Genomic DNA, 57671 nt, shown 5'->3' with positions numbered 1-57671 from the left:
TCGAAGAAATTAGTTACATAATTAAAAGTAGCTTCTGTATCAAAATTTTTTCTTTCAGGTTCTTCTTTTTGTCTTTGTTTTATTTGTTCTAGGCACTTTTGATTATTAACGTTTAGATATATAAGTCTATGATTTGCATTGATTTCATTTGCTATATTTAACAACCATTGTCTTTGATTCTTAGTGTTTCCTGGAAAATCCATAACAACATTTGTTCCTACATTTAATATATTTTGTATATGTTTTTTTATTAATGGTTTTATTTGTTTTGAAAAAATTTGATAATCTTCAAATGTCTTAATTTTATTTGGGTACAGACTTTCAAGCCATTCATCTTCGGATAATAAAACTGCGTTTTTTTCTTTTTTTAATTGTTTTGATTTTGTTGTTTTTCCTGCACCCATTTTTCCTGTTAAAAAATATAAAGTTCCTAAATTATTCAAATTGATGTCCCCCCAATTTTTCTTCTTGTCATGATACTAATTATATGAAAAATTGTATTAACAAACAACCCACCTAAATAAATAGGTAGATAAGTGTCAAATACGTGTCAAAATGGTTCAGTTTCTTTCTATTTATTCCGAAAGTAAATAAGTTGAAATGCTTTAGTTATGCGTTTTTAGGCTTTGTCCTAAAGTTAGATTTATCCCTCCCAGGACACTAAAGCAATAAAACTACATACTTTTTGAAAGTAAGAACCCCGTAACTACGGGGTTCTTTTTTTATAATCCTATACTTATCAGTTTGAAATATTTTAATCACGATGTGGAAAAAAGGTCGGCAGAAATAATAATCAGTAGACTAAAAATTGTAGTAAAACAATAGCTAGCAAGTTGGATAGATGGTGGCTAATATCATTATAAATCAGATAATGCCTATAAAATATGGATTGACTCCTAGAAAGGCGTAACATTGACTGATTATGAAATGTTGATGATTGTCATGACAATCATTGGCTTAGTATTAGTTAGTAAAAATGACCATAAAAAATAACCATCTCTAGCTTTGGCGAGTTGTAGATGGTTATTAAATAACTATTAAACAGCCACCGTCTTTTTAACGGGCTTACTTGGGCGATACACTTATGTATGTTACCCTTTTTTATTTTATAAATTAACATAACATAAAAATATAATCAAATTCTATGAGCCGACACGTTGTGTCGGCTATTTATTATGAACGTTAGTAAAAGGATGTAAAACAGTATGTGTATGGTTTATTAAATATAAGATTAACGCAATACAATTAAAAAATTAAGAGAATTGTATTATTTATAGTTTCATAATACAAAAAGGGAGGTATAAATTAAGAGAGAATCATTTTATACATGAGTATTATTATAGTATCTATAATAATACTCATACCAAAAGTTAAATGGTATGAAGTTACTGAAAAGAAATCTTTAATTATTGCTCGTAGGGGTGCTAGTGGTTATAAACCTGAACATAGTTTTTTATCGTATGATAGGGCAATTCATGAAAGGAATATTGACTATTTGGAACTGGATTTACAAATAACTAAAGATGATAATTTAGTAGTTATGCAGTTGGAGTTTCGTATAAAATAATAGATCGTGAGCTTATAGAAAGTATTGAAAATAATGCTATGCAAGTACACGTATTTACAATAAATAGTAAGAATGACTATAAGTTCTTGAAAGAAATAGGAGTAAAAGGGTTTTTACAAATTATGGAGACGATATTGTAAAGTGATAAACAATTAATAGACATCATAAATATAAGGGAAATGCATATTCTAATTATAATTTATACATGAATGATTAGCGTTTTAAAATAACCCCCTTTAAAGTGTTGTGTATTACTAATATATGTTATTTTGAGGTAGTAGTTTTTAAAATGTTAATAAATACATAACAACCGATTTTATACACATTTAAGAATTTAATTAATAATATAATGAAAACTAAATACTAAATCATCTAAAAGGGGAATTAGGAATTGGAAAAAATGCTGTCTATCATTGTACCAGTGTACAATAAAGAATTATTTCTTAATGAATGTATAGAATCAATTGGGGCATTAACTATTGATGAATATAAAATTGAAGCGATATTTATAGACGATTGTTCTAGCGATAACTCATTAAAAATAATTGAAGGATATAAAAATAAATACAGTTTTTTAAAACTTATTAAATTAGAAGAAAATACAGGTAGTCCTGCTGAACCTAGAAACGTGGGTATTAAAAATGCGGATGGGAAATACATAACTTTCCTTGATGCAGATGATTGGTTAGATTCAACTGGTTTGCCGACGCTGTTAAACCAAGCGGAAGAGAATAATGCGGATGTTGCGTTTGGGCAGAGCATTAAACATACAGATAAAGCAATTAGCAAATTAGGAAGATTTACTTCATATAAAGTTGCGAACGATTTAGTACCATATGAAATCAATAAGATTTTTAGAGCAGTAGGGCCTCCAGGGAAAATTATTAAAAGAGATATCATTGTTGATAATAAAATAGAATTCAAGCATATGAAATTTGGTGAAGATAAATTGTTCTTTATCAATGCGATTTCTAAATGTAAAACAGGTTCTATGAATTCAACGCCAGTTTACCACGTGAATAGATATTCATATAATCAATCACTTGTTGGTGAAACAAATATTATAGAAAAAACACAATTTAATTTATTAGTACTACAAGAAGTACTGAAATTGGAAATACCTCAGCCTGCAGAATTTCAATCATTAAGTCGTCTTGTAGAAGTAGATTTCATTTCTAGATTATTTAATAATAAAAGGTTTATAAAAAGTGGAAATAAAGAAGAGTTCTATAATCTATTTCAACAAATGCTAGACACTTTAAATGAGCATGATAAAAATGTTGAAGATTATATCATTGGAGATAAATATAAAAATATTTATCAAATGCTTATAAATAAAGAATATGAGAAACTTTTTGATTTTATCGGAATGTTATTAAAAGGTGGAAAAGCAGATAGATATGTGAAAAATAATCAAATTTATTTTTTAATGCCAGAAACTGTAAAGGGTTATTTACCAATGAAAGAAGAAATGTTTGCAGTTTATGAAGGTACACACCTCATTGATGATGAATTAAGAGAAGTTATAAGAGTTTATAAAGCTCCAGAAACTACTATTAATCAAGTGTTACTTACTGAAACGAATTATGAGCTCAATGCAATCGAAGTTGAATTCTCTGAATTGGATAATCGATTATATGTAAAAACTAAAGATTTAAGTAAGTGTGATTTTGATTTTAATATCAATTTAATCCACGATAAATATAAGAAGTATACAATTAATATGAATTTACCTAACGCAACCCCGACGCTTAAACTCAACAGACAAAATTTCAGATCTGAATTTATTGTAAATGATAAAAAAACTGAATCACTTGATAAATACTTTACTTACAATCCAATAACGATTACTATAGCGAAAAAAGTCAATTTATATAAAGATGTTGAGTTTAAAGAGCGTGCAGATGAAACTGTTGAAATAGGTGAAATAATAGAAATTAAAGATATTGGCTATACTAAAAAGAACACACCAAGGCTTATCACTGTTGAGGGATTTGTGTTAACAGCAAATCAAAAATATATCCATTGCGTAGCTACAAGTAATGCTCATAAATATATCTATGAGAAACCCAAAACTGTAATAATTTTAAAAGATTGTAAAGAATATCGAAATAGGGATTTTAGTGGAGAAGCTTTGAAAGAGCTTAAGGAAAATGAAAAAGTAGCTATTCAAAAAGTAGTAGTTTCTTCAAAAGGTACGCCACGACTTAAAACAATGAATGGTACATTTATAACTGCAAATCGAAACTTTGTTAAAGAAATTTAAATGAAAAAGAAACTGTGACTTTATAGTTGTCGAAAGGAGATTCCAATTTTGGAATCTCCTTTTTAATGTTTTTCCTTATCAATGATATTACTTTTAAATTCGTCTCGTAAGATACTCATATATAAGTCGGTTTCATAATTTCCATTTATATATGAACCTTCTCGATCGCTACCTTCAATTATAAAACCTGCATTTTTGTAAGATTGGATGGCTCTATAATTATATGATAGAACACGTAAATAAACTTTACGAAGTCTTAAGTTAATAAAGGCATATTTCAAAATCTGTTGTGTTACTAGAGTACCGATTCCTTTATTCCAAAAATCCGGGTTAAATATACCTATTGCAAACTTAGCTTTATTATTTGTGCTATCTAATGTTAAGCGAGCTTGTCCAATAAATAAATCATCATAGTCAATAGCCCATTCATATGGATTTTCGATAATCTTCGAAATTAGTATTTTAGCACCAGACTTTTGTTTTTCTGTTTCTACATTCATACCAGAGCCATACATTCTCAAAAGTTCTTCATTAAAGGGGACTGAGAGATAATCTTCAATGTCACTTGCTTGAGCATCTCTAAGACTTAGATGGTTATTAATTTTAAGCACTGCTTTCATAAATTTTCCTCCCGATCTATTAAGATAATCTGTTGAATTTAATTTATATAAGCATACTACAAATCGATTCTGTTCATACGTTAATTTTTAAAAGTTCTGATAAAATTAATACTTTTTAAACATATAATTATTCATCGATTAACATTACAAAACATTATTTAATTGTGCGAAATACAATAAAGGATTCAAAACTGTTTGAAATCAGCAATTAAATAACAGATACAGCAATTTTATGATTAAGTAAGTAATACTAAACAATATAATCAAGTATTATCTTATAGTATATATAACAAGCGATACACAAATAAAAATTTTTTTGAAAGTATCGTTTTCAACAGATTGTTCAGTCAGAGAAATTTTATTTTATAAGGAGTGTTTATAATGGATCGTTTATTTGAAGCAATTAAAAACACAGTACAAGCAGGAATTGCGGGAGACGGAACTAAATTAGGGACAAGCATTGTAGATATCGTATCAAGCGGTGTCGGATTATTAGGTCAATTGTTTGGGTCCTAATTATTAAAATAGAGTTCAGTGGTCAGGGTGATAACCTTGGCCATTTTTTGTATTCAAAATGTGTATACTATTACTATATGAATAAAAGCAATAAATATATTCAAAAGGCTAAGCAACTATTTTACCGAATTTAGATAACTTGATATGATTTACAATAAAGATGATAAAAACATTATAAAAAAGAGAGGATAATAATAATGAATTCTAAAAGTCTACTTATAGATTTTGATGATACAATCGTAGATTTTCATGATGCGGAATCACATGCATTTTTCAAAATGGCAGAAAGATATCAATTAATCGCTAATCATGATGATTTGAAAACATTTATGAAAGTGAATCAAGCACATTGGGAAGCTTTTCAAATTAATAAGTTAACGAAAGAAGAAGTTCTAAGTAAGCGATTTGAAGTATATTTTGATTTACATGAAATGACTGTAGATGGTAAAGAAGCAGATTATATATTTAGAGATGAATTAGCTAAAGCGCCAATAAAATTCTTTCCTCACACAATTGAAACTTTAAAGCATTTAAAACAAAATCATGATTTATATATTGTGACAAATGGTGTCCTGGAAACCCAAGAGCGCCGTATTGAAAAGGCACAGTTTGGTCAATTGTTTAAAGGTGTTTTTGTTTCAGAACAAACAGGTTACCAAAAACCGATGCCCGAATTTTTTGATTATGTATTTAAGGAAATTGGTGAAGACAAACGAGATAATGCCATAATTGTCGGAGATTCAATGACATCAGATATTTTAGGAGGCAAAAATGCTAGAATTGACACGTGTTGGTTTAATCCTAGAAATAATATGAATGAAACTGATATAAAACCAGATTATACAATTACGTCATTCAATGAATTATTAATTTATATGAAGTAAAAAGTGGGTGGGAATACAAAATCGAATTTGATTTTGTATTCCCACCCACGCAAGTTTTACTAAAAAAGAATACAAGAACCGAAGCTCTTGCATAAGAACTACTCGTTTTCATAATTGAAGAAGTAGTTTTTTTAAGCTTGGAACACGTGCATTTGATATTAGACAGTTACTGAAACTAAAATAACTGAGACATGTAGTTATGTGTCATATTTTTTATCGTGGTGTCCAAACTAGAACATCATGCCCATCTTTGTTTACTGCATTTACATCTTTGAATCCGTGTTTAATAAAGAATGCTTTAGACTGATTACGAGCAATTACTTTAATTGGTAACCCTTGTTTTTTTGCAAAATCCAATAATTCATTACCGTAACCACGATTTTGAAAATCACTTAATACTTCTAATTTCCACAATACGTTGTAATCGTCGAAATCAGGGAAGTAAACTTCTTCTACATCGCCTTTACGATACAATGCCATTCTTGCTCCTAATCTATCTCCGATTTGAATACCGTAGAAAGGTGAATCTGAACTCGCGTCTATCATTTCTCCACGGAGCTCATCAACCATATATAAATCTTTGTTCCCGAAGTTTCTGAAATCTTCGAATAATTCGTCTGTTTTATAATTTATATCAAGACGTTTTACATTACTCATAGCGTCTCCCCCTTTATACTATTACATTTTATTATACCTTATTTCTAATGATATTTCACAAAAATGATGACTCGAAACATACAGTTAACATAGACTGTATACGATACTTATTTCAAATACATAAACACACTTTTTTTAAATTTTTCCAAAATCGTTTATTATAGTTTGTACATAGAATTAAAAAAGTAAAAAAATACAGGTTATTTTAAGCCGTTAAATTGTCAATATAGTACATAAACTTTATACTGATTAGGAATAGAGTAACATAAGGAGAATTACGAATGGATTGTATGACTACGAAACTCAATGAAAAAGATCAATTTATTTCAAAAATTAAACAAAGTGATTCAACACTAGCTCAGTTCTATCATTTAGATGCAATGGATACTAATAACTATAAACACAGACTTCTAAGTGAAAATAATGGAAGAGAAGTTGCATTAGCAAAAGTAATTGAAAATTATATGAGCGATTTATCTTTGACTGAAGAACAAGAGAGTAATATTAAATTATTAAGTGATGGTGCGAAAGTAATTGTTGGCGGACAACAAGCAGGTTTGTTTGGTGGACCTTTATACACATTCCATAAGATATTTTCTATTATTACGCTAAGTCAAAAACTATCTAAAGAATATAATAAGCATATCGTTCCTGTGTTTTGGATTGCAGGTGAAGACCATGATTTTGACGAAGTAAATCATACTTATGCGTATAACAATCAAGATGCTAAGTTACATAAAATCAAATATCATACAATGGAGCCTCCAGAAGCAAGCGTCTCACATTATAATCCTGATAAAACGCAGTTAAAGGAAACTTTAAATCAATTTTTCCAACAATTGAATGAAACTGAACATTCACGTCCTTTAATTGAACTGTGCCGTAATATTATTGATGCACATGATAGTTGGTCTGATATGTTTAAAGCATTGCTACATGAAGTGTTTAAGACATATGGTTTATTAATGATAGATGCCAATGATCCGGACCTACGTCAATTAGAGCAACCGTTTATTAGAAAAATGGTGGAAAATCATCTTGAAGTAGATGCAGCCTTTAGAAAAACACAAACACAAACAACATCACGTGGTTTAGAGCAAATGATTCAAACAGATACAAATGTACATTTGTTTTTACATGTAGACAATATGAGACAATTACTGACATTCAAAGAGGGTCAATTCTATTTGAATAAATCAGATAAAACGATGACAATGCAAGAGGTTTTAGATTTAGTAGATTCAGAACCAGAAAGATTTTCAAATAATGTGGTAACAAGACCAGTAATGGAAGAATGGTTATTTAATACTATTGCCTTTATTGGCGGACCAAGTGAAATAAAATATTGGACCGAATTAAGTGATGTGTTTAGAACATTGGATGTCTCAATGCCAATCGTCTTACCGCGCTTACGAATTACTTATGCCAATCACAGAATTGAAAAATTAATAGCACAATATCAACTAGATAAAAACCAAATTATCGAAAATGGAATTGAAGATGCTAAACAAAAATTTGTTAGAGCACAAGCATCTCAAACATTTATTAATCAAATTGAATCAATGAAAGAACAACAAGAAACGCTATATCAATCGTTAAAAGCAGAAGTAACAGGCAACAATGATAATACATTGTTATTAGAAAAAAATAATTCAATTCACCAAAAACAATATGATTATTTGATAAATAGATATTTGTTAAATATAGAAAGAGAAAATGAAATTAGCATGAAACATTTTAAAGTATTAAGTGGTACACTTCATCCAATGGGTGGGTTACAAGAACGAATATGGAACCCCTTACAAATTATGAATGATTTTGGGATGAATGTGTTCAGTCCCTCCACTTACCCACCACTTTCTCACACTTTTGACCATATTATAATAAAACCTTAGAACCAGTAAGAGTGCGCCCGATTCATCTTTGTGATGAATCGGGTGTTTTTTTATGTTGAATAAGAAATTATGGTGAAATTTGTATAATTAGTGGAGGATAGTGGTGAGATGTGGTAAATTATATATATGAGAAGGTGAGGTGATTATAAATGTTCATGGGAGAATACGAGCATCAATTGGATACAAAAGGACGCATGATAGTGCCTTCCAAATTTCGCTATGACTTAAATGAACGTTTTATAATCACTCGAGGCCTAGACAAGTGTTTATTCGGTTATACTTTGGAAGAATGGCAAGTTATCGAAGAGAAGATGAAGACATTACCAATGACTAAAAAGGACGCACGTAAATTTATGCGTATGTTCTTCTCGGGAGCTGTAGAAGTAGAATTGGATAAACAAGGGCGGATTAACATTCCGCAAAACTTGCGACAATACGCTAATTTAAGTAAAGAATGTACAGTAATAGGTGTCTCAAATCGTATTGAAATTTGGGATAGAGGAACTTGGAACAGTTTTTATGAAGAATCTGAAGATAGTTTCGAAGATATTGCTGAAGACCTGATTGATTTTGATTTTTAATAGGAGGAGTTAAATTTGTTTCATCATGTCAGCGTTATGCTTAAAGAAACCATTGATTATTTAAATATTAAAGAAGATGGTGTCTATGTCGACTGTACATTAGGTGGCGCAGGGCATGCCCTCTATTTATTAAATCAATTGGGTGACGAAGGTAGGCTTATAGCAATAGATCAAGATACAACAGCGATTGAAAATGCTAAAGAAGTTTTGAAAGAACACTTACATAAAGTGACTTTTGTCCATAGCAACTTTAGAGAATTAACTGAAATTTTAAATGATTTGAATATTGAAAAAGTACATGGCATTTGCTATGACTTAGGTGTGTCCAGTCCACAACTGGATGTACCTGAACGTGGATTCAGTTATCATAATGATGCCAAATTAGACATGCGAATGGATCAAACACAATCGTTATCAGCTTATGAAGTTGTAAATGATTGGCAATTTGAAAAACTAGTCAGAATTTTTCATAGATATGGCGAAGAAAAATTTTCAAAACAAATTGCGCGACGTATAGAACAGAACAGAGAACAAAAGCCAATCGAAACAACGTTAGAACTCGTTGATGTAATAAAAGAAGGTATACCTGCAAAAGCTAGACGAAAAGGTGGTCATCCTGCAAAAAGGATTTTCCAGGCAATTAGAATTGCAGTGAATGATGAATTATCTTCATTTGAGGATTCACTAGAACAAGCGATAGGTGCAGTAAAAATTGATGGTAGAATTTCAGTCATAACCTTCCATTCATTGGAAGATAGATTATGCAAACAAATGCTTCAAGAATATGAAAAGGGTCCAGATGTTCCAAGGGGATTGCCAGTCATACCTGAAGCGTACACGCCTAAATTGAAACGTGTTAACCGTAAACCCATTACCGCTGCTGAAGAAGATCTAGATACAAATAACCGTGCGCGTAGCGCGAAGTTACGTGTTGCAGAAATATTGAAATAAGGAGTGAATGATGAGTGGCAGTAGAGAAGATTTATCAACCTTATAATGGATCAGAACAACAGATTCCCGAGTCACAGCCGAGGAAACAACCTAAAACGCAACCTAAAACCAAAACCGTAAAACGCAAAGTAGTAGTTCAACTTACAAAGTTTGAGAAAATGTTATACATAGGACTTATAACAGTAATTGCTTTAATAAGCATTTATATGCTATCTTTGAAAATGGATGCGTATGATACTCGAGGGAAAATTGCAGATTTAGATACTAAAATCGAACAACAATCAAGTGAAAACAGCGCAATAGAATCTGAAATTAAAAAGAACTCTTCATATGAACGCATTTACGATAAGGCAAAAGACGAAGGAATGAGCCTTAAGAACGACAATGTAAAGGTAGTGCGTAATAATGGCGAAGCGAAAAATTAGATTTAAAAAACCGAACTTTCAAATTAAACAAAGTAAAATAGGGGCAGTCCTACTCGTTCTCGGATTTGGGCTGCTCTTTTTTACGTTGGTTTTAAGATATTCATATATTATGTTGACAGGACACTCTTCAGGTGAAGATTTAATAATGAAAGCAAATGAAAAATATTTAGTCCAAAGCCAAGAGCAACCTGAACGTGGGAAAATATATGATCGTAATGGAAAAGTACTAGCAGAAGACGTAGAAAGATATAAAGTCGTTGCTATTGTTGATAAAAAAGCGAGTGAAGGCAGCAAGAAACCGAAACATGTTACAGATAAAAAAGAAACCGCGAAGAAATTAGCGACAGTGATAGATATGTCAGAAGAAGATATTGAAAAAAGATTGGATAATAAAAAAGCATTTCAAGTTGAATTTGGACAAAAAGGTGCTGATTTAACTTATCAAGAAAAAGAAAAAATAGAGAAAATGAATTTACCTGGCGTCACGCTTTATCCAGAAACTGAACGTTTCTATCCTAATGGTAACTTTGCGTCACATCTTATTGGAATAGCACAAAAAAATCCTGATACCGGGGAATTAAATGGCGCTATGGGTGTTGAAAAGATATTCGATAGTTATTTATCGGGACAAAAAGGTGCATTATCTTATATTCATGATATTTGGGGCTACATTGCGCCGAATACAAAAAAAGAGAAAACACCACAACGCGGTGATGATGTTCACTTAACTATAGATTCCAACATTCAAGTCTTTGTTGAAGAAGCCTTAGATGGAATGGTTGAGCATTATAAACCAAAAGATTTATTTGCTGTAGTCATGGATGCAGATACAGGTGAAATTCTTGCGTACAGTCAACGACCTACGTTTAATCCAGAAACTGGTAAAGATTTTGGTAAAAAATGGGCGAATGATTTGTATCAAAACACGTATGAACCAGGTTCCACATTTAAAAACTTTGGTTTAGCAGCAGCAATCGAAGAAGGAAAATTTGATCCAGATAAAAAATATACGGCAGAACCTAGAGAAGTAATGGGCTCTAAAATTTCCGACTGGAACAAAGTAGGTTGGGGAGAGATACCAATGTCACTTGGGTTCACGTATTCTTCAAATACCTTAATGATGCATTTACAAGATTTAGTTGGTGCAGATAAGATGAAAGATTGGTATGAAAAATTTGGATTCGGTGAATCAACGAACGGCATGTTTGATGGTGAAGCTACTGGTGACATCGCGTGGGATAATGAAGCGCAACAAAAAACATCTGCATTTGGTCAGTCAACGACTGTAACACCAGTACAAATGTTACAAGCACAATCAGCATTCTATAATGAGGGCAATATGTTGAAACCATGGTTCATAGAAAGTGTATCTAATCCTGTAAGTAATGATACTTTCTACAAAGGTGAAAAAGAAATCGCTGGTAAACCAATCAAAAAAGATACTGCTAAAAAAGTACGTACTGAAATGGATAAAGTTGTTAACAGCGAAGACAGTCATGCTAAAAACTACAGAATTGATGGTTATGAAATCGAAGGTAAAACCGGAACAGCACAAGTAGCGGATCCAGATAATGGTGGATATGCAGAGGGTGAAAATCCATATTTCGTAAGCTTTATCGGTGATGCTCCAAAAGATGACCCAGAAGTTGTCGTTTATGCTGGTATGAGCTTAGCTCAAAATAATGATCAAGAAGCATATGATTTAGGTGTAAGTAAAGCCTTTAAACCAATTATGGAGAATACATTGAAATATTTGAATGTCGGAGATAAAAATTCGAAAGACAAATCAGATGTAAAATACAGCAAAGTACCTGATGTTGAAGGTCAAGAAACGCAAAAAGCACAAGATAAAGTGAATAGTAAATCTCTAGAACCTATTGTTATAGGTGACGGTGAGAAAATCACAAAACAATCTGTTACTGCAGACAAAGAAGCATTGCCTAATAGTAGAGTGCTATTATTGACTGATGGCGATGTTACTATGCCAGATATGTCCGGTTGGACTAAAGAAGAAGTCATTGCATTTGAAAAGCTTACGAATACAAAAGTAACTACCAAAGGCAGCGGATTTGTTTCTGAACAATCCATAACAGCAGGTCAAAAGATAAGTAAAAAAGATAAGATTGAAGTAACATTGTCTTCAGAAGAAATTAATGGAGAAACATCAGATGATGAATCAAAATCTAAAGACAATGAAGAAAATAAAGAAGATAAAGAATAAAATTATTTACTACAATTTCTGGTTTCAATTTTAAAGCATGTTAGAATGTTTGTTTCATGATTATGAGGTATTCACAAATAGTAGCTTGTCAGTATTTAGTAATAATGACGTTAACTAAATAACTGATGAAGCTACTTACCTCTATACATACTGTTGCCACTTAGCACTAAGAAATAATCCAATTAAATATATAAAGGAGCATAATATGGTTTATTTACTCGCAATCATTGCACTTTTAATCACTTTTATATTAGTCCCAGTATTGATACCAACATTAAAACGAATGAAATTTGGGCAGAGTATCAGGGAGGAAGGCCCACAAAGTCATATGAAAAAAACAGGTACACCTACAATGGGTGGACTTACTTTCCTGATTAGTATCATTATAACTTCGATACTTGCTATTATTTTTATGGAAAACCCTAATCCAATTATTTTACTATTATTTGTAACAATAGGGTTTGGCTTGATCGGTTTTATAGATGATTACATCATTGTCGTGAAAAAGAACAATGAAGGGTTAACAAGTAAACAAAAATTCTTAGCACAGATTGCGATAGCAGTCATCTTCTTCATTTTGAGCCAAGCGTTTAATTTAACTGATTTTTCAACAGGAATACATATTCCATTTACGAATACTGAAATACCACTATCTATTGCATATGTAATATTTATTGTGTTTTGGCAAGTAGGTTTCTCTAACGCGGTGAATTTAACAGATGGTTTGGATGGATTAGCAACAGGTTTATCTATAATTGGATTTGTTATGTATGCAATTATGGCTTATTTCCAAGGCGCTACGTCTATCGGTTTATTCTGTATTATTATGATTTTTGCATTAGTAGGGTTCTTACCATTTAATTTAAACCCAGCAAAAGTGTTTATGGGAGATACAGGTAGCTTGGCGTTAGGTGGTATTTTTGCCACAATTTCAATTATGTTAAACCAAGAATTATCACTAATATTTATTGGTTTCGTGTTTGTTGCAGAAACTTTATCAGTAATTATTCAGGTTACATCTTTTAAATTAACAGGGAAACGCATTTTCAAAATGTCACCGTTACATCACCATTTCGAATTAGTTGGTTGGAATGAGAAGAAAGTTGTTACGGTATTTTGGACAGTAGGCTTGATTTCAGGACTTATCGGCCTATGGATTGGAGTGAATTAAATTGCTGAAATATACAGGATTAGAAAATAAAAATGTATTAGTAATTGGTTTAGCGAAAAGTGGTTATGAAGCAGCGAAGTTGTTAAACAAGTTGGGCGCCAATGTCATAGTTAATGATGGCAAAGATTTAAGCCAAGACTCTCATGCTAAAGATTTGGAAAATAGGGGGATTAAAGTTATCGGTGGAGAACATCCATTGTCATTACTTGATAGTAACCCTATTATAGTTAAAAACCCGGGGATACCCTATACTGTACCTTTGCTTGAAGCAGCGGTAGAGAAAGGGTTGAAAATCTTAACAGAAGTTGAATTGAGTTATTTGATATCAGAAGCACCTATCATAGGTGTCACTGGTACAAACGGCAAAACTACTGTAACGTCATTAATCGGTGATATGTTTCAAAAAAGTAGAGTAACAGGTAAAGTATCAGGGAATATTGGATATGTTGCTTCTAAAGTAGCTCAGGAGGTCACAGCAAGTGATTATTTAGTTACGGAATTATCTTCATTCCAACTACTTGGTATAGATCGATACAAGCCACATATTGCTATTATTACAAATATATATTCGGCACATCTCGATTATCATGAATCATTAGAGAACTACCAAAATGCTAAAAAAGAAATTTATAAAAATCAAACAGACGACGATTATTTAATATGTAATTATCACCAACGTCATTTAATTGAGTCGGAATCATTAAGTGCCAAAACATATTATTTTTCTACGCAACAAGAAGTTGATGGTATTTATGTGAAAGATGGCTTTATCGTGTTCAAAGGATTTAGAATTATTCATAAAGACGATTTAGTATTGCCTGGTGAACATAATTTAGAAAATATACTTGCAGCGACTTTAGCTGCACTTTTAGCTGGCATATCAGTAAGAGCAATCATTGATAGTCTTACAACATTCTCTGGTATTGAACATAGATTACAATATGTGGGTTCAAACAAAACGAATAAATATTACAATGATTCAAAAGCAACCAACACACTCGCGACACAATTTGCATTAAATTCATTTGATCAATCAATTATTTGGTTATGTGGTGGTTTAGATCGTGGTAACGATTTTGACGAACTTATTCCGTATATGAAAAACGTCAAGGTGATGGTCGCATTTGGAGAAACGCAAAGTAAATTTGTGAAGCTAGGTGAAAGCCAGGGAAAATACGTAATAACGGCGACTGACGTTCAAGATGCAGTTGATAAAATACAAGACGCTATAGAACCAAATGACGTTGTACTTTTATCTCCAGCCTGTGCAAGTTGGGATCAATACAATACTTTTGAAGAGCGTGGAAATAAATTTATTAAAAGTTTCCAAGCGCACTTACCTTCTTTTTAAAGGGTGTGAAAATGAATGACTAATAAAGTAAGTGAATTTGACTCTGAATACTTAAAAGAAAAACGAGCAAGACGTCGAAAACGACAAAAGCAAATTCAATATTCAGTATTTGGTGTATTGTTATTTATTATCATTTTGATTCTTATATATATGTTCACGCCTTTAAGTAAGATAAGTAGTGTGGAAATAAAAGGCAATGATAATGTGTCTAAAGGTGCAATCAATAAAGCAATTGATGTTAAAGACAACTCCAGAATGTACACATATAGCACTTCAAAAGCGATGGATAAATTAAAAGACAATAAGTTGATAAAAAGCGCGAAAATCACGAAACAAATGCCTAACACATTAACGGTTGAAGTCACTGAAAATCAAATTATTGGAATGACGAAAAAGAAAGATGATTATGTGCCTATTTTAGAAAATGGTACAGAATTAGAAAACTATGATGGCAATGCAACGGATGATGGACCTATTTTAGAAGGATTTGAAAAAGAGGAAAAAGAAAAAATCGTTAATGAACTTGCAAAAATGCCGGCAAACGTGAGAGGTATGATTGCAGAAATTAAGTATGACCCTCAAGAAAATTTACAAAATCAAATTAAATTATTCACATCTGATGATATTCAAATTCTTGGTAATCTAAATACGATTGCTAACAAAATGAAATATTATCCACAAATGTCACAATCGTTAGAACGCGATGAATCAGGCGAATTGAAAAAGTCGGGATACATTGATTTATCAGTAGGTGCATCATTTATTCCTTATAGTGGTGGCAATGAAACAAGATCAGCAAGTGATAAAAATGTAGACGAACAAACAACAGAAACAGATGTTGCAAAAGACGAGTTACAAAGTGCATTAAACAAAATAAATAAAGAATCAGACAAAAATAATTAAAAAATTTCGACAAATACACGTGTTTATAGTTCACAAGCATCAAAACGTATTGTAAACTGTTAATAGTGTGAACTTGAATAAGTTATTGTCAGGAGGTGCCTATCTATGGAAGAGCATTATTATGTAAGTATAGATATTGGTTCATCAAGTGTTAAAACGATAGTGGGCGAAAAATTTCACAATGGAATAAATGTGATAGGTACAGGACAGACCTACACAAGTGGGATTAAAAATGGTCTTATTGATGATTTTGATATCGCTAAGCAAGCGATAAAAGATACAATCAAAAAAGCCTCTATTGCTTCAGGTGTAGATATTAAAGAAGTTTTTTTAAAACTTCCGATAGTTGGAACTGAAGTATTTGATGAAGCAAATGAAATAGAATTTTATGAAGATACAGAATTGAATGGTACACATATTGAAAGTGTGCTTGAAGGTATTCGTGAAAAAAATGATGTGCCAGAAACTGAAATTATAAATGCATTCCCAATTAAATTTATTGTTGATGGGGAAAATGAAGTTTCAGATCCAAAAGAATTAATTGCGAGACATGGTTTGAAAGTAGAAGCTGGCGTTATTGCAATTCAAAAATCAATCTTAATCAATATGATTAAATGTGTAGAATCTTGTGGCGTAGATGTATTAGATGTATATTCAGATGCGTATAACTATGGTTCAGTGCTTTCAGCTACTGAAAAAGAGTTAGGCACATGTATCATCGATATTGGTGAAGATATTACACAACTTGCGTTTTATGAACGCGGTGAGCTTGTTGATGCTGCGGCAATAGAAATGGCTGGAAGAGATATCACAGAAGATATCTCGCAAGGTTTAAACACTTCTTATGAGACAGCAGAAAAAGTTAAACATCAATATGGTCACGCTTTCTTTGAATCTGCTTCTGATCATGATGTGTTTAGTGTGGATCAAGTGGATAGTGAAGAAGAAGCTCAGTTTACTCAAAAAGATTTAGCAGATATTATTGAAGCACGTGTTGAAGATATCTTCTTTAATGTTTTTGATATATTACAAGAGCTAGGACTTACTAAAGTTAACGGCGGTTTCGTGGTTACTGGTGGTTCAGCAAACCTATTAGGTGTTAAAGAATTACTACAAGATATGGTAAGTGAAAAAGTAAGAATTCATACACCATCACAAATGGGTATTAGAAAACCTGAATTCTCTTCAGCAATTTCAACAATTTCTAGTAGCATTACTTTCGACGAATTGCTAGATTATGTTACAATTAGTAATCATGACAGTGAAGAATTCGAAGAAGAAGTCATCGAATCTGATGAAAGAGAACATAGCACAAAATCAAGCGGATTTGACTGGTTCAAGAAAAAATCAAACAAACAAGAAGAGCCACAAACGTCAGCTTCTGAATTGGAAGAACCAGAAGCGCCTGAGGAATACGACGAAAAAGTAGACGTCAACCAAGATGAAGAACGTAAACCTCAGGACAAAGAAGAAGGTAAATTCAAAAAACTTATGAAATCTCTATTCGATTGATTGGCCATTAAAACTAGGAGGAAATATAAATGTTAGAATTTGAACAAGGATTTAATCATTTAGCGACGTTGAAAGTCATCGGTGTAGGGGGCGGCGGTAACAACGCTGTAAACCGTATGATTGACCATGGTATGAATAATGTTGAATTTATTTCAATCAATACGGATGGACAAGCTTTAAACCTGTCTAAAGCTGAAGCTAAAATCCAAATTGGTGAAAAATTAACACGTGGTCTAGGCGCTGGAGCGAACCCAGACATTGGTAAAAAAGCTGCAGAAGAGTCCCGTGAACAGATCGAAGATGCTATCCAAGGCGCAGATATGGTATTCGTAACTGCTGGTATGGGTGGCGGTACTGGTACTGGTGCTGCACCAGTCGTAGCAAAAATTGCTAAAGAAATGGGAGCGTTAACAGTTGGTGTCGTTACACGTCCATTTGGTTTTGAAGGTCGTAAGCGTCAAACACAAGCAGCAGCTGGTGTAGAATCAATGAAAGCAGCTGTAGATACATTAATTGTTATTCCTAATGACAGATTATTGGATATCGTTGATAAATCAACACCAATGATGGAAGCATTTAAAGAAGCAGATAACGTATTACGTCAAGGTGTTCAAGGTATATCTGATTTAATCGCAGTATCTGGTGAAGTAAACCTTGACTTTGCAGACGTGAAAACAATCATGTCTAACCAAGGTTCAGCATTAATGGGTATTGGTGTTTCTTCTGGCGAAAACCGCGCAGTAGAAGCGGCTAAAAAGGCGATTTCGTCACCATTATTAGAAACTTCAATCGTTGGTGCACAGGGTGTACTTATGAATATTACTGGTGGAGAGTCATTATCACTTTTCGAAGCACAAGAATCAGCTGACATTGTACAAGATGCAGCAGACGAAGATGTAAATATGATTTTCGGTACTGTAATTAATCCAGAATTACAAGATGAAATTGTAGTTACAGTGATCGCTACTGGATTTGAAGATAAACCTTCATCGCAAGCACGTAAAGCTTCAAATACTGGTTTCGGTACGAGTGCCACAAGCAGTAATAGTTCAAAAGAAGATTCATTTGCATCAAATACAGCAAATACTTCTCAACCATCAGAAAGTGCTAGTGAAGGCAGAAGTCATACTACAAATGAAGATGACATTCCAAGCTTTATTAGAAATAGAGAAGAAAGACGTTCAAGAAGAACTAGACGTTAATTTTCAAACTAGCTCGCCTTGTATACATAAGGCTTAAAGCTTAAAGTAGTCAATAATAAATACAATGATGTCATCAGATCCAAAGATCTGATGACTTTTTTGAATTTTATTGCTATGTATGAACATTACTTAATAATATATTTGTCTAAGATTATAGAATAAATTATTGTCACGGGTCTCCTATTTGAAGTCATAGCGAGGAATTACAGTTTTAATTAATGGAGGTCATAGTATGCATGATAAATTTATTAAAGATAGTCATATATTGAAATATGAGGATAGTCATTTAAATAATGTGAAATTGGGTATAACAACAAGAGAAGATGGTTTAAGTCCCTATCCCGAACAAGCTTTTAATATGGCTAGATATATTAATGATAACTCACAGCACGTTACACAACACCAAGAGGATCTTGCAGCTGTAATTCAATACCCGAGAGAACAGTGGGTATTTCCTATACAAACGCATGAAAATAAAGTTGTAGAGGTGACAGCCAAAGACAAAGGTACAAATATTGATATTCTAACAGATGCTTTACATGGTGTAGATGCATTATATACGTATGAATCTGATATTCTACTTACTATGTGCTATGCGGACTGTGTACCTATATATTTTTATAGTGAAAAACATCATTATATCGGTTTGGCACATGCTGGTTGGAGAGGTACTGTCGGTCAAATTGTGAACGAAGTCATCCGCGATATCGATTTTAATTTAAATGATTTGAATATCGTTATTGGACCTGCGACTTCTACAACTTATGAAATTAATGATGATATTAAATCAAAATTCGAATCATTACCGATAGACATGAACGAATACATTGAGACAAGAGCCAATGACAGACATGGGATTGATTTAAAACGAGCAAATGCTTTATTACTTGAAAATGCAGGTGTTCCTAAGGACAATATTTATATTACTAACTATGCGACATCTGAAGATTTATCCTTATTTTTCTCATATAGAGTAGAGAAAGGGAACACTGGCCGCATGTTAGCATTTATCGGTCAATAATGAAGAGGTGTAGAGATTTGAACGTACAATATAATTTAGAACAAATTGAAGAACAATTAAAAACTCACTGCGAAAAGAGTAATATTTCAATGTTACCAAACGTGATTGCAGTGACAAAGTATGTTACAATAGACCGAGCTAATGATGCTTATAATGCGGGAATTAGACATTTTGGTGAGAATCGTTTAGAAGGATTTCAACTTAAAAAAGAAGCTTTACCTGACGACATAGTGATGCACTTTATTGGTTCATTACAAACAAGAAAGGTAAAAGAAGTAATCAACGAAATTGATTACTTTCATGCATTAGATCGTCTTAAATTAGCAAAAGAAATAAATAAAAGAGCGGAACACAAAATAAAGTGTTTTGTTCAAGTAAATGTTTCAGGTGAAGAATCTAAACAAGGTGTTGCGTTGAAAGATGTGAATACTTTTATTGAAACATTGGAACAATATGAAAATTTAGAAGTAGTTGGTCTTATGACTATGGCTCCATTAACTGATGATGAGTCATATATAAAAAACTTGTTTCAATCATTAAAGAATAAAAGAGATGAGATTAAAGCGCTCAATTTAAATTATGCACCGTGTACTGAGTTATCAATGGGAATGAGTAATGATTTCCATCTAGCTGCTGAAGAAGGTGCGTCATTTGTGAGAATTGGGACTAAACTTGTAGGAAAAGAGGAGTGAGCCCCGTGGCTTTAAAAGATTTATTTAGTGGATTTTTCGTGGTTGAAGAAGAAGATGACGAATTAGAAGCACCAGAACAAGAACAAGATAGACAACAAAACAAGCAACAAGCGCAGTCTCAAACGAATTTCAATGAACATAAAAATAACGAAAATACAGAACGACAAAGATCCATACAATCCGTTCCCAAAAAGCAGTCATCAAGATTACAGCAATCCTCAGGTGAAAGGAAGTATCAAATGAATAACACTTCATCAAAAAATAATACAAGGAACGTTGTGAATATGAATAATCAAGAACAAGATCAATTCGGTTTTACAGAAGAAAGTTCTAAAATGTGTTTATTTGAACCACGTGTTTTTTCAGATACTCAAGATATCGCAGATGAACTCAAAAATCGTCGCGCAACTTTAGTTAATTTACAACGTATTGATAAAGTTTCTGCTAAACGTATTATCGACTTTTTAAGTGGTACAGTTTATGCAATTGGTGGAGACATTCAACGCGTAGGATCAGATATATTCTTATGTACGCCAGATAATATTGAAGTGGCTGGTAGTATTACGGATCACATAGAAAATATGGAATACCAAGGTGAATAGAGGTAAAAATAAATGGATATAGGCTTATTAGGAAATATATTTAGTTTTATTTTATTCTTGGTTCAAATTTATTATTACGGAATGATTGTTTATTTCTTTATGTCATGGATACCTAATGCACGAGAAAATAAATTCGGTCAATTTTTAGCTAAAATCTATGAACCATTTTTAGAACAATTCCGTAAAATTATTCCTCCAATTGGTATGATAGATATATCATCGATTGTAGCAATAATTGTACTTGTTTTATTCCGACAAGGTTTGGCAAGTATTTTTAATCTAATTTTGAGTAATTTAGCTTAAATCAATTTACGTCAAATAGAATTTAAGTTTACTTATAACTAATGTATAAAATAAATGAGAAGCACCTAACGTTGTATGACGCGAGGTGCTTTCTCTTGTATTCGGAGTGATTAGCATCGATATTTATCAGCATTTTAGAAAAGAAGAGCATGAATTAATAGATCAACTTATGGATAAGTGTAATCGTGCAAATGAGCAGTATGCGCCTATATTAACACCTTTTCTAGATCCACGTGGACAATATATTATGAGTGTCATAGTCGGTAGCTATGATGATTTAGAAGTTACATTTTTTGGTGGGCCTTACGCCGAACGTAAAAGAGCTATTGTAGCACCTGATTATTTTGTACCAGAAGAAGAGCTGTTTGAAATTGTGTTGATTGAAATAGACTATCCTCAAAAGTTTGTAACACTACAACATCAACATATATTAGGCACAATTATGTCTTTAGGAATAGAAAGAGAGCAGTTAGGAGATATCATTGTAGATGACTCAATTCAATTTACTTTGACAAAACAATTGGAATCTTATATCATGTTAGAGCTAAATAGAATTAAAGGTGCTACAGTTAAACTTAATTCTATTCCTATAAAAGATATGATACAATCAAAAGAGCATTGGCAAACATATGAAACTACTGTGAGTGGTTTGCGCTTAGATGTTATATTAAAAGAAATGATACGCAAATCGCGTACAATTTCTAAACAATTAATTGATAAGAAGCGTGTCAAGGTGAATCATACAATGATTGACGCTACAGATTTTCAACTTGATAGTGGTGACTTGTTGTCAATCCAAGGTTACGGGAGAGCAATGATTACTGATATTGGCGGGAAAACAAAAAAAGATAAAGTAAGAATTTCTTATAAAACTTTATTCAAATAATGTTATACTTATATAATGTATAAACAAGCTAAATTAGATTTTTAAACAATGAAAATGTATACAAATGATTATTAAAAAATAGAAAATTTAGACATAAAGCACTATTTCAGATATTTAAAGAAGTGCTCAAATAGTGTATTATAGAAGGAGGATAACGCATGCCTTTTACACCAAATGAAATAAAAAACAAAGATTTTACACGCGTGAAAACTGGTTTTGAACCAACTGAGGTTGAAAACTATTTAGAACAACTTAGTAACGAAATTGAACGTTTAAAAGAAGACAAAAAAAAATTAGAGAAAGTCATTGAAGATAAAGATACAAACATCCAGTCATATAAAGATGTTCATCAATCTGTAAGTGACGCTTTAATTCATGCAAAACAAGCCGGAGAAGAAACAAAATTAGCTGCAACTAAAGATGCTGAAGCAACAGTTTCTAAAGCACAAAGTGAAGCTAATAGAATTGTTAATGATGCAGTTGAAAAAGCACGTCGTCTTTCATTCCAAACTGAAGATATGAAACGCCAATCAAAAATATTCAGATCACGTTTCCGTATGTTAGTTGAGGCTCAACTAGATTTACTAAAAAGTGAAGATTGGGATTATTTATTAAATTATGATCTTGATTCTGAACAAGTTACTCAAGAAAATATTAATCATTTACATGAAAATGATTTGACTGAAGAAGAAAAAGCGATGAAAGCGAAAGCAGAAGCAGATAGTACTGCAGAAGCAAACGCTCAAGCTTCGAATACTGAAACAGATAAAAAATAATAATTAATATAAATAACAGACGCGTAAGCATCCGTTTGCATATCAAAGCGAGTTAGGGACAGTGAGAGCCTTTCATATGTATGATGCTTATATCACTGTTGTTTTAAAAAAGTATATGAACAATGAGAGAACTCTAAGTTGAGTTAATCAGGGTGGTAACGCGGTATTAATCGTCCCTGTTAATTGAACTTAGAGTTCTTTTTATTGTACGAATGAATTGAATTTAGTATGAAAATCGGAACAAGGAGTGTATAAAATGGATTATAAAGAAACGTTATTAATGCCAAAAACAGATTTCCCAATGCGCGGAGGGTTACCTAACAAAGAACCTAAGATCCAAGAAGAATGGGAAGCACAAAACATTTATCAAAAAGTGTTAGATAAAAATGAAGGAAACCCATCATATATTTTACATGATGGCCCACCATACGCTAATGGTAATTTGCATATGGGACATGCACTGAATAAAATCTTAAAGGACATGATGATTAGATATAAATCAATGCGTGGTTTTTACGCACCATACGTCCCAGGATGGGATACGCATGGTTTACCGATTGAACAAGCATTAACTAAAAAAGGTGTTAAACGTAAAGAATTGTCTATTGCTGAATTCAGAAAAAAATGTGAAGCATTTGCTTTAGAACAAATTGAAAATCAGAAAAAAGATTTTAAACGTTTAGGCGTTAAGGGCGATTTTGATAATCCATATATCACGTTAAAACCAGAATATGAAGCAGCTCAAATTCGTTTGTTTGGCGAAATGGCAGACAAAGGGTTAATTTACAAAGGTAAAAAACCAGTATATTGGTCACCGTCAAGTGAATCTTCACTTGCAGAAGCAGAAATTGAATATCAAGATAAACGTTCGGCTTCTATCTATGTAGCCTTTGACGTTAAAGATGGTAAAGGCGTTGTAGATCCAGATGCAAAATTCATCATTTGGACAACAACGCCATGGACATTACCTTCTAACGTAGCGATTACAGTACATCCTGAATTAACTTATGGCCAATATAATGTGAACGGTGAAAAATACATTATCGGTAAAGACTTAGCGAGTGATGTTGTTGAAGCATTAGGCTGGGATGAAAATGCGCTTGAATTAGAAAAAGAATTTAAAGGTAGCGAATTAGAGTATGTTGAGACACAGCATCCATTTGTTGACCGAGTTTCATTGGTTATCAATGGCTTACATGTTACTACTGATGCTGGTACAGGCTGTGTACATACAGCGCCTGGTCACGGTGAAGATGACTATATAGTTGGTCAGAAGTATAAATTACCTGTAATTAGCCCAGTTGACGACAAGGGTGTCTTTACAGAAGAGGCTGGCCAATTTGAAGGTATGTTTTATGACAAAGCGAATAAAGCAATTACTGATGTATTAAAAGAAAAAGACGCTTTATTAAATTTAGAATTTATCACACATAGTTATCCTCATGATTGGCGTACGAAAAAGCCTGTTATCTTTAGAGCAACGCCACAATGGTTTGCATCTATTGATAAAGTGCGTCAAGATATCTTAGATGCAATCGAAGTAACTGATTTTAAAGTGGATTGGGGTAAAACACGTATCTACAATATGATTCGCGATCGTGGTGAATGGGTTATTTCACGTCAACGTGTTTGGGGTGTACCACTACCAGTATTTTACGCTGAAAACGGTGACATCATCATGACAAACGAAACTGTGAATCATGTTGCAGATTTATTTGAAGAATTTGGTTCTAATATTTGGTTTGAACGTGATGCAAAAGACTTATTGCCAGAAGGATTTACACACCCAAGTAGTCCAAACGGTGAATTTACTAAAGAAACAGATATTATGGACGTTTGGTTTGATTCTGGTTCTTCTCATAGAGGCGTATTAGAAGGGCGACCTGAACTATCTTATCCAGCTGATTTATACATTGAAGGTAGTGACCAATATCGCGGATGGTTTAACTCATCTATCACAACTTCTGTAGCGACAAGAGGTAAATCACCATATAAAATGCTCTTATCTCATGGCTTTGTTATGGATGGCTCAGGTAAAAAAATGAGTAAATCATTAGGTAATGTGATTGTGCCAGATCAAATTGTTAAACAAAAAGGTGCAGATATTGCACGTCTATGGGTAAGTAGTGTTGATTACTTAGCCGACGTTCGTATCTCAGATGAAATCTTAAAACAAACTTCTGATGTGTATCGTAAAATCAGAAATACATTAAGATTTATGTTAGGTAACGTGAGCGATTATAATCCAGCTACAGATGCATTAGCTGAAGCGGATTTATTAGAAGTAGATAAATATCTATTAAATAGATTACGTGAATTTACGGCAAACACTTTAGATCATTATGATAACTATGACTACTTAGATATCTATCAAGAAGTTCAAAACTTCATAAACGTAGAATTAAGTAATTTCTATTTAGATTATGGTAAAGATATTTTATATATTGAAGAACGTGATTCTCATAAACGTCGTAGTATGCAAACAGTGTTATACCAAATTGTAGTGGACATGACGAAATTACTAGCACCAATCTTAGTGCATACTGCTGAAGAAGTTTGGTCTCATATTCCTCACGTTGAAGAAGAAAGTATTCACTTAACTCGTATGCCAGAACGCGTTGAAGTTGACCGTGAATTTTTAGATAGATGGAATACATTTATGAATTTACGTGATGATGTTAACCGCGCATTAGAAGTAGCACGTGGTGAAAAAGTAATTGGTAAATCGTTAGAAGCAAAAGTTGTAATTGGTAGTAATGAGAACTTTGATGCAACATCATTTTTACAACAATTCTCAGATTTACAACAGTTATTCATCACTTCTCAAGCAGAAGTAGTGGGATCTGTTGAAAAGGGTGTAGCCTATCAATATGGTGATATCCGTATTGAACATGCGCATGGTGAAAAATGTCAACGTTGTTGGAATTATAGTGAAGAACTTGGTTCAGTTGGCGAACTTGATCACTTATGTCCACGTTGTCAAGAAGTCGTAAAGACACTTGTATAAAACGTAGCACCATCAATTGTAAATAAATATGAAATGATTAAATTAGGTTATATGTTTTGCATTACGCAAAGCATATAGCCTTTTTGAATATTTGTACTACTAAAATGATTTCGATGGAATAAATAATAAAGTATTGAATGAGCTTTTTTAATGTATAAAAATGGATTTCAAGTATACTGAATTTATTAGAGTTTTAGAAAGGTGTTATACATGTTCCATAGTCAAAGCGCGCATTTTGTAAATGGTATTACATTAAATGTTAGAGATAAAGATGAAATGAAACAATTTTATGAAGACATCATAGGTATGAATGTGGTAAATGAATCTTATTCAACAATCCAATATGAGATTGGTAATTTAAATCATTTTATGACATTTAATCAAATTATACAGGGAAGAGAGCCATTACGTTCAGAAGCAGGGTTATTTCACTTAGCGATTAGGTTACCCGCAAAAACAGACCTTGCAGATTTACTTGTACAAATAAGTGAGTCTGGTATTCCAGTCCACGGTGGAGAGCATGATGTGACAACATCATTATATTTAGAAGACCCTGAAGGCAATGGTTTAGAATTTTATGTTGATAATCCAATTGAAGACTGGTCATTTGAAGACGAAAAAGTAGTGCTTGAAACGCAACCGATTAACGTGCCTAATCTATTAACGTATACTTCAAATGAAAAATGGCAAGGTATTCCAGATGAAAGTGTTATTGGATATTTGAATTTAAAATCGATTGATTTAAACAAAGTAAAGCAGTACTATAATAATTATTTCGGACTTGAAACATCATCATTAGAAACAGATGGCGCATTTTACTTATCTTCAAATGGTTATCACCAACATTTAGTGGTTAATAATTGGTTATCAAGTATTAAACGAATTGAAAATGACAGAACATATGGTTTAGCAATTATTGATTTTCATTACCCTGAAACTACACACAAATTGTTAACAGGTCCAGACGGTATACAATTTCGATTTAATTATAATAAGGTCGTGTGATCAAATGAAAAAAAGACTTGGTACGATGTTTGCGATAAGTGCTATCATTGCTGTTGCTGCTGCATATGAAGGGTTAGATAACCAAGATATGACTGAGCCAACGAATCATTTTTGGTCATTAGACCCAATGAAATATAATACGTATACTAAAGGACAATGCACGCACTACGTCTTTGAAAAAGTAAGAGAAGATGGTATGAAAATAGGAAAGAACTGGAACGACGCAAAGTATTGGGTATCGTATGCACAAAAAAGTGATTATAAAGTAAATCAATCACCTGAGGTAGGGAGCATTTTGCAGTCTACTGATGGTGAGTATGGTCATGTAGCTTATATTGAACAACAAAATGACAATGGTTCATTAGAAGTTAGTGAAATGAATTATAACAAGCCTTTTGAAATATCAACGCGAATTATAACGAAAGACGAAGTTAAAGATTATAAATATATCCATCCTAAAAACAACACGAGTGCTTAAACTTAAATGTAAAATAGTATTAAAAGCAGTTTTTGTGCATACTTTCCTCGGGCACAGCATCAGCCATTTAATATATTTCATGCTCTTTTGCCTAGGACACGCTCTCAATCTTTGTTCTCAACTCGTGTTGGAATATTAAGATAGGTGCAGGTGTCTGTGTACAATACTGTCATTGTTTCAACATAAAATATTTCATCTACAATAACTATTAAAAATAGGCAGCATAGTGTGCCATTTTACAGTTAAATGTAGATGTTTTTTAATTGGCTTATTGTATAAGTGAATATTATTAGTGTTTTAGTATTAATAATGTAACTTTTTTATCAGATATTCAAACTGTAACTTTTTTTATAAGTTTGATTAGGATATAATGAAAGATGTTGTAAAAGCGACTGAGATTAGAATAGGAGGTACAGACATGAAACGTCCGTACTATATTGGTATTTCTTTATTCATAACAATCGTTATATTAATATTAGATCAAATCACAAAATTTATTGTTGCTAGTTCAATGAAGGTTGGAGAAACGTTTGAAGTCATTCCCAACTTTTTAAATATAACTTCTCACAGAAATGATGGCGCAGCTTGGGGTATTATGAGTGGAAAGATGGGCTTTTTCTATGTACTTACAGTTATTATACTTGTAGTGCTCATTGTATTTTATATTAAAGAAGCAAAACACAGTTTGTTAATGCAAATCGCAATTAGTTTATTATTTGCAGGTGCTTTAGGTAACTTTATTGATCGCGTGTTACATGGTGAAGTTGTTGACTTTATTGACACATATATATTTGGTTATAACTTTCCAATATTTAATGTAGCTGACTCTAGTTTGACGATAGGCGTTTTGTTAATTATTATCGCTTTGTTAACAGATATGAAGAACGAAGAATAGGAGAGATTTTGCATGACTATACATGAGTATAAAATAGAAAATAAAGATGATGCAGGCCAACGTATTGATAAAGTATTACCCGAATTCAATTCAGATTGGTCACGTACACAGATTCAAGATTGGATTAAATTATCACTTGTAAAGGTAAATGATAACTTAATTAAACCAAATTATAAGACAAAGTTAAACGACCATATTGTAGTAACTGAAAAAGAGATTGTAGAAGCAGATATCAATCCAGAAAATCTAAATTTAGATATATATTATGAAGATGATGATGTAGCAATTGTCTATAAACCTAAAGGCATTGTGGTCCATCCGTCAGCAGGCCATTCAACAGGAACACTTGTAAATGGTCTAATGTATCAAATGAAAAATTTATCTGGGATAAATGGAGAAGTACGTCCAGGTATTGTACACCGTATTGACAAAGATACATCAGGTCTATTAATGGTAGCCAAAAATGATATTGCACATCGTAGTTTAGTGGATCAATTAGTTAAGAAAACTGTGACACGTAAATACGTAGCACTTGTTCACGGTAATATACCACATGATTACGGTACAATAGAGGCACCAATTGGTAGAAATAAAAATGATCGTCAATCAATGGCCGTTGTTGATGATGGTAAAGAGGCCGTTACGCATTTTAATGTGTTAGAGCATTTTAATAATTATACTTTAGTAGAATGTGAATTAGAAACAGGGCGTACACACCAAATACGTGTGCATATGAAATATATTGGTTTCCCACTTGTAGGTGATCCAAAATATGGACCGAAGAAAACTTTGAATATTGGTGGACAAGCGCTACATGCAGGTATTATTGGTTTTGAACACCCAGTGACGCAAGAATATATTGAAAAGTCTACACCACTTCCTGAGGATTTTGAACAATTATTAGCAGATATTCGTAAAAGTGACAGCTAAATAATAAAAGTAAATTTGAAATATAAAGTTTTGAAGACTTAAATTTAATATATAAGAATGAGCTACTAGAATCCTAATATAGAATCTAGTAGTTTTTTAATATCTATTTATAAATAAGTCAATATATTATAGGAATGATGTGAAATATGATCAAATGATTATCTTAGATTTTATTTGACTGCTTGCAAGTGAATTGTATTCATGGTAGTATAGTGACAGTTTAATAGAGCGCCATACGTCTTTAAATGAAAGTCCAGAGAGACTTCTAAGACATGTATTTAATATAAGGTCATAAACATATTGTATGTTTGTGAAGACAAATGAACACTGTTGTAGCTGAAGGTTATCTGCGCAATGGGAAACATAGTGATTCAATCCCTGTGAAGAGAAAACATCTAACTTAAGTGAAGATAAGTCTCTTGTTTGTTTATGATATCTTATAACTAAAACTCATGTCTTTATAAAGACATGAGTTTTTTATATTAAATCAAATTAAGGAAGGTGCCTAAAATGTCAGAACGAGTTATTATGGATGAAGCAGCGATTCAAAGAACAGTGACACGTATTGCACATGAAATTTTAGAATATAATAAAGGTACTGATAATTTAATCTTGCTAGGTATTAAAACGCGTGGTGCGTTTTTAGCACGACGTATTCAACAAAAGATTGAGCGCATAGAAGAAAAAGTTGTACCAACTGGAACAATTGATATCACTCAATTTAGAGATGATTTAGAACAGACAATAAGCGAAGATGAAGAAAGAGCATATGAAATTGATGTTAATATTACAAATCAAGTCGTAATTATCATTGATGATGTTTTATATACAGGACGAACGGTCAGGGCTTCCTTAGACGCAGTGTTACAGTACGCTAGACCTAAGAAAATAGGCTTAGCTACATTAGTTGATCGAGGACATCGAGAATTACCGATACGTGCAGACTTTGTTGGTAAAAACATACCAACAGCAAGGGAAGAAGCTGTGGCAGTCTTTCTTGAAGAAATTGATGATAGAAATGCAGTAGTAATTGAATAGGGCCTTTTAATTCAGTACGAGAGACTGGAAAAGGGAAGAGGGTTTAAATTTTTAGCTACGATCTAAGCATTGGATACGTAAGCAATTCATTTATAGTTATCAAACGCGCGATGTTGATAACTTGCCTCTTCACATATACTTTGTTTTATTGCGAGTTGGCTTTAGTCATTAAGTGTAAGTGGCTATAATTCAACTTAGCAATAATCGGAATATATACTTTTTAGTCTCTTTACATGAATTTAATGTAAAGAGATTTTTTAATGAGAGGAAGCATAAGACATGGAAAATGAAACAATGTTTGAACGGACAGTTAAGCCAGTATTAGATGTGCAAGATAGACCTAAATTAGGACAATGGGCATTCCTAAGTACACAACATTTATTTGCGATGTTTGGCTCAACTGTACTCGTACCATTTTTAACAGGATTACCTATATCTTCTGCATTATTAGCTTCTGGTGTAGGGACATTGTTATACATATTAATTACTAAAGCGAAGATACCAGCTTACTTAGGGTCGAGCTTCGCATTTATTACGCCTATCATTACAGGACTTAATTCACATAGCTTAGGTGATATGTTGATGGCATTGTTCATGAGTGGCGTAATGTATGTACTCATTGGGTTAGCAATTAAATTAACTGGGACAGCCTGGCTGATGCATTTATTACCACCGGTTGTTGTAGGACCAGTCATTATGGTTATAGGATTAAGTTTGGCACCCACAGCAGTGAATATGGCAATGTTTGAGAATTCCTCAGAAATGGAAGGTTATAATCTGAGTTATTTAGCAGTAGCAATGACCACGTTGATTATAACAATTGTAGTACAGGGTTATTTCAAAGGTTTCCTATCCTTGATACCAGTATTAATTGGCATCATCACAGGTTATATCTTGTCAGCGTTTATGGGACTCGTTAATTTCGTTCCAATAGCTGAGGCGAAATGGTTACAATTTCCAGATGTGTATCTGCCATTTAAAGACTACACACCATCCATTCACATGGGATTGATCATTGTCCTGATACCTATTGTCTTTGTGACTGTAAGTGAGCACATTGGGCACCAGATGGTTATTAACAAAATTGTAGGTCGTAACTTTTTTAAAGATCCAGGTTTAGATCGTTCGATTATTGGTGATGGTGTTTCTACCATGTTTGCAAGTTTGATAGGCGGGCCACCGAGCACAACTTATGGTGAAAATATTGGTGTTTTGGCAATTACAAAAATTTACAGTGTTTATGTCATTGGTGGCGCAGCAGTTATTGCTATTATTTTAGGATTTGTTGGCAAATTTACAGCACTAGTTTCATCTATACCTACACCGGTAATGGGTGGCGTATCTATACTACTTTTCGGTATTATCGCAGCAAGTGGTTTAAGAATGCTAGTCGAAAGTGAAGTTGATTTTGCGAGTAACCGCAACCTTGTTATTGCGTCAGTCATACTTGTAATTGGTATTGGTAATCTCGTCTTTAACTTAAATGGTGTCGGCATCAATATGCAAATAGAAGGTATGGCATTAGCAGCATTAGCAGGTATTATACTCAATCTGATCTTACCGAAAGAAGCACCAGCGAATAAATAAGCATTGACCATTATGAGGGGGCTGAAAAATTGGATAACTTACTATCGATGGAACATCTAACTACAAATGAAATTTATGAATTAGTCAAACGTGCGAGTGCAATAAAAATTGGCGAACTACAACCGCAACGTTATGAAGATAAATTCGTAGCAAATTTATTTTTTGAAAACTCGACACGTACGAAAAGTAGTTTCTTAGTAGCAGAACAAAAATTAGGACTGAAATTAATTGATTTTGAAACAAATACATCTTCTGTTCAAAAAGGAGAAACATTATATGACACATGTAAAACTTTAGAACAAGTAGGTGCAGATGTTCTGGTAATTAGGCATTCACAAACCACTTATTATGACGAATTAAAATCGCTTAACGTACCAATTATTAATGCAGGAGATGGCAGTGGGCAACATCCAACACAAAGCTTATTAGATATCATGACAATTTATGAAGAATATCAAACTTTTGAAGGCTTAAACATCTTAATTTGTGGTGATATTAAAAACTCTCGTGTCGCTCGAAGTAATTTTCAAAGTTTAACAGCACTCGGTGCTAACGTAATGTTTTCTAGCCCAGATGCTTGGAAAGATACTTCCTTAGATGCGCCGTATAAAGATATTGATACTGTTATAGATGAGGTAGATATAGTAATGTTATTAAGAGTACAACATGAAAGACATACAGATGGGGACACAATACAATTTGAAGTAAGTAACTACCATGATCAATACGGGTTGACGCAAGCGAGATATGATAGGTTGAAAGCACAAGCAATTGTGATGCATCCAGCACCAGTAAATAGAGGTGTGGAAATAGAACATTCACTTGTGGAAGCATCAAAATCACGCATTTTTAAACAAATGGAAAATGGTATGTACTTACGCATGGCTGTTATAGATTATATTTTACAATCGAAAGGGGCAGAAACAAATGAAATTATTAACGAATGCTAAAATCTTAAAAAACGGTGAATTTGAAACGGTGTCTATCTTAGTCGAAGGACAACGTATAAAACAAATAGCTACTCATATTGAGGTAGATACAAATATTGAAATTATAGATGTTAAAGGACAATTTGTTTCTCCGGGCTTAGTAGATGTACATGTACACTTACGTGAACCAGGTGGGGAGCATAAAGAAACAATAGCAACGGGTACGAAAGCCGCAGCAAGAGGTGGATTTACAACCGTCTGCCCAATGCCGAACACACGTCCTGTACCTGATTCGGAAGAGAATCTAAATCATTTAAATCAATTAATAGAAGATAATGCCGAAGTAAGAGTATTACCTTACGCGGCTATTACAGTGAGACAAGCTGGTAAAGAGCATGTTGATTTTGAAACACTTGCTAACAGCGGCGCATTTGCATTTACGGATGATGGTGTAGGTGTTCAACAAGCTAATATGATGTATGAAGCTATGCAAGCAGCAGCTAAAGTGAATAAAGCAGTCGTAGCACATTGTGAAGATAACAGTTTAATTTATGGAGGCGCTATGCATGAAGGTAAACGCAGTGAAGCATTAGGTATTCCTGGTATTCCTAATATTTGTGAAGCAGTACAAATTGCGCGCGATGTGCTATTAGCAGAAGCGGCTGGCGCACATTATCATGTATGTCATGTATCTACGAAAGAAAGCGTCAGAGCAATCCGTGATGCTAAAAAGGCAGGGATACATGTGACAGCAGAAGTGACACCGCATCACTTATTATTAACTGAAGATGATGTTCCAGGTGATGATGCGATTTATAAAATGAACCCTCCATTAAGAAGCAAAGAAGATAGAGAAGCACTGATTGAAGGCCTGTTAGATGGTACGATAGATTGTATCGCAACAGATCATGCACCACATGCTGCAGAAGAAAAAGCACAGCCTATGACAAAAGCACCATTTGGCATTGTTGGAAGCGAAACAGCGTTCCCGTTATTGTATACGCATTTTGTAAAAAACGGTGACTGGTCGTTACAACAATTAGTGGATTATTTAACGATTAAACCCGCTCAGACTTTCTCGTTACCTTATGGTACATTAGAAGAAGGCGGATTAGCAGATTTAACGATTATTAACCTAGATGATGAAAGTGAAATAAAAGCAGAGAATTTTGCATCTAAAGGAAGTAATACACCGTTTATCGGTTACAAAGTATATGGTACGCCAGTATTAACAATGGTTGAAGGTGAAGTTAAATTTAAGGAGGAAAAATAATGTTGAAGAAACGCTATCTAGTTTTAGAAGACGGTTCATTTTACGAAGGCTACCCCCTTGGTTCTGATGAATTAACAGTAGGGGAAATTGTTTTTAATACAGCAATGACGGGTTATCAAGAAACTATATCGGACCCGTCATACACGGGTCAAATTATTACATTTACATATCCACTTATCGGAAATTATGGTATAAACCGAGATGACTTTGAATCACTTGTACCTACGTTAAATGGTGTAGTTGTTAAAGAAGCAAGTGATCATCCAAGCAATTTTAGAAAGCAAAAGACATTACATGAGGTATTAGTAGAATATGATATTCCTGGTATATCAGGCGTTGATACGCGAAGTATTACCAGAAAAATCAGAAATTTCGGTGTGCTAAAAGCAGCATTTACTGATAACAAAGCTGATATTGCATCATTAGTAGAACAATTGAAAACGACTGGATTGCCAAAAAATGAAGTAACAAAAGTATCAACAAAATCACCTTATGTTTCAACGGGATATGATTTAAGTGTAGTATTGGTAGATTTTGGAAAAAAACAAAACATCGTTAGAGAATTGAATATGCGTGGTTGTAATGTAACCGTCGTACCTTACGACACCTCGGCAGAAGCGATTATGAGAATGTCTCCAGATGGCGTAATGCTCTCTAATGGACCAGGTGATCCAGCAGAAGTACAAATTGCTGTTGAAATGATTAAAGGTATTCTAGGCCGTATTCCTTTCTTTGGTATATGTTTAGGACATCAGCTTTTCGCATTATCTCAAGGTGCAACATCATTTAAAATGAAGTTCGGTCATAGAGGCGCCAATCATCCTGTGAAAGATCTTAAAACAGGGAAAATTGCAATAACGAGTCAAAATCATGGTTATGCAATAGATAAAGACTCATTAATCGATAGTGACTTAGAAATTACACATATCGCAATCAATGATGGAACGATAGAAGGCTTGAAACATAAGTCATTACCAGCATTTTCGGTTCAATATCACCCTGAAGCATGTCCAGGACCATCTGATTCAAATTACTTATTTGATAACTTTATCGATATGATGAATGATTTTAAAGCGAAGGAGCGTATGTCAAATGCCTAAACGTACAGATATAGAAACGATTTTAGTTATTGGATCCGGTCCAATTATCATTGGTCAGGCCGCAGAATTTGATTATGCAGGTACTCAAGCTTGCCTAGCATTAAAGGAAGAAGGCTACCGTGTAATATTAGTAAACTCGAATCCAGCAACAATTATGACTGACAAAGAAATTGCAGATAAAGTATATATTGAACCATTAACGCATGATTTTATTGCGCGCATTATTCGTAAAGAACAACCGGACGCACTGTTACCTACATTAGGTGGACAAACAGGATTGAACATGGCTATTCAACTACATGATAGCGGTGAGCTTGAAGCAAACAATGTGCAACTTTTAGGTACTAAATTAGAATCTATCCAACAGGCAGAAGACAGAGAATTATTCAGATCATTAATGAATGAACTTGGGGTGCCTGTGCCTGAAAGTGATATTGTAAACACTGTAGAACAAGCGTTTATGTTTAAAGAAAAAGTTGGCTATCCGCTCATCGTAAGACCAGCATTTACAATGGGAGGTACTGGCGGTGGTATTTGTCATAATGATGATGAGTTCAAAGAAATTGTAGCGAATGGATTACATTATAGCCCAGCAACACAATGTTTGATTGAAAAATCAATTGCTGGTTTTAAAGAAATTGAATACGAAGTGATGCGTGACAAAAATGACAACGCAATCGTTGTGTGTAACATGGAAAATATTGACCCTGTGGGTATACATACAGGAGATTCAATTGTTGTGGCACCGAGCCAAACATTGTCAGATATTGAATATCAGATGCTACGTGACGTGTCATTAAAAGTAATCCGTGCCTTAGGTATAGAAGGCGGATGTAACGTGCAATTAGCTTTAGATCCACATTCTATGGATTACTATATTATTGAAGTGAATCCACGTGTATCTCGTTCGTCAGCATTAGCATCTAAAGCAACAGGTTATCCAATTGCTAAATTAGCAGCTAAAATTGCAGTTGGTTTAACATTAGATGAAATGTTAAACCCAATTACGGAAACATCTTATGCTGCATTTGAACCAACTTTAGATTATGTTATTTCGAAAATTCCACGTTTCCCATTTGATAAATTTGAAAAAGGAGAACGTGTTTTAGGAACACAAATGAAAGCAACTGGGGAAGTTATGGCAATTGGTAGAACTTACGAAGAGTCATTACTTAAAGCAATTCGTTCATTGGAATATGGCGTACATCACCTAGGTTTACCTAATGGAGATTCGTATGATTTAGATTACATTAAAGCGCGTATCAATGATCAAGATGATGAACGTTTATTCTTTATAGGTGAAGCGATACGTCGTGGAACAACATTAGAAGAAATTCATGATATGACACAAATTGATTATTTCTTCTTAAATAAATTCCAACATATCATCAATATTGAGCATGATTTGAAAGCCAATAAAGGTGATATCGAGCATCTGAAATTTGCCAAAGATTATGGTTTTAGTGATCGTGTCATTGCACACCGTTTTGATATAACCGAAGAAGAAGTTCATGATTTAAGAATAAAAAATGGTATAACGCCAGTTTATAAAATGGTAGACACTTGTGCTGCAGAATTTGAATCAGCAACGCCATATTATTATGGGACGTATGAGTATGAAAATGAATCTGTTGTTACAGATAAAGAAAAAATCCTAGTGCTTGGTTCAGGACCGATTCGTATTGGTCAAGGCGTAGAGTTTGATTACGCAACAGTACATGCAGTTTGGGCGATACAACGTGCAGGTTATGAAGCTATTATCGTTAATAACAACCCTGAAACGGTATCAACTGATTTCTCAATTTCTGATAAGTTATACTTTGAGCCATTAACAGAAGAAGACGTTATGAATATTATTGATCTAGAGCAACCTAAGGGTGTAGTTGTACAATTTGGTGGCCAAACAGCAATCAACTTAGCAGATAAACTTGCTAAACATGACGTTCAAATTTTAGGAACTTCTTTAGAAAATCTAAATCGTGCAGAAGACCGTAAAGAATTTGAAGCATTATTACACACGATAGATGTACCTCAACCTAAGGGAAAAACAGCAACATCTCCTAAAGAAGCATTAGAAAATGCGAGAAATATCGGTTATCCAGTTGTTGTAAGACCTTCATATGTATTAGGTGGGCGTGCAATGGAAATTGTGAATAGTGATGCAGAACTAGAAGATTACATGAATCAAGCAGTTAAGGCGAGTCCGGATCATCCAGTACTAGTAGATAGTTATTTAACAGGTAAAGAAATTGAAGTGGATGCGATATCCGATGGAGAAACTGTTATTATCCCTGGCATCATGGAGCATATCGAAAGAGCTGGTGTTCACTCAGGTGACTCAATAGCAGTCTATCCACCGCAAACATTAACACAACAAGAAATGGATACGTTAGAAGACTATACGATTAGGCTAGCCAAAGGATTAAATATTATAGGATTAATTAATATCCAATTTGTCATCGCTCATGATGGTGTCTTCGTCTTAGAAGTAAACCCACGTTCGAGTCGTACAGTACCATTTTTAAGTAAAATTACGAACATCCAAATGGCTCAGCTAGCAATGCGTGCGATTATGGGTGAAAAACTTGTAGATATAGGCTATAAAGCAGGTATACAGCCATATACTGAGGGTGTCTTTGTCAAAGCGCCAGTATTTAGCTTTAATAAGTTGAAAAATGTTGATATTACGCTCGGACCTGAAATGAAATCAACAGGAGAAGTTATGGGTAAAGATACAACGATGGAAAAAGCTCTATTCAAAGGACTAACAGCCAGTGGTATGGAAGTAAAAGATCACGGTACAGTATTGATGACAGTTAGTGATAAAGATAAAGAAGAAGTAGTCAGTATTGCACATCGCTTAAATGAAGTAGGCTATAAAATTTTAGCAACTGAAGGTACTGCGAATAAATTAGCTGAGCATAATATACCAACAGAAATCGTCGGTAAAATTGGTAAAGAAGATGATTTATTAACACGTATTCAACAAAGTGAAGTACAAATTGTAGTGAATACAATGACTAAAGGTAAAGAATTCGAACGTGATGGTTTCCAAATCAGACGTACATCAGTTGAAAATGGCGTACCTTGTCTCACTTCGTTAGACACAGCTGATGCACTGACGTCAGTGATTGAAAGCATGACATTTACAATGAAAAATATGTAATAGTTAAGTTTGATACCAACTAAGATAAAATGACAGCGCGATTGTGTAACATTATTTTATCTTGGTACATATAGTAGAATTTTTAAAATACGAGGTGTAGAACATATTATGAATAATTTACCAATTATTGCACTAGACTTTGATTCTTCAGAAGCGGTGGATGCATTCTTAGATCAATTTGATGAGCCGCTTTTTGTAAAAGTGGGTATGGAACTTTTTTATCAAACCGGACCACAGTTTATAGAATCCATTAAAGCACGTGGACACGATATTTTTTTGGATTTAAAATTACATGATATACCTAATACTGTGGGTAAGGCAATGGAAGGGTTAAGTAAATTAAATGTTGATTTAGTGAACGTTCATGCTGCCGGTGGAACTGAAATGATGACACGCGCATTAGAAGGCTTAAGAAAAAATAACCAAAACATTAAAGTTATAGCAGTTACGCAACTTACCTCAACTACAGAATCAATGTTAAGAAATGAACAAAATATTCAAAGCTCCATAGAAGATGCAGTGCTTAATTATGCGTATCTAGCCAAAACGTCTGGTTTAGATGGTGTCGTATGTTCACCGCTTGAAGCGGCATTACTTACAGGTGAACTCGGTAAAGATTTCTTGAAAGTAACACCTGGTATTAGACCCGCAAATGCGCATTCAGATGATCAAAAAAGGATTACTACACCGGGAGAAGCGAAACAACTAGGCTCAACGCATATTGTAGTAGGGCGACCAATTACGAAAAGTGACGATCCTGTCGCAAGTTATCATAAAATTAAAGAAAGTTGGTTAAGTTAAAATGGCTAAAGCAATAGCAGAATCACTATTAGATATTAAAGCAGTTTCACTTTCGCCAAACGACCCGTTTACATGGAGTTCAGGTATTAAATCACCTATTTATTGCGATAACCGTGTAACATTAGGGTATCCTTCTGTGCGACGTAATATTAGAGATGGTTTAAGTACCTTAATTAAAAATCATTTTGAGGGTGTCGAAATCATTTCAGGCACTGCAACAGCTGGTATTCCGCATGCTGCCTACGTTTCTGAAACACTGGATTTACCTATGAATTATGTGCGTTCTAAGAGTAAGAGCCATGGTAAACAAAACCAAATTGAAGGTGCGTTAACTAAAGGTAAAAAAGTGGTTGTCATTGAAGACTTAATTTCAACAGGTGGATCTTCTATAGCTGCTGTGGAGGCATTAAAAGAAGCGGGAGCTGAAGTTCTAGGCGTAGTAGCTATATTTACGTACGGTCTAAAAAAAGCGGATGAACAATTTAAACAAGCTGAAATACCTTTCTTTACTTTAAGTAATTATAATGAATTAATTGAGGTTGCTAAAGAAAAGGGAGAAATTTCTGACAATGATATTAGTACATTAGTTGAATGGCGAGACAACTTGTCTTAATATGTGAGTTGGAGGGGATATTATGACAGAAGACCCAAAAGAAGCATATAATCACTTTGCACATTTAAACGATTTTTTAAAAAAAGAAAACGATTATAGACATCCATCTCATTCAGACAATAAAAACGAATGGCTATCTAACACATCAGAAGCAAATATATATAAGAAATCAAAGTCTACTATTAAACAAAAAGGTCATATCAAGTAATTCATAAAATGTCATATGTATAAACCACGTATTTAAGACCATAATAAAGAGGAAGATCAAAATGAATTCTATTTTGACCTTCCTCTTTATATTAAATCATTTTGATATAGCAAACTTCTCATTGAAATTCATTAAATGAAGTTCGGTTTTTAACAACAAAGACTATCAATATGATTCACGATTTATAATGCTTATGATATGTGCTGACCGTTTTAAAACTAAAATGTATAGATGTGTAGTATAGTCATTATTAGCGGATCATAATTTTAATAATAATATAGCCTACCAATAATACTAATGCTGCAATAAGTAATGGAATAATATAAAAAGACATGAAATACCTCCAATTGGATTTATATTTATTCTAACTGTAAATATTAAAAAGTAAAAGAAATAAGGACGATAGCGTCATTCAACTACAAAAAGGGAGCCTGCTACACAGCGTTTGAATATATGAATCTAAAATAATTGCAGGCAATACAAAGTGGTATGACGATTATTGTTGCGATACATTTGCATTTATAATACGATGTGTACCTTAGAATTACAATAATATATTTTTATGGGGCTGGGACATAAATACATGTCTTAGCCTCTATAGTTATATTAGCAATAGTTGACTGAATTTAAATTACGGCTCGTATCCGTTTGCCAAAGTGTTTAATTTTTGAAAATGTAAGGGGTGCTTAAATGAAAATGATGAAACAATTATTCCGTGATCATACTAAAAATATCATTGTTTGTTTAATTGGCGCATTTGTCAGTGCAATTGCAGTAAATTGCTTTATTCTAGAATCTAATCTTGGGGATGGTGGAACAGTTGGTATATCTTTAGCACTTAAATATGCTTTTGGTTGGTCGCCAGCCCTAACTTCTTTAATTATTAATACAATTGTTATTATTGTAGGTTGGAAGTTTTTAAGTACAAGAACCGCTGTATATACCTTTATTGCGAACACTGCAATTTCTCTATTTTTAGATTTAACTGAAAATTTTAGTACAGGCATAGATAACTTTGTAATCAATGCTGCTTTTGGTGGTGTATTTGTAGGTGTGGGCATTGGCTTGGTTATTGCAGCAGGTGGTGTCATCGGAGGAACTTCGGTTGTTGCTAAAATGTTAAACAAATACTTTGATATAAAAACGTCACAAGGTATTTTTCTATTAGATGGTTTAGTTGTGCTATCTTTCTTGTTCGTATTACCACTAGAGAATGTGTTGTTTACAATTATTATGATATTTATTACCGAACGTGCAACTTCATTTATAATTGAAGGCTTTAATCCTAAAAAAGCTGTTACGATTATTTCGGATAAAAATGAAAAGATTAGCGATAAAATCAACAGCTTTACAGGCAGAGGCTCAACGTTACTTAAAGGCAAAGGTGGCTTTGGTAAAAAAGAAACAAGTATGCTATATGTTGTGGTGCCACAATCCCAAGTTACGCGAGTCAAAAAATTAGTGAATGAAGAAGATGACCAAGCTTTTCTAGTTATACATGATGTGCGTGATGTGCTAGGTAGTGGATTTATTAATTTAACATAAGTATTATTTTGATTGTTAAAAATAATGCTTTGTGTATATATTAAAATTTATAGTAGCGGTGTATATTCGATTTTTTACAACTTATCATTTATTTTAGTATTAAGAAGAATTAAGGAGGTTGAATAATGGCTATACCGAAAATAACTACATTTCTAATGTTCAATGGAGATGCAGAAGAAGCAATTAATTTATATGTTAGTACATTTGAAGATGCTGAGATATTAGCATTGGTAAGATATAGTGAAAGTGATAAAGAACCAACAGGTGCTGTACAACACGCTATTTTTAGATTGAAAGATCAAGTGTTTATGGCAATTGATAATATGAATGGTGTCGATATAGAAATGAACCCAGCCGTATCATTATATGTCACTGTAGATAGTGCTTTAGAAATGGAACGCTTATTCAGTAATCTGAAAAGTGGAGGAGCTATTTTAATGCCTAAAACGCAGATGCCACCATTTAGAGAGTTTGCTTGGATTCAAGATAAATTTGGTGTTAATTTTCAACTAGCGTTGCCAGAATAAACTTAAATTTTAGAATAAAAAAAGCTAGGATATAATCGTTTTCGAAAAAATATTTAACGATTTTATCCTAGCTTTTTTATTATGCATTTTGATGATCGTTACAGTTCTGAAAAGTTACTTTACTTTCATTTTTTGAATGTGGTCATAATCGGGTGTAGCAAAAAGCGTTTTTTGATTATCGTATGTGACATAGCCTGGTTTGGCACCTGAAGGTTTGTGTACATGTCTAATTTCTGTATAATCTACTGGAATTTGTCCAGAATTACCAGCTTTGGAGAAATAACCGGATAACATGGCCGCTTCTTTAATTGTATCTTCGCTTGGTGCATCACTAAGTATCACAACATGTGAACCTGGTATATCTTTCGTGTGGAACCAAAGATGATTTTTTGCTGCTTTTTTATTAGTTAAATAATCATTTTGTTTATTGTTTTTTCCAACAAGAATCGTATCGCCGTCAGTTGAAACATATTCTTGTAATTGAATGGATTGTTTCTTTTTCTTCTTATTTTGTTTGCGTTGTTTCATAAAGCCTTGTTCCGCTAGCTCATCTCGGATATCGTCAATATCATCAACAGAGATATGTGCGAGCTGCTGTTCAATACTTTCAAAATAGGCAATATTCTCTTGAGTTAATTCAATTTGACGAAGTAACTCGTGTGCTCTTGTTTTTAACTTGTTATATTTTTTATAATAATTCTGCGCATTGACAGCCGGTGCTTTGGTTGGGTTAAGAGGAATTGTAATTTCTTCACCAGTATAGTAATTAAGTGTTGTGATTTCTTTATCGCCTTGTTTAATTTGATAAATATTGGCTGTTATTAACTCACCATATAGTTGCTGTAATTCTTTTTCTTTTGTACCTTCTTGTTCATCAATTAATTTACTTAATTTATTTTGATATTTATGGAGTTGTTGTTGTACAAATTTAACTAAATCATTGGCGCGTTGTTTGACACGTTCTCTTTCACCACGTGCGTCATAATAGCGATCAAGTAAATCATGTAATGAATCGTATTCTACAACATCATCATAAAACTGATTTAATTTTATAAAGTAAAAATCTTCTTTACCTGTTTCATGATTTTTATGGAAAACAGGTGTAGGTTCACCTTTAGTTTCCTCAATTACTGTATCAAATGCTTCAGGTAAAGTTTGAGCAGTCATAAATTGTTTTCTACTTACAATTTCATTAGCGATCAATGGACTAAAACCTTCTATATGGTCTAGTAATTGTCGCGCTATTTTCCCACTATTAAAATCTATATATTTTAATACAGTTTCTCCAGATATATCATATGGGTTAATTTTATTTTGTGCAGGTGGTGCTTCATATTGGAAACCAGGCATTACAGTACGATACTGATTTGTATTTGGTGTTAAATGTTTAAAGCCTTCAATAATTTTGCGCTGTTCATCTACTAAAATTAAATTACTGTGTTTACCCATAATTTCTAAAATAATTGTACGATGTATTGTATCGCCAATTTCGTCTTTACTCTGTACATCTATTTCTACACGTCTATCATTACCGATTTGTCTTACTGCTTTTATAAAGCCACCTTCAATATGTTTACGAAATACACGTGCAAACATCGGAGGATCAAATGGATTATCATATTTTTTATTAGTTAAATGCATTCTAGTAAAACTTGGATGGATAGAAAGTAGAAGTTGATGATTTTTACGATTTTGACGCACAACGACAAGAAGTGTGTCGTTTTCTGGTTGATTTATTTTGTGGATTCTACCACCTACAAGAAATTGTAGAGATTCCACCATCTTTTTAGTGAATAAACCATCATATGCCATTACTATCAGCCACCTTATTTTTAGTCATTCTACATATTGTAACATGGCGTAAAGATTAGGTCATGAGCAAAGTTTGTGTTGTGGGACGCTATACAATTGAATGTTTCTTATGGTATCATATGTAAATAATAGAAGATTAGCTTAGAGAGGTAGTAAGTCATGGATAATGAGAAAGGTTTATTGATTGTACTATCTGGACCTTCTGGTGTAGGAAAAGGGACAGTTAGAAAAAAAATATTTGATGATCCAACCACATCTTATAAATATTCTATTTCGATGACGACACGTGATAAACGTGAAGGTGAAGTAGATGGTGTTGATTATTTTTTCAAAGCCAAAGCAGAATTTGAAGAATTAATTAAACAAGATGAATTTATAGAATATGCTGAATACGTAGGCAATTACTATGGGACGCCAGTTCAATATGTTAAAGATACAATGGAGCAAGGTCATGACGTATTTTTAGAAATTGAAGTAGAAGGTGCGAAACAAGTACGTAAGAAATTTCCAGATGCATTATTTGTTTTTCTTGCGCCGCCAAGTTTAGATCATTTACGTGAACGATTAGTTGGTCGTGGTACGGAATCTGATGAGAAAATTCAAAGTCGTGTGAATGAAGCGCGTAAAGAAGTAGAAATGATGAACTTGTATGATTATGTTGTTGTTAATGATGAAGTAGAGTTAGCTAAACAACGTATTCAATCTATTGTAGAAGCTGAGCATTTGAAGAGAGAACGTATTGAGGCAAAATATAGAAAAATGATATTGGAGGCAAAAAAATAATGTTATACCCACCATTAAATGAATTAACAGCAAAAGTTAATTCAAAATATTTAATTGCAACTACTGCTGCAAAACGTGCTCGTGAAATAGATGAAAATCCAGAAACTGCATTGTTAAGTAAATATGATGCAAAAAAACCTGTAGGTAAGGCGCTAGAAGAAATCGCTGGCGGAGATGTTTATCCAAACGGACTTTACAAAATACCATCTAAATAATTAAAAGTTAATCTTGAAATACGGAAATACAACTAATGCGGATCTAGTTAAAATTTTCCAATTTTTTCTAGCTAGCCTTGTGGGGGCGGGAATACGAAATCAAATTTTGATTTCTGTCCCGCTCTTTTTTTATTTGATTAATAAATTGTGTATAATGATGATTAATCATGTATTTAATGTATTTAATGTATTAAATTACAAATTAGTCTTTGTTTTATTTATAAATAAAAAATTATAACCTATTGAAAGGTCATATTTAAATCATTTGGAGGGGATTTTCAATGAAACGAATATTACTTGCTGTTACGGGTGGTATTGCTGCGTATAAAGCAATTGATTTAACAAGTAAATTAACGCAAGCAGACTATGATGTTAGAGTCATGCTTACAGATCATGCACAAGAGTTTGTGACTCCATTAGCTTTTCAAGCAATTGGTAGAAATCCAGTTTATACAAGTACTTTTTTAGAACAAAACCCAGAGGAAATACAACATGTTGCATTAGGTGATTGGGCGGACGCAATCGTAGTGGCTCCAGCAACAGCAAATACAATCGCCAAACTTGCAAATGGTATTGCCGATGATATGGTGACGTCAACATTACTCGCTACGGAAACACCTAAATTTATTGCGCCAGCGATGAATGTGCATATGTATGAAAATAATAGAACACAACATAATCTTGCTACACTAAGTTCGGATGGTTATTATTTTCTCGAACCTGGTGAAGGCTTTTTAGCATGTGGTTATGTTGCGAAAGGACGCATGGAAGAGCCGTTGCAAATCGTTGAAAGATTAAACCAATTTTTCAAAGAAAATGATCATGCATCTTATCCAACAGACAGTCGATTTGAAGGAATTAATGCTTTAATCACTGCCGGACCTACTGTCGAAGAGTTAGATCCAGTACGTTATTTATCTAATCGATCATCAGGAAAAATTGGTTATGCATTGGCGGAATCACTAACTAAGCGTGGCGCTAACGTTACACTCGTATCTGGACCTACACACCTAATACCTCCAGAAAATGTAAATGTTGTTCAAATTCAGAGCGCTGAGGAAATGTTTGAAGCGGTGAAAAAACACTTTGATGAACAAGATATCATATTTAAAGCTGCAGCAGTATCAGATTATGCACCTGCTGAAATGTTAAAGCACAAACTAAAAAAACAAGACGGTACGTTATCTGTAACTTTTAAACGTACACCAGATATTTTGAAATATTTAGGAGAACATAAAACAAAGCAATTCTTAGTAGGTTTTGCTGCTGAAACACAAAATATTGAAACATATGCTCAGAAAAAATTACAACATAAAAATGCAGATGTGATTATTGCTAATAACGTAGGAGATCGTTCAATAGGATTTAGTTCAGACGATAATGACTATACGATGTATTTCAAAAATGGAAATCCTATTAGCTTAGGAAAACACAAAAAAGTCATATTAGCGGAGCATATCTTAGATAGTTTAGAAACAAGGTGGGAATAAAATGATAGCAAAAGTAATTGTTGATATACCTTCGAAAAGTGTGGACTTTACGTTCGATTATATTATTCCTACAAGATTACAATCTATGATACAAGTGGGTATGCGTGTCATTGTGCCTTTTGGACCTAGAACAATTCAAGGTTATATTATGGAAATAACAGAACAACCTGACGCAAATATAGACATAGCCAAGCTAAAAGAGATAAAAGAAATTCAAGATATTAAACCAGAATTAACTGAGGAACTCATTAAGTTAACGGATTGGTACAATAATTACTTTGTGACGAAGCGTATTTCTATGTTAGAAGTGATGTTGCCGAGTGCAATTAAAGCTAAGTATACAAAAGTTTTTTCAATTGAAAATGAGGAAGCGATTCCGGAACAGTTACGTCGACGTTTCGATAGTGAAGGGCATTATGCGTATAAAGAAGCGCAGTATAATGACGACCTATCCGTCATCTCTCCTTTATTGAAGCAAGGTGATATTAGTGAAGTCACATTACTTTCTCAAAGTCTCAGCAAAAAGAAACAACGTGCTGTGAGAGTGATAGAAGGCTTTGAATATGACGCTGTACTTGGTTCTTTAGAAAAGTCTCAAAAACAATATGATTTATATGCTTATTTAATTGATGAACGTCATCATACTGTATTACTGAAACAATTAGAAGAAATGAACTTTTCAAAATCGAGTATTGATACACTTACGCGCAAAGGCTTTGTTGAAAAATACGATGCAATCGTGGAACGTGATCCTTTTGAAACACGTGTATTTGAACAAGACGAAAAGCAACAACTTACAGTTGATCAACTGCAAGCGTTTGAAGCAATACTTAAAACTATTAAGGCACATGAGCAAAGAACCTTTTTACTCCATGGTGTGACGGGTTCAGGAAAGACTGAAGTATATTTGCAAACAATTGAAGAGGTGTTGCATTTAGATAGACAAGCTATGATGCTAGTGCCTGAAATTGCTTTAACCCCACAAATGGTTTTAAGGTTTAAGCAACGATTTGGTGATGAAGTCGCGGTGCTCCATTCAGGTTTGTCGAAAGGTGAACGCTATGATGAATGGCAAAAAATCAGAGATGGTAAAGCTCGGGTAAGTGTTGGCGCAAGGTCAAGTGTCTTTGCACCATTTAAAAATTTAGGCATGATCATTATTGATGAAGAACATGAATCATCTTATAAACAAGAGGACTATCCTAGGTACCATGCACGTGATATTGCCCAATGGCGTAGTCAATATCATCAATGCCCATTGATTCTAGGGAGTGCCACACCGAGTTTAGAAACATACGCGCGTGCTGATAAGGGTGTTTATGAACTATTGTCTTTACCTAACAGAGTCAACCAACAAGCGTTACCAGAAATTGAAATCGTTGATATGAGAGCTGAATTGAGTTCAGGCAATCGATCTATGTTTTCAGAACAATTACGTGAAGCAATTCAAAATCGTTTAGATAAACAAGAACAGATTGTATTGTTTTTAAATCGTCGAGGCTATGCATCATTTATGCTATGTAGAGATTGTGGTCATGTACCACAATGTCCTAACTGTGATATCTCCTTGACTTATCATAAGTCCTCAGACCAATTGAAGTGTCATTATTGTGGTCACCAAGAAACACCTCCGAACAAATGTCCTAATTGTGAAAGTGAACATATAAGACAAGTTGGTACAGGTACGCAAAGGGTTGAAGAATTATTACAAGAAGTGTTCCAAGAAGCGCGAATTATACGTATGGATGTTGATACTACGTCTCGCAAAGGAGCTCATGAAAAATTATTAAATGATTTTGGCACAGGTAAAGGAGATATTCTATTAGGAACTCAAATGATTGCAAAAGGGTTAGATTTTCCTAATATCACGCTAGTAGGTGTACTTAACGCAGATACGATGCTAAACCTTCCTGACTTCAGAGCAAGTGAACGTACTTACCAATTATTAACACAAGTATCTGGGCGTGCAGGACGTCACGAAAAAGAAGGGCAAGTTATCATTCAAACTTATAATCCAGAACATTACGCGATTAAAGATGTTCAAGAAAATGATTATACAGCTTTCTTTAACAAAGAAATGAATTATAGAAAAATAGGGAAATATCCTCCTTACTTCTTTTTAATAAATTTCACTATCTCACACAAAGATATGAAGAAAGTAATGGAAGCATCGAAACATATTCATAAAATTTTATTACAGCATTTATCAGATAAAGCATTAGTATTAGGGCCATCACCAGCAGCATTATCAAGAATAAATAATGAATACCGCTTCCAAATCTTAATTAAATATAAAAGTGAACCAGCATTACATGAAGCGCTTAAGTATTTAGATGATTATTATCACGATCAATATTTAAAAGACAAGTTATCATTAAAAATTGATATTAATCCTCAAATGATGATGTAAGAAGCTCGTTTAAATGTCCTGACTACAATAGTTTTAAAGGATACAAACGTTTGTAGAATTAAATAAAGTCCAGAAAAAGGACAAATAGTTTAACTTGAGTCATATTTTAAGTCTCAATTAACTGTTTGTCTTTTTTACTGTTATATATTTGAATAATTGTTTACAAAGCCCTTTAATATATGTGGAATTCGACGATTTGCAGGAGTAAAAATATTATATTAGAGGAGTTTATGTGAGGAAAAAACGATTCATTAATGTCGTTAATGATTATAAATAGCATCTATGAAGGGAAATAAATACGCTAAAAACATAAGTATTACTAGAATAGCTATAAACCAGTTTTCTTTTTCCAAACTTATTCATCCTTTTCAAAAGTATATGGTAACCATATTATAAAAGAATAAGTAAAATCAATAACAGAGGGAGAATGTAATTAAATCTTTAAGTTAAATTAACAATGTAATTAAAAGTAAATAGCGAGCTATCATTTATTATAAAGGCCTTTTTAATTTTTTGTTTTTAAAATTTTAAATGTCTATAATAATTGTTATATATCTATATTTAATTTATAAAAAACATATCAATTTTAAATTTGCATTTAATGCGTTGTACAGTTATATTGAATAGTAACGAGTCCAATATAAATTGATATCGTACTTATCTAAAACAGAGATCTAGATTTTTAAATCAGCAATAAAATACAATGGTGAACAGTTTTCATCATGTAAATATAATGTCTAAGGGGATTTGTCTATGAGTTTAATGAATAAAAGAGAAGCTACAGGATTAAGTATAGTTGAATTATCAAATCGTATCGCATCTTTATATAATACAGAATTAAGTCCTGAATTAATTGAACGCATAGAAAGTAAGCAAACAAAATTAAAAAATGAAGATGCACAAATATTGGCCGAATTTTTTAATACAACCTCTGAAGATTTAATGTGAACCAAACAGACTTTAAAATTCATCTAAATGAGTAATTTAACCATAAAATATGAGTATCGTCTCACTTGTTATACATTAAATTTAGCGCCATGAATTAGTATTTAAAATGATTAGAAAAATTTAAAATATTAGTGTATAGTGGGCCTATAAAGCTCAGCATAGTACAAGTGAATAAAGGGGCGATGTGTCAATGGTATATAATAAATATAATCAGCCAATTGGTGAAATACTAAAAGATTTTGAAATGCCTTATATTCCTGAAGCGGAGTTATTAAAAGGGCAATATTGTCGTTTGGAAAAATTGTCAACACAACATATAGATGATTTATTCAGTCATTTTAGTACAGAAGAAGATGCACCGAATTGGACGTATTTACCCGATGAACAAACACAAGATTTTAGTCAATTTAAAGACTACATAAATAATAAAATTGAATCGAAGGATCCTTATTTCTTTGCGATTATCGATAGTGAGAGAGATGAAGCGGTTGGTATTTTGTCGTTGTTAAGAATAAATCAAAAAAATGCATCTATCGAAGTGGGGCATATTCACTATTCAAATGTTTTAAAACAATCACGTATTGCAACTGAGGTGCAATATTTATTAGCAAATTATGTCTTTGAAACGTTAGGTTATAGAAGATATGAATGGAAATGTGATGCGCTGAATCAACCTTCTATTAAGGCAGCCAAAAGACTTGGATTTAAATATGAAGGTATTTTTAGAAATCATACAATTTATAAAAATAGAAGTAGAGATACTTGCTGGTTATCAATGTTAGACAATGAATGGTATGAATATAAAAGTAAATTTGAAAAATGGCTGAATGCGTATAATTTTGATGAATTCGGTATACAGCTTACTAGATTGTCTATGGAATAAAAGAAAGAAAATTAACATTTATATAATCGAATTATCTACAAAACGAAGGAAATATTTTATTGTTAACTGATAAAATATTTCCTTCGTTTTGTTTATTATTGTTAAGCTATACTTAGTATTTTAAAGTTATGAAATGTTTTTTGAGTTGTATTATGAACAGATAGCACGGCTATTTAAATTAGCAGTTGCACAATGCATGATGCATTTTTGGTCAAAATAAGTTATAATGATATGATGAATTTTTGTGAGGAGAAATATGATGACAATTAAACAGCTTGTTACGAGTCAACACCCAATTCTAAAAAGATCAATACCTGATGTTACTTTATTTGACGCTCAATTAGCGGAGTTGTTACTCGATTTAGAAGATACAATGTATGACGTGGGTGCATCCGCTATATGTGCACCACAAATTGGTATATCGCAAAAAGTGGCGATTATAGATATGGAAGTAGATGGCTTGTTACAACTGGTTAATCCTCAATTAATAAGCGAATCTAATGAGAAAGTTACAGATTTAGAAGGTTCCATTAGTATACCTAACGTATATGGTGAAGTGACGAGAAGTAAAATGATCGTTGTTAAAAGTAATGATAAAAATGGTAATGAAGTTGAAATGACAGCATATGATGATATTGCACGTATGATATTACATATGATTGACCATTTTGAAGGTAAGTTATTTACTGAGCGCGTAAGTAAATTTTTGAATGAAGCTGAAATGGAGGCGTATTTTGACAATGAGTAGAATAATATTTATGGGAACACCTGATTTTTCAACTAAAGTTTTGGAAATGTTAATTGCGGAACACGATGTAATCGCGGTTGTAACTCAACCTGATAGACCGGTTGGTAGAAAACGTACACTCACACCACCACCTGTAAAAAAAGTGGCAGTAGCTCATGACATTGCGGTTTATCAGCCAGAAAAATTAGCACAATCAGAAGACTTAAAAGCACTTATTGATTTAAATGCAGACCTAATCGTCACAGCAGCTTTTGGACAAATATTACCGGAATCATTATTAGCATCACCTAAACTAGGTGCAATCAATGTCCACGCTTCATTGTTGCCTAAATATAGAGGAGGCGCGCCAATTCATCAAGCGATTATTGATGGCGAAAAAGAAACAGGAATATCTATCATGTATATGGTTAAAAAACTAGATGCTGGTGACATTATATCTCAACGCGCTATTGAGATAGAACAGCAAGATGATGTAGGTACGATGCACGAGAAATTGAGCTTCCTAGGTGCAAACTTACTAAAAGAAACCTTACCATCTATAGTAAATGGAACTAATGACAGTATTGCTCAAAATGAAAGTGAAGCGACATTTGCATCTAATATTAATCGTGAAGACGAGAAAATTGATTGGACGCTTCCAGCCGAACAGATATATAACCATATTCGCGGTCTGTCACCATGGCCGGTTGCTTATACGGTTATGGACGAAGGAAACTTAAAAATATATGCATCTAAAATTGAAAAAGATAAAACTGGAAAACCAGGTACGATTATAGAAACAACAAAAAAAGCAATTATCGTAGCGACTGGTTCCGAAGATGCGATTGCTTTAACAGACATACAAGTTGCAGGTAAAAAACGAATGCTTGCTGCAAATTACTTAAGCGGCGTGCAAACGTCACTCGTTGGGAAGGTATTATTATGACAATAGACACGAACGTAAGACAGTTAGCATTTGAAACTTTACAAGACATCATCAATGACAAGGCATATAGCAATATCATCATTAATGAAGTATTATCTAATAATGAATTAAATCGTGCAGATAAAGGGTTATTTACTGAACTCGTTTATGGTACGTTAAAAAGAAAGTTTTCGCTGGATTATCTTTTAAAACCTTTCGTTCAAACGAAACTCAAAGGTTGGGTAAGACAATTATTATGGATGAGTATTTATCAATACGTTTATCTAGATAAAATTCCAGAACATGCAATTATTAACGAAGCAGTAGAAATTGCTAAGCGCAAGGGTGGCCCACATAATGGTAACGTAGTGAATGGTATCTTACGTAATATTATGCGCAGTAACTTACCAGACTTCACTGAAATTACTGATGACAAAAAGAGAATTGCAATCGAATACAGCTTGCCAAAATGGTTAGTGGATCATTGGTCAACACACTTTGGTATTGAAAAAACTGAAGCTATTGCGCAATCATTTTTAACAAAAGTAGAGACAATTGTACGTGTTAATTTAACAAGGATTTCGATTGAAGATGCAATTAGAAGGTTAGTTGAAGATGATTATATCGTAGAACAAGATAACGAGATTGATACATGTTTGCATATTAGTGGCAAACCAATTATCGAATCACGTATGTTCAAAGATGGTTTAGTTTCAATACAAGATAAAAGTTCTATGTTCGTTGCTGAATTAATGGGATTAGCAGATGGCGATGAAGTTCTAGATGCATGTAGTGCACCAGGTGGAAAAGCATGCCATATTGCAGAAGTATTAAATGGCACAGGACACATTGATGCAACTGATATCTATGAACATAAAATAGATTTGATAGATTTCAATATTAAAAAATTACGATTGTCTAACATTTCTGCTTTTGAACACGATGCGACTGAAAAATATGGTAAAGTGTATGATAAGATTTTAGTTGATGCACCATGTAGTGGCTTAGGTGTACTAAGACATAAACCTGAAATTAAATATGAACAGTCGCAACAATCAATTCAATCATTAGTTGAAATTCAATTGGAAATTTTAAATAATGTGAAAGATAATTTAAAACCAGGCGGCACGTTAGTTTATTCTACATGTACAATTGAACAATTAGAGAATGAAAATGTAGTCTATACATTTTTGAAAGACAATAAAGATTTTGAATTTGACACATTTGAACACCCGATAACTGGAGAAAAAGTGAAAACGATGCAAGTACTACCTCAAGATTTCAACTCTGATGGCTTTTTCATTACTAGGATTAGAAGAAAGGAAAATTAAATTATGATTACTGAAGAAAAGAAGAAAAAGAATAAGTTTCTTCCCAATTTTGAAAAGCAGTCCATTTATTCAATTAGATATGACGAGATGCAAGATTGGTTGATACAAAATGGTCAACAAAAATTCAGAGCGAAACAAATTTTTGAGTGGCTGTATGAAAAACGCGTAGACAGCATCGATGAAATGTTAAATTTATCTAAGGAACTTAGAGAAATTTTAAAAGATAGTTTTACAATGACAACTATGACGACAGTTGTTAAACAAGAAAGCCGAGACGGTACAATTAAATTCTTATTTGAGCTACAAGATGGCTATACAATAGAAACAGTTCTTATGAGACATGAATATGGGAATTCAGTATGTGTTACGACACAAGTAGGTTGTCGTATTGGTTGTACGTTCTGTGCATCTACTTTAGGTGGGTTGAAACGTAATTTAGAAGCGGGAGAAATAGTGTCCCAAGTACTTACTGTTCAAAAAGCACTAGATGAATCAGAAGAACGCGTATCACAAATCGTTATCATGGGTATTGGTGAACCATTTGAGAACTATGATGAAATGATGGATTTCTTGAAAATTGTCAATAACGATAATGGTTTGAATATTGGCGCCCGTCATATTACGGTATCAACTTCAGGTATTATCCCACGTATATATGATTTTGCAGATGAAGATATTCAAATTAATTTTGCTGTGAGTTTACATGGTGCAAATGATGAAATACGTTCTCGATTAATGCCTATTAACAGAGCATACAATGTTGAAAAGTTAATGGAATCTATTAATTATTATCAAGAAAAAACAAATAGACGTATTACTTTTGAGTATGGCTTGTTTGGCGGCGTCAATGATCAACTTGAACATGCTAGAGAATTAGCTCATTTAATTCAAAAATTAAATTGCCATGTTAACTTAATTCCAGTAAACCACGTGCCAGAACGAAATTACGTTAAAACACCAAAAGAAGACATATTTAAATTTGAGAAAGAATTAAAACGTTTAGGCATTAATGCAACAATTAGACGTGAACAAGGCGCAGATATAGATGCTGCATGTGGTCAATTAAGAGCGAAGGAACGAAAAGTAGAAACGAGGTAGAGACATGCTAAAAGCACAATTTTTTACTGACACGGGTCAACATCGTGATAAAAACGAAGATGCAGGTGGCGTATTTTATAATCAAACAGAGCAACAGTTATTAGTACTCTGTGATGGTATGGGTGGACATCTTGCAGGCGAAGTCGCAAGCCAATTTGTAATGAATGAACTGCAAAGACGATTTGAAGAAGAAAATCTCATCGAAGCAGGGCAAGCTGAAGATTGGTTGAGAACAACACTAAAAGCGATTAACCGTGAACTATATCAATTATCAGTAGAAAATCCAAAATATCAAGGTATGGGTACGACTTGTGTTTGTGCATTAGTGTTTGATAACTATGTAGTTGTTGCAAATATTGGAGATTCACGTGCGTATTTAGTGAATAGCAGAGATATTGAACAAATTACCAACGACCACTCATTCGTGAATCATCTTATGATGATAGGCCAAATTAGCGCTGAAGAAGCATTTACGCATCCACAACGTAATATTATAACGAAAGTGATGGGTACAGATAAATTAGTTACGCCAGATATTTTTGTGAAAAAAACGAACTTTTATGACTTTTTAATGCTAAATTCTGATGGTCTAACTGACTTTGTACGTAATCATATGATTCAAGAAGTACTAATTCAAGATAATGAATTAGAAACACATGGACAAAATTTAATAGAACTTGCGTTATCACAAGATACTAATGATAATGTGAGTTTAATTTTGGCTGAGATTGAAGGTGATAAAGTATGATAGGCAAATTAATAAATGAACGCTATGAAGTAATAACAAAACTTGGTGGCGGTGGTATGAGTACTGTCTATCTAGCTGAAGACTCGATACTCAACCGACAAGTTGCAATTAAAGCAATTAGAATACCATCGGGTGAAAAAGAAGAAACAATTAAACGTTTTGAGCGTGAAGTACATAACTTAACTCAACTTTCACACAACAATATTGTTAGTGTATTTGATGTGACAGAAAATGAAGAAAATTTCTTTTTAGTGATGGAATACATAAAAGGTCCAACATTATCAGAATACATTCAAGAAAATCGTCCATTAGATATTGAAACTGTGTTAAATTTCACAAGACAAATTATTGATGGTATCAAGCATGCGCATGATACTAAAATTGTCCACCGTGATATAAAACCTCAAAATATATTGGTGGAAAAGGACAAAACTTTAAAAATATTAGATTTTGGTATTGCTAAAGCGTTAAGTGAAACGACAATGACCGAAACGAATCATGTGTTAGGTACAGTTCAGTATTTGTCACCAGAACAAGCACGAGGAAAGTCTACAGATAATGGAACTGATATTTATTCCATCGGTGTAGTATTGTATGAAATGCTTGTTGGAAAGCCACCATTTTCAGGGGAAACCGCAGTAAGTATTGCAATTAAGCATATACAAGATCCGATGCCTAATGTTACTGATCATCGTTCAGACGTGCCACAAGCTATAAGTAATGTGGTGCTAAAAGCAACTGAAAAAGATAGAAATGAACGTTATAAAACTGTTAGAGATATGCAAGAAGATCTTGATAGTGCATTGTCAAAAAGTAGAGAGCATGAAGCGAAATACCTTTCAGATGATGCTAATACTAAAACAGTGCCTATAAATAAAGAAGAAATTGCCAATCAAACACAATCAGAAAATCAACATAAAAACATTAAAGAAACAATGCAAATTCCTATTGTGAATCAACAACAATTCCAATCTAGTGAAGAGCATATATACGCAGTGCCAACAAAAAAACGTTCGAAGAAAAAGAAGTTTTTCTATGCTATTGTAATCATTCTATTATTATTTGGCTTGTTTGGTTTTATGGCTATGGGAATGTTTGGGAGTAAGTATTTAGAAACACCAGACTTATCTGGCAAGACTGAAAAAGAAGCAGAAACGATATTAAAAGATAATAAATTAGAACTTGGTGAAATTTCTCGTGAGTATAGTGATAAATACTCTGAAAATAAAATCATTAAAACAACACCTAATAAAGGTGAGCGTTTAGAGCAGAAGAGTAAGGTGGATATCGTTTTATCTAAAGGACCTAAGTTAACAGAAATGCCTAGTCTTTATGGTATCCCTAAATCGGAAGCGATGGATAAGTTGAAAGACTTAGGCATTAAAGACGCTAAGGTAAAACAAGCCTATACGAACCAAAACGTAGCTAAAGGTTTAATCGAAGGACAAAACGTATCACCTGGCGATAAAGTTGAAGTGAATGATAGTAATATCGAATTAACTGAGTCATTAGGTATAAAACAAGTTTATGTCGAAGATTATAAAGATAAACCTTTCAAAACAGCTAAATCAGAATTAGAAGCTAAAGGCTTTAAAGTTGTGGTTAACAAAGAACAAGACGACGACAAAGTTAAAAAAGATCACGTTATCAGCCAGACACCAAAAGGTGAAGAAGTTGATGAAGGTTCAACAATTGGATTCACAGTTTCTAAAGGAGCACCTGAGGAAAAAGATGAGGACAAAGAAAAAGACAAAGAAGATTCTGATAAAAAAGATGAAGATAAATCTAAAGATGATGAATTAGACAAGACGTATACAGAGACATATCAAGTACAGTATACGGGTGATGATGATGAAAGCCAAGAAGTCAAAGTTTATGTAAGAGATAAAGATGACGAAGGCGATTCAGCTTCACAAACGTTCAAGATAAAAGAAAATAAAACAGTGAAAATTCCAATGACGATTCAAAAAGGCGAGACGGCTGGGTATACCATTCGAGTTGATGATAAGATAATCGCTGATAAAGATATCCCTTATGATTTTTAGCAACACTTAACGAGCGAAGAGAGTTTAGTGTTGCTTATGCAAGCGAAAGCTTGCGAACTGAACTGGCACTTAACGAGCGAAGAGAGTTTAGTGTTGCTTATGCAAGCGAGAGCTTGCGAACTGAACTGGCACTTAACGAGCGAAGAGAGTAT

General features: G+C 33.2%; 52 protein-coding genes (1 of these 52 running past the window's edge). 48 read left to right on the top strand and 4 right to left on the bottom strand.

All coding sequences use genetic code 11. The features are described from left to right. Window positions 1–443 carry the 5' portion of an AAA family ATPase gene (locus M4L39_RS07870; RefSeq protein ID WP_082587046.1) on the bottom strand. Its footprint begins 58 nt before the window's first position, so the window shows 443 of its 501 coding nt (coding positions 1–443); the start codon lies at window positions 441–443; the stop codon falls past the left edge of the window. An 884-nt stretch (window positions 444–1327) separates the two neighbouring features. Here M4L39_RS07870 and M4L39_RS07865 point away from each other — a divergent pair. Next, window positions 1328–1567, top strand: coding sequence for a glycerophosphodiester phosphodiesterase family protein (locus M4L39_RS07865; protein WP_431197628.1), 240 nt, complete (start codon window positions 1328–1330; stop codon window positions 1565–1567). Window positions 1568–1967: 400 nt separating this feature from the next. Then, a complete protein-coding gene (locus tag M4L39_RS07860) occupies window positions 1968–3833 on the top strand; it encodes a glycosyltransferase family 2 protein (protein ID WP_277581644.1) in 1866 nt (621 codons plus the stop codon). 62 nt (window positions 3834–3895) lie between these two features. Here the strand turns inward: M4L39_RS07860 and M4L39_RS07855 are convergent, their stop codons facing one another. Further along, the gene (locus tag M4L39_RS07855; RefSeq protein WP_277581547.1) at window positions 3896–4453 is read right to left on the bottom strand and encodes a GNAT family N-acetyltransferase; all 558 of its coding nucleotides are present in this window, start codon (window positions 4451–4453) and stop codon (window positions 3896–3898) included. Window positions 4454–4834: 381 nt separating this feature from the next. On the opposite strand from M4L39_RS07855, the gene M4L39_RS07850 reads away from it, so the two are divergent. Then, window positions 4835–4969 carry a beta-class phenol-soluble modulin gene (locus M4L39_RS07850; RefSeq protein ID WP_277581546.1) on the top strand — a complete coding sequence of 45 codons (135 nt, stop codon included), beginning with the start codon at window positions 4835–4837 and terminating at the stop codon, window positions 4967–4969. Window positions 4970–5166: 197 nt separating this feature from the next. After that, complete coding sequence (locus tag M4L39_RS07845; protein ID WP_277581545.1) at window positions 5167–5853, top strand: YjjG family noncanonical pyrimidine nucleotidase; 687 nt, start codon at window positions 5167–5169, stop codon at window positions 5851–5853. Window positions 5854–6066: 213 nt separating this feature from the next. Here M4L39_RS07845 and M4L39_RS07840 read toward each other — a convergent pair whose 3' ends face one another. Continuing rightward, complete coding sequence (locus tag M4L39_RS07840; protein ID WP_277581544.1) at window positions 6067–6510, bottom strand: N-acetyltransferase; 444 nt, start codon at window positions 6508–6510, stop codon at window positions 6067–6069. Window positions 6511–6791: 281 nt separating this feature from the next. On the opposite strand from M4L39_RS07840, the gene bshC reads away from it, so the two are divergent. From bshC to M4L39_RS07680, 32 genes are all read left to right on the top strand, one after another. Next, window positions 6792–8405, top strand: a complete 1614-nt coding sequence (bshC, locus tag M4L39_RS07835) for a bacillithiol biosynthesis cysteine-adding enzyme BshC (protein ID WP_277581543.1) — start codon at window positions 6792–6794, stop codon at window positions 8403–8405. 149 nt (window positions 8406–8554) lie between these two features. Then, entirely contained in the window at window positions 8555–8986 is a 432-nt protein-coding gene (gene mraZ / locus M4L39_RS07830) for a division/cell wall cluster transcriptional repressor MraZ (protein ID WP_277581542.1), read from the top strand. A gap of 15 nt (window positions 8987–9001) precedes the next feature. Beyond that, the gene (rsmH, locus tag M4L39_RS07825; protein ID WP_277581541.1) at window positions 9002–9937 is read left to right on the top strand and encodes a 16S rRNA (cytosine(1402)-N(4))-methyltransferase RsmH; all 936 of its coding nucleotides are present in this window, start codon (window positions 9002–9004) and stop codon (window positions 9935–9937) included. 14 nt (window positions 9938–9951) lie between these two features. Then, window positions 9952–10362: a cell division protein FtsL gene (ftsL, locus tag M4L39_RS07820; protein WP_021338689.1), complete on the top strand. Its 411-nt coding sequence runs from the start codon at window positions 9952–9954 to the stop codon at window positions 10360–10362. Continuing rightward, on the top strand, window positions 10343–12583 hold the full coding sequence (locus tag M4L39_RS07815) for a penicillin-binding protein (protein WP_277581540.1): 2241 nt from the start codon (window positions 10343–10345) through the stop codon (window positions 12581–12583). The genes ftsL and M4L39_RS07815 overlap by 20 nt, the downstream gene beginning before the upstream one ends. A gap of 205 nt (window positions 12584–12788) precedes the next feature. Continuing rightward, the gene (gene mraY, locus M4L39_RS07810; protein ID WP_277581539.1) at window positions 12789–13754 is read left to right on the top strand and encodes a phospho-N-acetylmuramoyl-pentapeptide-transferase; all 966 of its coding nucleotides are present in this window, start codon (window positions 12789–12791) and stop codon (window positions 13752–13754) included. 1 nt (window position 13755) lies between these two features. Then, window positions 13756–15105, top strand: a complete 1350-nt coding sequence (gene murD / locus M4L39_RS07805; protein WP_277581538.1) for a UDP-N-acetylmuramoyl-L-alanine--D-glutamate ligase — start codon at window positions 13756–13758, stop codon at window positions 15103–15105. A 15-nt stretch (window positions 15106–15120) separates the two neighbouring features. After that, a complete protein-coding gene (locus M4L39_RS07800) occupies window positions 15121–16008 on the top strand; it encodes a cell division protein FtsQ/DivIB (RefSeq protein ID WP_277581537.1) in 888 nt (295 codons plus the stop codon). 105 nt (window positions 16009–16113) lie between these two features. Then, window positions 16114–17520, top strand: a complete 1407-nt coding sequence (ftsA, locus tag M4L39_RS07795; RefSeq protein WP_277581536.1) for a cell division protein FtsA — start codon at window positions 16114–16116, stop codon at window positions 17518–17520. A gap of 29 nt (window positions 17521–17549) precedes the next feature. Further along, a complete protein-coding gene (ftsZ, locus tag M4L39_RS07790; protein WP_002507933.1) occupies window positions 17550–18722 on the top strand; it encodes a cell division protein FtsZ in 1173 nt (390 codons plus the stop codon). A gap of 232 nt (window positions 18723–18954) precedes the next feature. After that, a complete protein-coding gene (pgeF, locus tag M4L39_RS07785) occupies window positions 18955–19743 on the top strand; it encodes a peptidoglycan editing factor PgeF (protein WP_277581535.1) in 789 nt (262 codons plus the stop codon). Window positions 19744–19760: 17 nt separating this feature from the next. Next, window positions 19761–20435, top strand: coding sequence for a YggS family pyridoxal phosphate-dependent enzyme (locus M4L39_RS07780; RefSeq protein ID WP_277581534.1), 675 nt, complete (start codon window positions 19761–19763; stop codon window positions 20433–20435). A gap of 5 nt (window positions 20436–20440) precedes the next feature. Beyond that, a complete protein-coding gene (locus tag M4L39_RS07775; protein WP_277581533.1) occupies window positions 20441–21037 on the top strand; it encodes a cell division protein SepF in 597 nt (198 codons plus the stop codon). 12 nt (window positions 21038–21049) lie between these two features. Next, entirely contained in the window at window positions 21050–21340 is a 291-nt protein-coding gene (locus tag M4L39_RS07770; protein ID WP_057511959.1) for a YggT family protein, read from the top strand. A 106-nt stretch (window positions 21341–21446) separates the two neighbouring features. Then, a complete protein-coding gene (locus M4L39_RS07765; RefSeq protein WP_277581532.1) occupies window positions 21447–22226 on the top strand; it encodes an RNA-binding protein in 780 nt (259 codons plus the stop codon). A gap of 158 nt (window positions 22227–22384) precedes the next feature. Then, on the top strand, window positions 22385–23002 hold the full coding sequence (locus tag M4L39_RS07760; RefSeq protein ID WP_277581531.1) for a DivIVA domain-containing protein: 618 nt from the start codon (window positions 22385–22387) through the stop codon (window positions 23000–23002). 256 nt (window positions 23003–23258) lie between these two features. After that, window positions 23259–26009: an isoleucine--tRNA ligase gene (gene ileS / locus M4L39_RS07755; RefSeq protein ID WP_277581530.1), complete on the top strand. Its 2751-nt coding sequence runs from the start codon at window positions 23259–23261 to the stop codon at window positions 26007–26009. A gap of 210 nt (window positions 26010–26219) precedes the next feature. Then, window positions 26220–27014 carry a VOC family protein gene (locus M4L39_RS07750; protein WP_277581529.1) on the top strand — a complete coding sequence of 265 codons (795 nt, stop codon included), beginning with the start codon at window positions 26220–26222 and terminating at the stop codon, window positions 27012–27014. Between the two features lie 4 nt (window positions 27015–27018). Further along, window positions 27019–27492 carry a CHAP domain-containing protein gene (locus M4L39_RS07745; protein ID WP_277581528.1) on the top strand — a complete coding sequence of 158 codons (474 nt, stop codon included), beginning with the start codon at window positions 27019–27021 and terminating at the stop codon, window positions 27490–27492. 418 nt (window positions 27493–27910) lie between these two features. Then, a complete protein-coding gene (gene lspA / locus M4L39_RS07740; protein ID WP_277581527.1) occupies window positions 27911–28387 on the top strand; it encodes a signal peptidase II in 477 nt (158 codons plus the stop codon). 12 nt (window positions 28388–28399) lie between these two features. Beyond that, entirely contained in the window at window positions 28400–29317 is a 918-nt protein-coding gene (locus tag M4L39_RS07735; protein ID WP_277581526.1) for an RluA family pseudouridine synthase, read from the top strand. A gap of 510 nt (window positions 29318–29827) precedes the next feature. Then, window positions 29828–30355, top strand: a complete 528-nt coding sequence (gene pyrR / locus M4L39_RS07730; protein ID WP_277581525.1) for a bifunctional pyr operon transcriptional regulator/uracil phosphoribosyltransferase PyrR — start codon at window positions 29828–29830, stop codon at window positions 30353–30355. Window positions 30356–30634: 279 nt separating this feature from the next. Beyond that, window positions 30635–31942, top strand: coding sequence for a uracil-xanthine permease family protein (locus tag M4L39_RS07725; protein ID WP_277581524.1), 1308 nt, complete (start codon window positions 30635–30637; stop codon window positions 31940–31942). 29 nt (window positions 31943–31971) lie between these two features. Beyond that, window positions 31972–32892, top strand: coding sequence for an aspartate carbamoyltransferase catalytic subunit (locus tag M4L39_RS07720; protein WP_277581523.1), 921 nt, complete (start codon window positions 31972–31974; stop codon window positions 32890–32892). Beyond that, the gene (locus tag M4L39_RS07715; protein WP_277581522.1) at window positions 32870–34144 is read left to right on the top strand and encodes a dihydroorotase; all 1275 of its coding nucleotides are present in this window, start codon (window positions 32870–32872) and stop codon (window positions 34142–34144) included. The genes M4L39_RS07720 and M4L39_RS07715 overlap by 23 nt, the downstream gene beginning before the upstream one ends. Beyond that, window positions 34144–35244 carry a carbamoyl phosphate synthase small subunit gene (locus M4L39_RS07710; protein WP_277581521.1) on the top strand — a complete coding sequence of 367 codons (1101 nt, stop codon included), beginning with the start codon at window positions 34144–34146 and terminating at the stop codon, window positions 35242–35244. Before M4L39_RS07715 ends, M4L39_RS07710 begins: the two co-directional genes overlap by 1 nt. Next, window positions 35237–38410 (top strand): carbamoyl-phosphate synthase large subunit, encoded by a 3174-nt coding sequence (gene carB, locus M4L39_RS07705; RefSeq protein WP_277581520.1) that lies wholly within the window; start codon window positions 35237–35239, stop codon window positions 38408–38410. Before M4L39_RS07710 ends, carB begins: the two co-directional genes overlap by 8 nt. Window positions 38411–38518: 108 nt before the next feature. Further along, window positions 38519–39211, top strand: coding sequence for an orotidine-5'-phosphate decarboxylase (gene pyrF, locus M4L39_RS07700; protein WP_277581519.1), 693 nt, complete (start codon window positions 38519–38521; stop codon window positions 39209–39211). A 1-nt stretch (window position 39212) separates the two neighbouring features. After that, on the top strand, window positions 39213–39824 hold the full coding sequence (gene pyrE, locus M4L39_RS07695; protein ID WP_277581518.1) for an orotate phosphoribosyltransferase: 612 nt from the start codon (window positions 39213–39215) through the stop codon (window positions 39822–39824). Between the two features lie 22 nt (window positions 39825–39846). Then, window positions 39847–40032, top strand: coding sequence for a hypothetical protein (locus M4L39_RS07690; RefSeq protein ID WP_277581517.1), 186 nt, complete (start codon window positions 39847–39849; stop codon window positions 40030–40032). A gap of 690 nt (window positions 40033–40722) precedes the next feature. Beyond that, the gene (locus M4L39_RS07685; protein WP_277581516.1) at window positions 40723–41577 is read left to right on the top strand and encodes a YitT family protein; all 855 of its coding nucleotides are present in this window, start codon (window positions 40723–40725) and stop codon (window positions 41575–41577) included. A gap of 125 nt (window positions 41578–41702) precedes the next feature. After that, complete coding sequence (locus M4L39_RS07680) at window positions 41703–42104, top strand: VOC family protein (protein ID WP_277581515.1); 402 nt, start codon at window positions 41703–41705, stop codon at window positions 42102–42104. Window positions 42105–42218: 114 nt separating this feature from the next. Here the strand turns inward: M4L39_RS07680 and M4L39_RS07675 are convergent, their stop codons facing one another. Next, complete coding sequence (locus M4L39_RS07675) at window positions 42219–43916, bottom strand: Rqc2 family fibronectin-binding protein (RefSeq protein WP_277581514.1); 1698 nt, start codon at window positions 43914–43916, stop codon at window positions 42219–42221. 159 nt (window positions 43917–44075) lie between these two features. Here M4L39_RS07675 and gmk point away from each other — a divergent pair, with 159 nt between their 5' ends. The 12 genes from gmk to pknB all read left to right on the top strand — a co-directional run bounded on the left by gmk (window position 44076) and on the right by pknB (window position 57519). Continuing rightward, entirely contained in the window at window positions 44076–44699 is a 624-nt protein-coding gene (gene gmk / locus M4L39_RS07670; RefSeq protein WP_277581513.1) for a guanylate kinase, read from the top strand. Then, the gene (rpoZ, locus tag M4L39_RS07665; RefSeq protein ID WP_277581512.1) at window positions 44699–44914 is read left to right on the top strand and encodes a DNA-directed RNA polymerase subunit omega; all 216 of its coding nucleotides are present in this window, start codon (window positions 44699–44701) and stop codon (window positions 44912–44914) included. Before gmk ends, rpoZ begins: the two co-directional genes overlap by 1 nt. Before the next feature lie 281 nt (window positions 44915–45195). After that, window positions 45196–46404 (top strand): bifunctional phosphopantothenoylcysteine decarboxylase/phosphopantothenate--cysteine ligase CoaBC, encoded by a 1209-nt coding sequence (coaBC, locus tag M4L39_RS07660; protein WP_277581511.1) that lies wholly within the window; start codon window positions 45196–45198, stop codon window positions 46402–46404. 1 nt (window position 46405) lies between these two features. Continuing rightward, complete coding sequence (priA, locus tag M4L39_RS07655; protein WP_277581510.1) at window positions 46406–48814, top strand: primosomal protein N'; 2409 nt, start codon at window positions 46406–46408, stop codon at window positions 48812–48814. A gap of 753 nt (window positions 48815–49567) precedes the next feature. After that, window positions 49568–49762: a helix-turn-helix domain-containing protein gene (locus M4L39_RS07650; RefSeq protein ID WP_277581509.1), complete on the top strand. Its 195-nt coding sequence runs from the start codon at window positions 49568–49570 to the stop codon at window positions 49760–49762. A 190-nt stretch (window positions 49763–49952) separates the two neighbouring features. Further along, complete coding sequence (locus M4L39_RS07645; RefSeq protein WP_277581508.1) at window positions 49953–50645, top strand: GNAT family N-acetyltransferase; 693 nt, start codon at window positions 49953–49955, stop codon at window positions 50643–50645. Between the two features lie 259 nt (window positions 50646–50904). Beyond that, the gene (locus M4L39_RS07640) at window positions 50905–51393 is read left to right on the top strand and encodes a peptide deformylase (RefSeq protein WP_277581507.1); all 489 of its coding nucleotides are present in this window, start codon (window positions 50905–50907) and stop codon (window positions 51391–51393) included. Further along, a complete protein-coding gene (gene fmt, locus M4L39_RS07635) occupies window positions 51386–52318 on the top strand; it encodes a methionyl-tRNA formyltransferase (RefSeq protein WP_277581506.1) in 933 nt (310 codons plus the stop codon). Before M4L39_RS07640 ends, fmt begins: the two co-directional genes overlap by 8 nt. 2 nt (window positions 52319–52320) lie before the next feature. Next, window positions 52321–53628, top strand: a complete 1308-nt coding sequence (gene rsmB, locus M4L39_RS07630; RefSeq protein WP_277581643.1) for a 16S rRNA (cytosine(967)-C(5))-methyltransferase RsmB — start codon at window positions 52321–52323, stop codon at window positions 53626–53628. 3 nt (window positions 53629–53631) lie between these two features. After that, complete coding sequence (rlmN, locus tag M4L39_RS07625) at window positions 53632–54726, top strand: 23S rRNA (adenine(2503)-C(2))-methyltransferase RlmN (RefSeq protein WP_277581505.1); 1095 nt, start codon at window positions 53632–53634, stop codon at window positions 54724–54726. A gap of 4 nt (window positions 54727–54730) precedes the next feature. Beyond that, window positions 54731–55474 carry a Stp1/IreP family PP2C-type Ser/Thr phosphatase gene (locus M4L39_RS07620; protein ID WP_277581504.1) on the top strand — a complete coding sequence of 248 codons (744 nt, stop codon included), beginning with the start codon at window positions 54731–54733 and terminating at the stop codon, window positions 55472–55474. After that, a complete protein-coding gene (pknB, locus tag M4L39_RS07615) occupies window positions 55471–57519 on the top strand; it encodes a Stk1 family PASTA domain-containing Ser/Thr kinase (protein WP_277581503.1) in 2049 nt (682 codons plus the stop codon). Before M4L39_RS07620 ends, pknB begins: the two co-directional genes overlap by 4 nt. Window positions 57520–57671 lie beyond the last annotated feature (152 nt).

This window comes from Staphylococcus equorum (assembly GCF_029531845.1).
Lineage (GTDB): Bacteria > Bacillota > Bacilli > Staphylococcales > Staphylococcaceae > Staphylococcus > Staphylococcus equorum_C.
The sequence above is the reverse complement of the archived record's forward strand: the minus strand, read 5'-3'. Positions and strand labels throughout refer to the sequence as shown.

Excerpts from the sequence above, each read along its gene's own strand:
- carB (WP_277581520.1), top strand. The coding sequence starts at position 35,237 with ATGCCTAAACGTACAGATATAGAAACGATTTTAGTTATTGGATCCGGT.
- priA (WP_277581510.1), top strand. The coding sequence starts at position 46,406 with ATGATAGCAAAAGTAATTGTTGATATACCTTCGAAAAGTGTGGACTTT.
- ileS (WP_277581530.1), top strand. The coding sequence starts at position 23,259 with ATGGATTATAAAGAAACGTTATTAATGCCAAAAACAGATTTCCCAATG.
- M4L39_RS07640 (WP_277581507.1), top strand. The coding sequence starts at position 50,905 with ATGACAATTAAACAGCTTGTTACGAGTCAACACCCAATTCTAAAAAGA.
- rlmN (WP_277581505.1), top strand. The coding sequence starts at position 53,632 with ATGATTACTGAAGAAAAGAAGAAAAAGAATAAGTTTCTTCCCAATTTT.
- fmt (WP_277581506.1), top strand. The coding sequence starts at position 51,386 with ATGAGTAGAATAATATTTATGGGAACACCTGATTTTTCAACTAAAGTT.
- ftsZ (WP_002507933.1), top strand. The coding sequence starts at position 17,550 with ATGTTAGAATTTGAACAAGGATTTAATCATTTAGCGACGTTGAAAGTC.
- lspA (WP_277581527.1), top strand. The coding sequence starts at position 27,911 with ATGAAACGTCCGTACTATATTGGTATTTCTTTATTCATAACAATCGTT.
- pknB (WP_277581503.1), top strand. The coding sequence starts at position 55,471 with ATGATAGGCAAATTAATAAATGAACGCTATGAAGTAATAACAAAACTT.
- M4L39_RS07760 (WP_277581531.1), top strand. The coding sequence starts at position 22,385 with ATGCCTTTTACACCAAATGAAATAAAAAACAAAGATTTTACACGCGTG.
- M4L39_RS07620 (WP_277581504.1), top strand. The coding sequence starts at position 54,731 with ATGCTAAAAGCACAATTTTTTACTGACACGGGTCAACATCGTGATAAA.
- M4L39_RS07745 (WP_277581528.1), top strand. The coding sequence starts at position 27,019 with ATGAAAAAAAGACTTGGTACGATGTTTGCGATAAGTGCTATCATTGCT.
- M4L39_RS07675 (WP_277581514.1), bottom strand. The coding sequence starts at position 43,916 with ATGGCATATGATGGTTTATTCACTAAAAAGATGGTGGAATCTCTACAA.
- M4L39_RS07845 (WP_277581545.1), top strand. The coding sequence starts at position 5,167 with ATGAATTCTAAAAGTCTACTTATAGATTTTGATGATACAATCGTAGAT.
- pyrE (WP_277581518.1), top strand. The coding sequence starts at position 39,213 with ATGGCTAAAGCAATAGCAGAATCACTATTAGATATTAAAGCAGTTTCA.
- mraZ (WP_277581542.1), top strand. The coding sequence starts at position 8,555 with ATGTTCATGGGAGAATACGAGCATCAATTGGATACAAAAGGACGCATG.
- M4L39_RS07860 (WP_277581644.1), top strand. The coding sequence starts at position 1,968 with ATGCTGTCTATCATTGTACCAGTGTACAATAAAGAATTATTTCTTAAT.
- ftsA (WP_277581536.1), top strand. The coding sequence starts at position 16,114 with ATGGAAGAGCATTATTATGTAAGTATAGATATTGGTTCATCAAGTGTT.
- M4L39_RS07645 (WP_277581508.1), top strand. The coding sequence starts at position 49,953 with ATGGTATATAATAAATATAATCAGCCAATTGGTGAAATACTAAAAGAT.
- M4L39_RS07815 (WP_277581540.1), top strand. The coding sequence starts at position 10,343 with ATGGCGAAGCGAAAAATTAGATTTAAAAAACCGAACTTTCAAATTAAA.
- rpoZ (WP_277581512.1), top strand. The coding sequence starts at position 44,699 with ATGTTATACCCACCATTAAATGAATTAACAGCAAAAGTTAATTCAAAA.
- M4L39_RS07650 (WP_277581509.1), top strand. The coding sequence starts at position 49,568 with ATGAGTTTAATGAATAAAAGAGAAGCTACAGGATTAAGTATAGTTGAA.
- gmk (WP_277581513.1), top strand. The coding sequence starts at position 44,076 with ATGGATAATGAGAAAGGTTTATTGATTGTACTATCTGGACCTTCTGGT.
- pgeF (WP_277581535.1), top strand. The coding sequence starts at position 18,955 with ATGCATGATAAATTTATTAAAGATAGTCATATATTGAAATATGAGGAT.
- M4L39_RS07840 (WP_277581544.1), bottom strand. The coding sequence starts at position 6,510 with ATGAGTAATGTAAAACGTCTTGATATAAATTATAAAACAGACGAATTA.
- pyrF (WP_277581519.1), top strand. The coding sequence starts at position 38,519 with ATGAATAATTTACCAATTATTGCACTAGACTTTGATTCTTCAGAAGCG.
- M4L39_RS07685 (WP_277581516.1), top strand. The coding sequence starts at position 40,723 with ATGAAAATGATGAAACAATTATTCCGTGATCATACTAAAAATATCATT.
- M4L39_RS07855 (WP_277581547.1), bottom strand. The coding sequence starts at position 4,453 with ATGAAAGCAGTGCTTAAAATTAATAACCATCTAAGTCTTAGAGATGCT.
- M4L39_RS07850 (WP_277581546.1), top strand. The coding sequence starts at position 4,835 with ATGGATCGTTTATTTGAAGCAATTAAAAACACAGTACAAGCAGGAATT.
- M4L39_RS07800 (WP_277581537.1), top strand. The coding sequence starts at position 15,121 with ATGACTAATAAAGTAAGTGAATTTGACTCTGAATACTTAAAAGAAAAA.
- M4L39_RS07770 (WP_057511959.1), top strand. The coding sequence starts at position 21,050 with ATGGATATAGGCTTATTAGGAAATATATTTAGTTTTATTTTATTCTTG.
- bshC (WP_277581543.1), top strand. The coding sequence starts at position 6,792 with ATGGATTGTATGACTACGAAACTCAATGAAAAAGATCAATTTATTTCA.
- M4L39_RS07750 (WP_277581529.1), top strand. The coding sequence starts at position 26,220 with ATGTTCCATAGTCAAAGCGCGCATTTTGTAAATGGTATTACATTAAAT.
- M4L39_RS07690 (WP_277581517.1), top strand. The coding sequence starts at position 39,847 with ATGACAGAAGACCCAAAAGAAGCATATAATCACTTTGCACATTTAAAC.
- M4L39_RS07725 (WP_277581524.1), top strand. The coding sequence starts at position 30,635 with ATGGAAAATGAAACAATGTTTGAACGGACAGTTAAGCCAGTATTAGAT.
- mraY (WP_277581539.1), top strand. The coding sequence starts at position 12,789 with ATGGTTTATTTACTCGCAATCATTGCACTTTTAATCACTTTTATATTA.
- pyrR (WP_277581525.1), top strand. The coding sequence starts at position 29,828 with ATGTCAGAACGAGTTATTATGGATGAAGCAGCGATTCAAAGAACAGTG.
- M4L39_RS07735 (WP_277581526.1), top strand. The coding sequence starts at position 28,400 with ATGACTATACATGAGTATAAAATAGAAAATAAAGATGATGCAGGCCAA.
- M4L39_RS07865 (WP_431197628.1), top strand. The coding sequence starts at position 1,328 with ATGAGTATTATTATAGTATCTATAATAATACTCATACCAAAAGTTAAA.
- M4L39_RS07715 (WP_277581522.1), top strand. The coding sequence starts at position 32,870 with ATGAAATTATTAACGAATGCTAAAATCTTAAAAAACGGTGAATTTGAA.
- M4L39_RS07680 (WP_277581515.1), top strand. The coding sequence starts at position 41,703 with ATGGCTATACCGAAAATAACTACATTTCTAATGTTCAATGGAGATGCA.
- coaBC (WP_277581511.1), top strand. The coding sequence starts at position 45,196 with ATGAAACGAATATTACTTGCTGTTACGGGTGGTATTGCTGCGTATAAA.
- M4L39_RS07710 (WP_277581521.1), top strand. The coding sequence starts at position 34,144 with ATGTTGAAGAAACGCTATCTAGTTTTAGAAGACGGTTCATTTTACGAA.